General features: G+C 45.3%; 52 protein-coding genes and 2 pseudogenes (2 of these 54 cut by a window edge). 36 read left to right on the top strand and 18 right to left on the bottom strand.

Annotated elements, in window-relative coordinates; translation table 11 throughout:
- The 3 genes from NE536_RS02225 to NE536_RS02235 all read right to left on the bottom strand — a co-directional run.
- On the bottom strand, window positions 1-1739 hold the 5' portion of the coding sequence (locus NE536_RS02225; protein WP_261271665.1) for a restriction endonuclease subunit S. 19 nt of this gene lie to the left of the window's left edge; 1739 of the gene's 1758 nt are visible here — the first part of the coding sequence; it begins with the start codon at window positions 1737-1739; its stop codon lies off the left edge, out of view.
- Window position 1740: 1 nt separating this feature from the next.
- Window positions 1741-4578: a type I restriction endonuclease subunit R gene (locus NE536_RS02230; protein ID WP_261271666.1), complete on the bottom strand. Its 2838-nt coding sequence runs from the start codon at window positions 4576-4578 to the stop codon at window positions 1741-1743.
- A gap of 809 nt (window positions 4579-5387) precedes the next feature.
- Window positions 5388-5585: a helix-turn-helix transcriptional regulator gene (locus NE536_RS02235; protein WP_261271667.1), complete on the bottom strand. Its 198-nt coding sequence runs from the start codon at window positions 5583-5585 to the stop codon at window positions 5388-5390.
- Window positions 5586-5733: 148 nt separating this feature from the next.
- Between NE536_RS02235 and radC the strand changes: the two genes are divergently transcribed.
- From radC to NE536_RS02265, 6 genes are all read left to right on the top strand, one after another.
- Window positions 5734-6225: a RadC family protein gene (radC, locus tag NE536_RS02240; protein WP_425347524.1), complete on the top strand. Its 492-nt coding sequence runs from the start codon at window positions 5734-5736 to the stop codon at window positions 6223-6225.
- Window positions 6226-6272: 47 nt separating this feature from the next.
- Complete coding sequence (locus NE536_RS02245) at window positions 6273-6635, top strand: hypothetical protein (RefSeq protein ID WP_259506678.1); 363 nt, start codon at window positions 6273-6275, stop codon at window positions 6633-6635.
- Between the two features lie 137 nt (window positions 6636-6772).
- Window positions 6773-7153: a type IV toxin-antitoxin system YeeU family antitoxin gene (locus NE536_RS02250; RefSeq protein WP_261271669.1), complete on the top strand. Its 381-nt coding sequence runs from the start codon at window positions 6773-6775 to the stop codon at window positions 7151-7153.
- Between the two features lie 144 nt (window positions 7154-7297).
- Window positions 7298-7711, top strand: a complete 414-nt coding sequence (locus tag NE536_RS02255) for a DUF2787 domain-containing protein (protein WP_261271670.1) — start codon at window positions 7298-7300, stop codon at window positions 7709-7711.
- Window positions 7712-7833: 122 nt separating this feature from the next.
- A complete protein-coding gene (locus tag NE536_RS02260) occupies window positions 7834-8394 on the top strand; it encodes a tyrosine-type recombinase/integrase (protein WP_261271671.1) in 561 nt (186 codons plus the stop codon).
- A gap of 144 nt (window positions 8395-8538) precedes the next feature.
- A complete protein-coding gene (locus tag NE536_RS02265; RefSeq protein ID WP_198572553.1) occupies window positions 8539-9261 on the top strand; it encodes a lecithin retinol acyltransferase family protein in 723 nt (240 codons plus the stop codon).
- Window positions 9262-9404: 143 nt separating this feature from the next.
- Here NE536_RS02265 and NE536_RS02270 read toward each other — a convergent pair whose 3' ends face one another.
- Both NE536_RS02270 and NE536_RS02275 read right to left on the bottom strand, forming a co-directional pair.
- Window positions 9405-10073 carry an inovirus Gp2 family protein gene (locus NE536_RS02270; RefSeq protein ID WP_261271672.1) on the bottom strand — a complete coding sequence of 223 codons (669 nt, stop codon included), beginning with the start codon at window positions 10071-10073 and terminating at the stop codon, window positions 9405-9407.
- A 304-nt stretch (window positions 10074-10377) separates the two neighbouring features.
- Window positions 10378-11748: a helix-turn-helix domain-containing protein gene (locus NE536_RS02275; RefSeq protein ID WP_261271673.1), complete on the bottom strand. Its 1371-nt coding sequence runs from the start codon at window positions 11746-11748 to the stop codon at window positions 10378-10380.
- Between the two features lie 175 nt (window positions 11749-11923).
- Between NE536_RS02275 and NE536_RS02280 the strand changes: the two genes are divergently transcribed.
- Entirely contained in the window at window positions 11924-12727 is an 804-nt protein-coding gene (locus NE536_RS02280; RefSeq protein ID WP_261271674.1) for a hypothetical protein, read from the top strand.
- A gap of 299 nt (window positions 12728-13026) precedes the next feature.
- On the opposite strand, the gene yjjG is transcribed toward NE536_RS02280, so the two are convergent.
- Window positions 13027-13707 (bottom strand): pyrimidine 5'-nucleotidase, encoded by a 681-nt coding sequence (yjjG, locus tag NE536_RS02285; protein ID WP_261271675.1) that lies wholly within the window; start codon window positions 13705-13707, stop codon window positions 13027-13029.
- Window positions 13708-14003: 296 nt separating this feature from the next.
- Between yjjG and NE536_RS02290 the strand changes: the two genes are divergently transcribed.
- The 4 genes from NE536_RS02290 to NE536_RS02305 all read left to right on the top strand — a co-directional run bounded on the left by NE536_RS02290 (window position 14004) and on the right by NE536_RS02305 (window position 17384).
- Window positions 14004-14903: a LysR family transcriptional regulator gene (locus NE536_RS02290; protein ID WP_261271676.1), complete on the top strand. Its 900-nt coding sequence runs from the start codon at window positions 14004-14006 to the stop codon at window positions 14901-14903.
- Window positions 14904-15068: 165 nt separating this feature from the next.
- Window positions 15069-15425: a hypothetical protein gene (locus NE536_RS02295; RefSeq protein WP_259563133.1), complete on the top strand. Its 357-nt coding sequence runs from the start codon at window positions 15069-15071 to the stop codon at window positions 15423-15425.
- A gap of 116 nt (window positions 15426-15541) precedes the next feature.
- Window positions 15542-15772, top strand: coding sequence for a hypothetical protein (locus NE536_RS02300; RefSeq protein ID WP_259563132.1), 231 nt, complete (start codon window positions 15542-15544; stop codon window positions 15770-15772).
- Between the two features lie 73 nt (window positions 15773-15845).
- Window positions 15846-17384, top strand: coding sequence for a DNA cytosine methyltransferase (locus NE536_RS02305; protein ID WP_259563130.1), 1539 nt, complete (start codon window positions 15846-15848; stop codon window positions 17382-17384).
- Between the two features lie 285 nt (window positions 17385-17669).
- On the opposite strand, the gene NE536_RS02310 is transcribed toward NE536_RS02305, so the two are convergent.
- The 7 genes and pseudogenes from NE536_RS02310 to NE536_RS02335 all read right to left on the bottom strand — a co-directional run.
- Window positions 17670-19523: an AIPR family protein gene (locus tag NE536_RS02310; protein ID WP_261271677.1), complete on the bottom strand. Its 1854-nt coding sequence runs from the start codon at window positions 19521-19523 to the stop codon at window positions 17670-17672.
- Window positions 19524-20483, bottom strand: coding sequence for a PD-(D/E)XK motif protein (locus NE536_RS02315; RefSeq protein WP_259563128.1), 960 nt, complete (start codon window positions 20481-20483; stop codon window positions 19524-19526).
- Window positions 20483-21124 carry a hypothetical protein gene (locus tag NE536_RS02320; protein WP_261271678.1) on the bottom strand — a complete coding sequence of 214 codons (642 nt, stop codon included), beginning with the start codon at window positions 21122-21124 and terminating at the stop codon, window positions 20483-20485. The genes NE536_RS02315 and NE536_RS02320 overlap by 1 nt, the downstream gene beginning before the upstream one ends.
- Before the next feature lie 65 nt (window positions 21125-21189).
- Complete coding sequence (locus NE536_RS02325; protein ID WP_261271679.1) at window positions 21190-23610, bottom strand: Z1 domain-containing protein; 2421 nt, start codon at window positions 23608-23610, stop codon at window positions 21190-21192.
- Window positions 23611-23615: 5 nt separating this feature from the next.
- Window positions 23616-25127 (bottom strand): ATP-binding protein, encoded by a 1512-nt coding sequence (locus NE536_RS02330; RefSeq protein ID WP_259563126.1) that lies wholly within the window; start codon window positions 25125-25127, stop codon window positions 23616-23618.
- Between the two features lie 167 nt (window positions 25128-25294).
- The gene (locus NE536_RS22955) at window positions 25295-25408 is read right to left on the bottom strand and encodes an AlpA family phage regulatory protein (protein ID WP_310473078.1); all 114 of its coding nucleotides are present in this window, start codon (window positions 25406-25408) and stop codon (window positions 25295-25297) included.
- Window positions 25409-25699: 291 nt separating this feature from the next.
- A pseudogene (locus NE536_RS02335) lies at window positions 25700-26188 on the bottom strand (Fic family protein); the annotation flags it as partial.
- A gap of 121 nt (window positions 26189-26309) precedes the next feature.
- Here NE536_RS02335 and NE536_RS02340 point away from each other — a divergent pair.
- Complete coding sequence (locus NE536_RS02340) at window positions 26310-27632, top strand: ATP-binding protein (RefSeq protein ID WP_261271680.1); 1323 nt, start codon at window positions 26310-26312, stop codon at window positions 27630-27632.
- A gap of 91 nt (window positions 27633-27723) precedes the next feature.
- Here NE536_RS02340 and NE536_RS02345 read toward each other — a convergent pair whose 3' ends face one another.
- On the bottom strand, window positions 27724-28839 hold the full coding sequence (locus NE536_RS02345) for a Fic family protein (RefSeq protein ID WP_261271681.1): 1116 nt from the start codon (window positions 28837-28839) through the stop codon (window positions 27724-27726).
- 411 nt (window positions 28840-29250) lie between these two features.
- Between NE536_RS02345 and NE536_RS02350 the strand changes: the two genes are divergently transcribed.
- Complete coding sequence (locus NE536_RS02350; protein WP_259563124.1) at window positions 29251-30168, top strand: sulfotransferase family protein; 918 nt, start codon at window positions 29251-29253, stop codon at window positions 30166-30168.
- Between the two features lie 9 nt (window positions 30169-30177).
- Here the strand turns inward: NE536_RS02350 and NE536_RS02355 are convergent, their stop codons facing one another.
- The gene (locus tag NE536_RS02355) at window positions 30178-31596 is read right to left on the bottom strand and encodes an MFS transporter (RefSeq protein WP_259484329.1); all 1419 of its coding nucleotides are present in this window, start codon (window positions 31594-31596) and stop codon (window positions 30178-30180) included.
- A 157-nt stretch (window positions 31597-31753) separates the two neighbouring features.
- Here NE536_RS02355 and NE536_RS22910 point away from each other — a divergent pair.
- A pseudogene (locus NE536_RS22910) lies at window positions 31754-31942 on the top strand (hypothetical protein).
- A gap of 105 nt (window positions 31943-32047) precedes the next feature.
- Here NE536_RS22910 and NE536_RS02365 read toward each other — a convergent pair.
- The 3 genes from NE536_RS02365 to NE536_RS02375 all read right to left on the bottom strand — a co-directional run bounded on the left by NE536_RS02365 (window position 32048) and on the right by NE536_RS02375 (window position 35810).
- On the bottom strand, window positions 32048-33112 hold the full coding sequence (locus tag NE536_RS02365) for a phosphotransferase enzyme family protein (protein WP_259563122.1): 1065 nt from the start codon (window positions 33110-33112) through the stop codon (window positions 32048-32050).
- On the bottom strand, window positions 33105-33977 hold the full coding sequence (locus NE536_RS02370; protein WP_259563121.1) for an NTP transferase domain-containing protein: 873 nt from the start codon (window positions 33975-33977) through the stop codon (window positions 33105-33107). The genes NE536_RS02365 and NE536_RS02370 overlap by 8 nt, the downstream gene beginning before the upstream one ends.
- 204 nt (window positions 33978-34181) lie before the next feature.
- Window positions 34182-35810: a hypothetical protein gene (locus tag NE536_RS02375; RefSeq protein WP_259563120.1), complete on the bottom strand. Its 1629-nt coding sequence runs from the start codon at window positions 35808-35810 to the stop codon at window positions 34182-34184.
- 252 nt (window positions 35811-36062) lie between these two features.
- Between NE536_RS02375 and gmk the strand changes: the two genes are divergently transcribed.
- From gmk to NE536_RS02485, 22 genes are all read left to right on the top strand, one after another.
- Window positions 36063-36695 (top strand): guanylate kinase, encoded by a 633-nt coding sequence (gene gmk / locus NE536_RS02380; RefSeq protein ID WP_006079843.1) that lies wholly within the window; start codon window positions 36063-36065, stop codon window positions 36693-36695.
- Between the two features lie 49 nt (window positions 36696-36744).
- A complete protein-coding gene (gene rpoZ, locus NE536_RS02385; RefSeq protein WP_006079841.1) occupies window positions 36745-37023 on the top strand; it encodes a DNA-directed RNA polymerase subunit omega in 279 nt (92 codons plus the stop codon).
- A gap of 45 nt (window positions 37024-37068) precedes the next feature.
- Entirely contained in the window at window positions 37069-39174 is a 2106-nt protein-coding gene (spoT, locus tag NE536_RS02390; RefSeq protein WP_006079840.1) for a bifunctional GTP diphosphokinase/guanosine-3',5'-bis pyrophosphate 3'-pyrophosphohydrolase, read from the top strand.
- Between the two features lie 25 nt (window positions 39175-39199).
- Window positions 39200-39583: a RidA family protein gene (locus tag NE536_RS02395; RefSeq protein WP_006079838.1), complete on the top strand. Its 384-nt coding sequence runs from the start codon at window positions 39200-39202 to the stop codon at window positions 39581-39583.
- 227 nt (window positions 39584-39810) lie between these two features.
- Window positions 39811-41475 carry an AMP-binding protein gene (locus tag NE536_RS02400; protein ID WP_261271682.1) on the top strand — a complete coding sequence of 555 codons (1665 nt, stop codon included), beginning with the start codon at window positions 39811-39813 and terminating at the stop codon, window positions 41473-41475.
- A gap of 179 nt (window positions 41476-41654) precedes the next feature.
- Window positions 41655-42599 (top strand): calcium/sodium antiporter, encoded by a 945-nt coding sequence (locus tag NE536_RS02405; RefSeq protein WP_106648355.1) that lies wholly within the window; start codon window positions 41655-41657, stop codon window positions 42597-42599.
- Window positions 42600-42813: 214 nt separating this feature from the next.
- Complete coding sequence (locus NE536_RS02410) at window positions 42814-43518, top strand: tetratricopeptide repeat protein (RefSeq protein WP_261271683.1); 705 nt, start codon at window positions 42814-42816, stop codon at window positions 43516-43518.
- Between the two features lie 131 nt (window positions 43519-43649).
- Window positions 43650-44729: a sensor histidine kinase gene (locus NE536_RS02415; RefSeq protein ID WP_261271684.1), complete on the top strand. Its 1080-nt coding sequence runs from the start codon at window positions 43650-43652 to the stop codon at window positions 44727-44729.
- Window positions 44729-45325, top strand: coding sequence for a response regulator transcription factor (locus tag NE536_RS02420; protein ID WP_261271685.1), 597 nt, complete (start codon window positions 44729-44731; stop codon window positions 45323-45325). Before NE536_RS02415 ends, NE536_RS02420 begins: the two co-directional genes overlap by 1 nt.
- Before the next feature lie 185 nt (window positions 45326-45510).
- Window positions 45511-47586, top strand: coding sequence for an ATP-dependent DNA helicase RecG (recG, locus tag NE536_RS02425; protein WP_106648359.1), 2076 nt, complete (start codon window positions 45511-45513; stop codon window positions 47584-47586).
- 199 nt (window positions 47587-47785) lie between these two features.
- On the top strand, window positions 47786-48682 hold the full coding sequence (locus NE536_RS02430) for a DUF3014 domain-containing protein (protein ID WP_261271686.1): 897 nt from the start codon (window positions 47786-47788) through the stop codon (window positions 48680-48682).
- 347 nt (window positions 48683-49029) lie between these two features.
- Entirely contained in the window at window positions 49030-49764 is a 735-nt protein-coding gene (locus NE536_RS02435; protein WP_261271687.1) for a beta-ketoacyl synthase chain length factor, read from the top strand.
- The gene (locus tag NE536_RS02440) at window positions 49757-50632 is read left to right on the top strand and encodes a lysophospholipid acyltransferase family protein (protein ID WP_259521524.1); all 876 of its coding nucleotides are present in this window, start codon (window positions 49757-49759) and stop codon (window positions 50630-50632) included. Before NE536_RS02435 ends, NE536_RS02440 begins: the two co-directional genes overlap by 8 nt.
- Window positions 50616-50870 (top strand): phosphopantetheine-binding protein, encoded by a 255-nt coding sequence (locus NE536_RS02445; protein WP_006079824.1) that lies wholly within the window; start codon window positions 50616-50618, stop codon window positions 50868-50870. Before NE536_RS02440 ends, NE536_RS02445 begins: the two co-directional genes overlap by 17 nt.
- Window positions 50871-50879: 9 nt before the next feature.
- On the top strand, window positions 50880-51128 hold the full coding sequence (locus NE536_RS02450; protein ID WP_011982196.1) for an acyl carrier protein: 249 nt from the start codon (window positions 50880-50882) through the stop codon (window positions 51126-51128).
- Window positions 51128-51676: a COG4648 family protein gene (locus NE536_RS02455; protein ID WP_063884994.1), complete on the top strand. Its 549-nt coding sequence runs from the start codon at window positions 51128-51130 to the stop codon at window positions 51674-51676. The genes NE536_RS02450 and NE536_RS02455 overlap by 1 nt, the downstream gene beginning before the upstream one ends.
- Window positions 51673-53037: an AMP-binding protein gene (locus NE536_RS02460; protein ID WP_261271688.1), complete on the top strand. Its 1365-nt coding sequence runs from the start codon at window positions 51673-51675 to the stop codon at window positions 53035-53037. Before NE536_RS02455 ends, NE536_RS02460 begins: the two co-directional genes overlap by 4 nt.
- Window positions 53030-53434: an ApeI family dehydratase gene (locus NE536_RS02465; RefSeq protein ID WP_261271689.1), complete on the top strand. Its 405-nt coding sequence runs from the start codon at window positions 53030-53032 to the stop codon at window positions 53432-53434. The genes NE536_RS02460 and NE536_RS02465 overlap by 8 nt, the downstream gene beginning before the upstream one ends.
- Window positions 53428-55305 (top strand): glycosyltransferase family 2 protein, encoded by a 1878-nt coding sequence (locus NE536_RS02470; protein WP_261271690.1) that lies wholly within the window; start codon window positions 53428-53430, stop codon window positions 55303-55305. The genes NE536_RS02465 and NE536_RS02470 overlap by 7 nt, the downstream gene beginning before the upstream one ends.
- The gene (locus tag NE536_RS02475) at window positions 55302-56876 is read left to right on the top strand and encodes an HAL/PAL/TAL family ammonia-lyase (protein ID WP_261271691.1); all 1575 of its coding nucleotides are present in this window, start codon (window positions 55302-55304) and stop codon (window positions 56874-56876) included. The genes NE536_RS02470 and NE536_RS02475 overlap by 4 nt, the downstream gene beginning before the upstream one ends.
- Window positions 56873-57304: an acyl-CoA thioesterase gene (locus NE536_RS02480; protein WP_261271692.1), complete on the top strand. Its 432-nt coding sequence runs from the start codon at window positions 56873-56875 to the stop codon at window positions 57302-57304. Before NE536_RS02475 ends, NE536_RS02480 begins: the two co-directional genes overlap by 4 nt.
- Window positions 57304-57671: the start of an outer membrane lipoprotein carrier protein LolA gene (locus NE536_RS02485; RefSeq protein WP_261271693.1), read on the top strand. The gene runs 406 nt beyond the window's last position; only the first 368 of its 774 coding nucleotides appear in the window; the start codon lies at window positions 57304-57306; its stop codon lies off the right edge, out of view. The genes NE536_RS02480 and NE536_RS02485 overlap by 1 nt, the downstream gene beginning before the upstream one ends.

The following is a 57671-nucleotide window of genomic DNA, read 5'->3' on the forward strand; positions in this document are numbered from 1 at the left end:
AACGTTATCGCATTCAACTTCTGGTCGAATACTTGTTTAAAGAGTGGCTTATTAGCACTTAACATTTCAAATACACAATCTTTTAGCTGGTCGTAATCACCTTGAAATGTTTTTTGTAATTCGCCAAACGTAAAACTGTTTCCTTCATAATCACTCACCCACTTGGTAAGCTCTTCGGTTGTTATATTTTTCATGGCTGACTTTATCTTTATTTGTTTAGTTTTGGGCTTTTTTGCCAAAGCTTCACACTCTTGCTTAATTTTATCAAGCAATACTGAAGCGGGTTCGTCATTAGGATCTTGCGACACTAGTTGGCCGGAAAAAGCCGACTTTAAGATATTTTTACGCTGGGCATCTGAGGCCACTAAACTGAATTTTATCGACTTTACTTGAGTCTCAATTTCTTCTGCTTGAAACTTATAAAGTTGGTGTATTTCTTGTTGTTCACGAACACAGGGTATAGGTACACACATCGATCTTACAATCAGTAAATTTAAATTTGGTTGCACACCACCAGAAGCTTTGCTTCTCATTTTCTGGTAGCTATCAAGCAAATATATTTTTAGAAACTCTTTTAGAACTGAGGCCTCACCTTCTAGAATAAGCGCTGCCAAAGCTTGATTGATGGTTGCAGGGATTTTTAGCTCTGCACTCATTCCTCTTGTTTTTCCTTCACCATACATTGCTACAAGCAAAGTACCTGCAGGATAAATTTTTAATCGACATTCATCTACAGCCGTTTGAGTTATAAAAGTGTTAGCTCTATAGACACTTTCTTCATTAACCGCACCGCTAGTTACCCAAGGTATATCACCATTATCATAATAATCATTTCTTGATTTTAATGGTGTAACCCCCGTGCCTACAGAAGCAAGCTGATCAATTGTTGCCCATACCCAACCTTTAGGCAGTTCAGGCAAGTCGGGGGTATCGGGTTGAACGGGTTCGGGATATGCATCTTGCCAGTTTTTAGGAGGTGTTTTGCCTTTTTCAGCAAACTCAGTGAGCTTTTGTTGCTGCCACTGCTCGCGGCGCTGTTTTAAAATGCGTGCTAGCAGTTGCTCACCTGTTTCTTGCACTCGGTCGCTATTTTCAGCGCGCCATTGCTGAGTCAATGAACCTTCAACTGCACTTTTTAATAGCGATTGGCGGTATTGGCTAAGTTTGGTTTGTGCGGCTTTGAGTTCTTCAATCCCGTTGTCAAACTCGGAAAATAGCTCCTCAAGCTTTTCTACCAATCTATCTTGTTCTTTTCTTGTTGGTAGCGGTAATGGGATACTCTGAATCGTTTTTGATGAAAGATGCTTTACTGTCACAGCAGATGTGCTTTGATTTATTGCATCTAAATAACCTGGTAGTAGGTACGCTAAAAATTTTTGATTATAAAAATTTTCATTTGCAGTCAATTTGCAAACGCGTTGATTTAACAGTGCAATGCCGCTTCGCCAAAATGCTGAGTGGAAGTCACCATCCATTCCGACCAGTAAATCGCCACTATTCACAATGTAGTCTTTAGAGTAATCACCTTCGTAAGTTGTATCGGTTTTACCTGAAACGATATCTCTGATTCTGATGAGAGGTAAACCTTTTCCGGTGTTAAAACCACTTGATGAGAATGCATAGCCATTGACGACTTCCACAACATCTTGAAGAGTTACTCTTTCCCACGTTTCATGTTTGTTTAGCAACCCAGTTGTGTCTTCTGTAACTAATTCATTTATATCTTTAGAAAATGCCATACTATGCAATTAATTCCTGATTCATTTCAGCCAATAGGCTATCTAATTCGTTATTTTGGCCGTTGTTGTTTGGGTTGCTAACAGCAAATAAGCCCCAGGCTTTTTGTAAACCGCCATGGTCGGAAAAAGGACTGTAGTCAAAATCATCCCGCTCGATGGCGCAGCTGGCGGCAATATGATCTTTGATCAAGCGTAACCACTGGGTTTGCTGCTCGGTAAATGCGGTTGAGCGCTGGGCATTATGACGGAAAATCCACTTTTTAAACTTGGCATCGACCTGTTCGGCAAAGGGTTTGAGTTCACTGTCTAACCCCATGGCAAAACGGATCAGCGAGATGATATCAGTCAGTTGCCTTTGGCTGCTCACTTTTTTGCCCTTGTTTTTACCTGACGCTTGCTGGCTGCTCTGATTAAGTCGCTCATAAGCGCTCCACAGCTTTTCAGTGGTCAGCAGCAAAGGTGGCTTACTTAACGCTTGGTGCAGTTCTTCTAACATGGCAAAGGTTAAGCCTCTGCGCTGATACGGCTGCTGGTAAAAAAAGCTTAAGGCTTGAATATCATCTTTATGCTGCTCGATGAAGTCTTTAAAGCTTTGAATGACTTTTGCAGCATTGTCGGCAGCTTGGCTACTGTAACCAGAATAAGTCACCGTATCTAAGTTGATATGGTCGATAAGCTGCTCACGCTGCCTGCGGGCCGATTCTATGCCTTCACGCGTGGCCGGATTATCAAAGGTTTGGCAGGCCTTATCAATCAACTGCTCTTTAGCACTTTGGCGTTCGCTCTCGGTTAAAGACTCTTCATCAAGGGTAATGCCTGCCGCTTTAGCGTTAGCAAGGGCTTGCTGATTAATCGCATCTGGGTCGAGCGCAGTGAGCAAGTCTCTGGCCACTTGCGGTAACGGTTTACCGGTAAGCTTTTCAACCTCGGCTAGCCCGCGCTTATCCAGCTGTTTACTTAAACGGGTTAAACGATTCGCTAAGCTTTGAATGGTGTCATCATCGCGATGGCCCATGGCCACACCTTGCAATAAATCTTTCAGTGAGAGATTAGGGCTACGCTCTAGTGGGCGGCTTTCGGTTTTGAGTGACTTTTCAACGCCAACGGCATCAATGAGCACAAAGCGGTCTTTATCGCTGGTGGCACTTTTACTGACGTTGTGCAGATCTTCATAACTTAAACTACGAACGCCACGGCCTTTCATTTGTTCGTAATAGCCTTTACTGCGCACATCGCGCATAAAGAGCAATATTTCGAGTGGTTTAACGTCCGTGCCTGTGGCAATCATATCCACCGTTACGGTAATGCGCGGATTAAAGTCGTTACGAAAATCATTCAAAATGCCATCAGGATCTTTGGCGTTATAAGTGACTTTTTTACAAAACTCATTACCTTGGCCGTATTCTTCACGCACAATTTGAATGATGTCGTCGGCGTGGCTGTCGGTTTTAGCGAAAATCAGTGTTTTGGGCACTTCTTTACGATCTGGATAAATCTGGGTTTCAACGGCCTTTTTCATCGCCTTAATGACTTGGCGAATTTGGCTGACATTAACAACTGAACGGTCTAGATCTTTGCCAGTGTAACTGTTGTCTTCTTCTGCCTGTGCCCAACGTTTTTTGCGAGTCAGTTTGTCGCGGTGATCAAGCCATTCTTTGGCTTTTAACTCTGCGCCTTTATTGCCGATTTCGGTTTCAATTTCATAGACGTCGTAACCGACGTTGACACCATCAAGCACTGAGTCTTCATAGCTATATTCAGCAACGATATTTTCCTTAAAAAAGCCGAAAGTACGTTTATCAGGCGTGGCGGTTAAGCCAATGATGAAGGCATCAAAGTAGTCGAGCACTTGCTTCCACAAGTTGTAAATAGAGCGGTGGCATTCATCTACAATAATAAAATCAAAGGTTTCAACAGGCACGGCTGGGTTGTATTTTACCAACTTGGCTTGCTGCTGGTTTTGCTTCATTTCGTGTAGTGAAATGTCCTCGGCGCTTTCATCAATTGGCTTACCACTTAAAATCGAATACATACGCTGAATGGTACAAATGCATACCTCGGCAGCACTATCAATTGTGCTGCTAGTTAAGCGCTGAACGATATGGTTTTCATGGAAAAAGGTTTGCTTGCCTTGCGGTTTAAAGGCATGAAATTCTTGCTGTGCCTGTTTACCTAAGTTGCGGGTATCAACCAAAAATAAAATACGTTTTGCGCCGCCATGATTTAGCAAACGGTAAACAGCATTAATCGCAGTAAAGGTTTTACCAGCACCCGTAGCCATGTGAATGAGTGAGCGTGGGTGGTTTGCTGCTAATGATTTCTCAAGCCCAGTAATCGCACTAATTTGGCATTCGCGCAGTTTTGCTTTGGGCAATTCAGGCATATTGTATTTTAAGCGCTTGCGCAATGAGCTTGCTTGCTTTATCCACTCTTGCAGCGTTTCTGGCTTAAAAAAATGGAAAATTTCCCGAGATCGAGGAGCAGGATCTCGAAGGTCGGTAAACTGAATAACTTGGCTAGTGGCTTCAAACAAAAATGACAGCGGTTCTTGATTATTTTGAAACTTAATTTTGCTACTCGCATAACGAAGGGTTTGCTCTTCAACTTGCGATAATATGCTGTCATCTTTTTTGGCTTCAATTACGCCAACGGCTTTGCGATTAACAAACAGGATATAGTCGGCAGGGCCAGAATCGGTAGGGTATTCACGGATTGCAACACCTAAGCCTTCACCTAGATTAGCTGCTGGCCAGGTTTGTACTTTCCAACCAGCAAGCCTAAGCAGCTCATCAATTGATAAACGAGCTAGGGTTTCTGGTTTTAATCCGTCAATGTCCATTTGAAGTCCTAATATTTAAAGGTGAGCTTAGCACCGCTGGCACCATCTCTTTATAGCTTGGAATTGTATCGACCATCCCTGTGCCTCACCTCTTATTATTCTTGTGGCAAAAACAGCAACGGTAATCGCCTAAATGCTCTCAAGTACTATGTTTAAAGCAGCTCAATTAAACGATTACACTATTTAGATTGATGCACATAATTTTTAGGATTGTGTCAGAAAAGTTCCATCTAATCCAGCGAGATAGCACACAGTCTTTGTCCTAAGCTGTCAGGTAGTTGGTTCGCGGTATCCCTTGGGGTATCTTCAAAGCCTTTGCTGGTGAATTGGCGATGTAACTACGTTCTCTTCGTCTTTTGAAACATAACTGGAGTTAAACGCTTTGAAGGCGAAGAACTACGGGATGGATGTCTCAACCCATTGTGTTGATCATCAGGGCGACAAGACAAGCGCATGCCGGTGAGGGCGATACGCTTGTCTATACGTCAGTTATTGCCCTGTTTGAATAGTCTGTGCCATTCCAGTGCTTAATGCATCGTGGCAGTTAGGCTGGTCGTGTTATTGCGATAGTAACTGAGCAAGCTCAGTAAGCTCTGAATGTTGTCCTTACCCTAGCTTGTTTCCGGTCGTTCCCTTGGTTAATTAGGTTGTTTTTAGTTATTGCTCATAGGCTTATTTATAGAGGGATTCAGCCAAGAAAAAGCATTTCAATTTAGTAATGGAGGACGCTCTTAGCCTTTGAAGGCAGGAGGCGGTAAGGAATATCCTGAAGTTAATTAATGTGCAGTAAAACGGATGTTGATATGGGCTTAAACGGTTTCACTTTGGGCATCTCGCTCCTCTATTCTTGTTAAAATCCATTCTTGCACTTCACTTTCTACCCAAGCGGAAGCTCGGCTACCGAGTGACACGGGTCTGGGAAATGTTCCTTCTGCGATGTACTTGTAGATAGTGGAACGGGCTAGACCGGTGTAATCCATAACTTTAGGTAGGCGAATTAGTTTCATGATGAGTTTCTCGGTTATTGTCTCATCACATATGTCCTTCGAGTAATTTTTAACTTTTTTCCTTATTTCCAAATCTTTTCAGATATATATCACTCCTGTGCATAAGCCCATTAACGCTTTCAAGGAGCCTGATATGTCAACAAAATCGATGTCCTCCCAACCCGTAAAGCCCCCATTGCTAAACCAACCGATCAACCATTGGCCGCAAACTGCCGAAGCGATCCTAGCCTCTGCCGCCAATATCATTGCTGAACGCTATGTAAAGAAAGACGCCTACAACAACCCTCAAGCCACTAAGGATTTTTTGACTTACAAACTCGGCGGTTATGAGCGGGAGGTGTTTGCGGTAATGCTGCTCGATTGCCAACATCAATTACTGGAGTTTAAAGAGTTGTTCTTTGGCACCTTAGATGCTGCCAGTGTTTATCCCCGCGAAGTGGTTAAGGCGGTGTTGGCCGTCAATGCGGCGGCGGTCATCTTTGCCCATAACCATCCATCCGGCGAATCAGAACCTTCGGCTGCAGATAAGAACATCACCAAACGGTTAACCGATGCACTGGCGCTGATTGACGTGCAGGTGCTTGACCATATTGTGGTGGGTCGTACACCGGTGTCCTTTGCTGAACGAGGCTTACTCTAGCCCCGCATTCAAGCTGCTTTTTATCACTCCCACTTAAGGAGTCAAACATGATTGAATTTACCGACAGCTTTTCACAGGCCTGTGTCGCCGAGGCCTGCGCCGCTTTTCCTGAGCTGCGTAACCGTTTGGCGGTTGAACTGATTTTGCCAATGTTTGTGCGGCCGCTCAACGCCATGGGCCAAGTGATTGGAAAGCCAGTCGTTGCACCACACCGCGAGCTACATAAAACCGTATTATTTGTTTTTCACCGCGATGTGGTTGAGCACTTACCCAAGGAGATTGCCTTCTGCCGCTATGTTTGCCCCTGTGACACTTATGGTGTGCCTATGGGTGAATGGCAACGGGTGATCAACGGCGTGTACTTTAACCATGGCAGCAATGAGCAACCCAATTGGAGCGTCCATACCTAATTTTGCAAACCGTTACCTAAACGTCATCTAGTCCACTAATCACTTGTATTAGCCACTTGTATTTATCACTGCTTTAGCTCGCCAGCTAACAAGCAACACACTCCCAAAGTTTCACCCTTTCAACCATAGAGGTTCCTATGACAACCCTTAAACTTTTCGATATCGAGCACGCTTGGGGCCTGCCCCGTAAGGTGTCCCCCCGCTTTGGTGCGAGACTGATTTTGCGTGGACTGCATTTGGATTATCTCAATGACAGAGCAAGTTTTGTCGGTGAGTTTTCACCTGAAGTACGCAAACGCTTTAATCACGCTTTCCCAAAATTAGTTAAACAACTTGAGCGATTAGTCGTCACCGGTGAGGTAGATGCAAGAGAGCAGCACTGCGTCACCATTGAGCACGATGACTTTACCTGTGAGGCCGATACCTTAGGCAGCCATGGTTATTTGTATATTGCCGTCTATCAAACCGCTGACAAACCACTACCCGCATTAACACACAGCCCTTCAATAACCTTGTAACACCAAAGCGCATCCTGATACCTCATCACGCTCCATCAGACTCGTTTCACGCAATCTTTACCCCACCAGCAAACACAACAAGAGCCCAGGAGTTGTAGCTCCTAGGCTCTTGCGTGTGCGCGTAAATCAAACAAGGAATATCCGATGACATTAACCATTAACCGTAACCAACTGCCATTAATGCCTAATCGTTTTTACCAGGTCATTGAAAAGGAACTGGCTGACGTCGATCCAAAAGATGCCAATGCAATCACGCTCAATTTTAGAGATCCCGATTACAGCGCCGAAGCGGGCGGCTTTCATCCCGTCGAAGTGCGGCTTGAGAAACAGCAAGAACTCTGGCGTTTAGTGTACGTCACCGACTTTGCTTTTCGCGGCCATCCATTCCCTGGGCTCGTTAAAGACATCGATATCTGCTTTAACAGCAAGCAGGTCTATAGCCTATTTAGTGGCTGGATTGGGGAGCGGGAATGCAGAGCATTAATCGATTTATTTACCCAAAACTTTGCCACTTATTTCGATATGGGCGTTTACAAGGTGAAGGTCAGTTTGGATTAAACCACTTAGCCAAATGAAGTTTCCAGAATCCTAAAACGGGAACACTCAAACCCTTGCCCCATGCGGCTCTCAACAACGCAAGTACCCAAAAACACGCTATAGCAAAAAAGAGGAACATGACCATGCCTGAAGTTCAAGCCGTTAAAGATCAAGACACCGTTAAGCTTATCAGCTACCTACTGGAAAGACAGTTTAGCCAGCAACTGGCCGATGTGTGGAATATCGGCCTTAATCTCGCCCTGCGGATCTCCGACTTACTCTCGATTAAGTTCAGCGATATCCAGGACGATAGACTCATCATTAAGGAATCCAAAACCGGCAAAATCGCCAACATCAAACTCAACTCAAAAACGCTAGAACGGATACAGCGTATTGCACGCGAGCATCCTAACCATATCTACCTCTTTCAGTCCTACCGTAATCAAAGAGCGAAGCACATCAAACCCGCGCCTTTGTCACGCCGCTATATTTGCCGCGCACTAGCGATGATTGGTGAAGAGCTCAAAATCGCTTTAGGCACCCACTCAATGCGTAAGACGCGAGGCTATCTGCTGTATCAACAAACCAAAGATATTGGTCGAGTAATGAAGATGCTCAGGCATAGCGCCGAAGAAACCACCCTTCGGTATATCGGTATTGAGCAAGACGATATCGATAAAGACTTTGTCGAGTTAGAAATCTAACCCGCGCTTATCAGTAATGGATAGCGTCTCATTTTAAATCCTCACACAGCCAACTTACTATCAATGCGAACACCTGCAACTAACCTAAGTCTGCATGGCGAAATAGCACGTCGCAATGATAGAACCTTGGCTAAGGAAACATTCATGCAAGCATTACAACCTGGCGATCATCTCGTCACCAATATCGATTTTCTTGGCTTAACCGAACACCATGGCCTGTATGTTGGCCATGGCAATGTCATTCACTTATCTAAACAGGGCATCATCGAAGAAATCGATCTGCAGCAATTTGATGGTGGCCATAAGATCAGAGTGAAAAAGTCCAGCCTGTTTCCCCATCAAGCTATTGAGCTTGCACGCAGTCAACTGGGTTATACCTCATACGGCGTTGCTACGAACAATTGTGAGCAGTTCGTCAACGAATGCTTAGAAAGAACCAGCACCTCCAATCAAGTCAGTAATCTCACTCACGTTGCCCTGCAAGGCTCTGCCAGAGCAGGCTTACTGGGAAGTACTGCTTCAAAGCTGGCCACGGGAACCGTCGCAAACGTCGTGTTAGCCTCTACCGCAGTAAAAATGACTGGCGAATACCTAGGGCTACCCGATAACCTCAACACGCTCCTAGGGACGCCAGGGGATCTTGTTGCTAAGCCTGCCGAATGCCTACTAAAAGGCACCACGCAAACCCTGGGTGAGAGTTATGATTGCTTAAGCCAAGGTGAGATTGCCGATGCAGGGATCAAACTCGTCACAGGCAGTTTAGAAACCGGCTTAAACACCATGCTGATGACAGCAGAAGTGGGCATCAATGGCGTAAAAGCCGGTGCAGAGCTAATAGCCGATGCATGGCACTGGCTAAGGTCATAAGTATTGAAGTCAACTCTTTAACAACGAAGCGGCCCTCAAGCCGCTATCGTTGACACACTTAAGGACCAATACAGCTCAGGTCCCACAGCTAAGCACCTTTATTTTTTAGCTTAAACCTTAAGAAGCTAACTCTGTCACCACGCTTAAATACGACTACAACCGAATGAACGTGTTTTATCGCCATAATGCTTAGTCTCTAGCTTGGCAAAATAGCTCAAGCGGAAGAAAGCACTCGCAAAGGTTTGAGGATAATTCGGTGCGTTACGATTGAGATAGTAAACTGGCGTATCTTCAGGGAAATGGACTAAATGCCGCGTACTGAAATCATCGAGCCCTAAAGCACTGGCCCAGGCTTCAACAATCTTAGTACTCAGGTTTTGACCACTTCGATTGTAATTACCGAGATGGTTATAGGCATCGTTATTGAGGAAGATAGCAATATGGTAATGGTCTGTATCGGCATAAGCTCGCTCCCTTGCCCAAATATAACGCAGGGTACAAGGATGCACCCGCTTACCCTCACGGCCCTTGATAAGCCTATCATTCTGGATTTTGGCGTTCAGAGATTTAAAGAATTTGCTGATCACCGTTGAATCATAAACTATAGGTGAGTCGCGAAAATTGAGCTGTGGTAGATGCAAATCAAACCGCACCATAAAGGTACGAGGGTGCTCAGTCAGAGCCGCTTGTAAAGTCTGTAGAATGGCGCTTAAGTATTCAGCGCTTAGTGGTCTAGGATAAACATTGAGGCCTTGGTATTGGCCATTGCTGATGACGGTAAGGTTGGTATTGAGTGGATGACGTTTTGACATGTTGAGTTCCCATATTGGTTATTGTTCATAACGTATGGGGTTTGTGTAATTTATAACTCAAAAGCCCTAAAGGGCTTGATATCACTTGCAAGAGTTAGCTCGCCTATAAGAGCGACTAACTCTACTCAGCAATCAATGCACTGATACTAAAGGTTAAAATGTAAGTAACGACACACCTGTAGTAATAACAAACAGACAAATCGCTGCACTAAATCGCCAGCGCCCAAGGCACAAATGATCAGGCCAGCCGGGAAATCATGGCATTGCGTCACTCGATAGTTAAACCACTGAAGTCAACATCACCTCATGGTTCCGAGTTGCAAACATCTAGGTCATGGACTTTGCCCGTGTTGACGTACACTCGTTTCACAACTTGAGCTTGCGAAACAGGATACAGGCCAAGAATAGAACGGGTGGGCTTAATGCTGACTCCTTCTGTCTGTTTATCTTCCAGGACAAAAGCAGATGAAAACGGCATGTCAAAATGCTGTTCGAGAATGGCTATCTTGCTTTCCAAGGCTTCAATCACTGGCAAAATAATACGATTTGCTAAGATTTGAGAAAACACCTCCAGATCCCAAAAATCAAGCGAGTCACCATCCTCACGACTTTGTGATGCGAGCTCCCGACATTCAGCATCTCCCACTTCAGCAACAGCTTCACTACCTCGGTCCTTGGCAAGGACAGCCCCTTTTTCAAATCTGGGCTCAAGCTTCATGCGAAATTCTGCTGCCAGTTGAAGAAACCAAGTCTCATCACGGTTTTCTCCGGAAAACACCTTCTGAGCGGCTAAGAGCAGTATTTTTTCATACAGAAAATATTTCAACACTGGTCGACGCTTCAGCTCAGCAAACAGCATCCAACTACGTTCTGAGTTCCCTGTACATGCAAGGCCATCAAATTTTTCCTTTGCATTTTCATAGATTTTTAGTTGCCGCTCCTTTCTATCGGCATCTTTTTCTCGCTGTGCATTGCGATACCCTGTTAAGCCCCCCAACGAGCGAGCTATAAGGCTGTTTAGCATCTCCTCGTAGTCATACCCAATAGCTTGTTCACAAGTAACAGAGCGGAATATCGCACTAGAAAACCGCTCATTTGTAATATCTAGCAGATAAATTGAAGGCTTGGATCCAAAAATCACCTTTGAAGTGACCCCAGAACTCAACTTCCTAAGATATCTAAGCCTAGAAAGCTTATCTAGCTGTGAATTGAATTGGTCATTGCTCATTCCGGTCATCTGAGCAATGACTGAGAATCCCAAGTTTTCCACCAGACCGTACTCATTTGCGTGAAGCAAGAAGACGCAAAGCAGTAAACGATTGCTCAACGTCAAATGTTGGTGATTGTTGTAATGTAATTCTTCGATCAGACCAGCGTGAAATCTTGGATGTTCATCATCACATAAAATAGCAAGCAGTTTATTGGTCGCAAAATACTGTGATGTGGGTCTGCCAGCCCTAACTCCTAGATGAATGTGACTCCTTTCAAAAAAACCTTCAGTAGTCATGTAGGCAAGAGACGACATGACAACATTCTTAGAAACGCCTAGCATTTTTGCTATCTCTGCTACGGGTAATGGGACCCCAGCTTCAGGTGCAAAAAATCTAAACCATAGGGAAATAAAAAATCTGGATTCTGGTTTGGCACCTTTGAGCGAACTAAGTAAGCGCTTCATTTGAATTTCAATGATAGAGAACTATTAATAAATACTTCCATAACAGGTAGGTAATTGCAATTTAAAATTACTAGTAAATTACTAGTAATTGAAAACAAAAAAGTGTTAAAATCACAGTAAATAAAATTTTAAAAAGTATTTACATTATTACAATTAAGTGGTGAAGGTTGTTTGCATGATGGACATTAAGCGCCAGGCCGAATTTGAAGCAAAGTTTGACTTCTTTTACCGAAACAAAACGCACAAATTGCTACTGGCTTGGGTGACTAAATACCTTTACAAAAAAGGGATTTTTTTTAGCCAGAATCCAACAATAATTGAAGTTAAATCGACGCTTTTCAATTGGTTTAAAGACAGTAATGAAAGAGCCACTTTCGAATTTTATCGAAAAATGGAAAAAGCATGGGAAGCACACAATAGGAGGCTTGCATGCAAAGCAAAGATGCTCAACATCAGTGTTTCAATCGAGCATAAGAACAAATTCAAGGAGATGGCAAAAGAGGCAAAAATCACGAATATTCAACTTTTTCAGTCTCTCATCGATGATAACTATAAGCTTCTCATCGGCTTAAAGGATGAGGAGCGCAAAGGTAAAGAGGCGGAAAAGGCGAAAAAAGCTGAAATAAAGTACAATCAGTCGTTTACAGATACGAAGCTTAACGATGAGCTTCATCTACAGAAACATTATAACAACCGATTAAAAAAGCAGATGACTGCGCTAATGAGTGAACTTCAAGCCGTAAAAGACAATTCATCAATTCTATTCGCTCTCATTGAAAAAGCTGTAAAAAACCGCTCAAAGCTCACTGCTGACCATCTGATTCAAGCAACTAGAGCCCATACTTTAATCGACATTGTGCAACTTCCCTTAGAGAAGCCCGTAGAGGCTACAGAATCGGAAGAAAGCAGTGAGCAAAACCAGACTTCAGGTCCCCGCCCTAGAAAACGAGCAAGACCAGCTAAAACGGCTAGCAAATAGTAAAACAAAGAATCATCTCGTTAAGGCATTAGCATATGGTGGGTATATCGGTGGGTATCAATGCGAATTACCACAGGATAAAACATGCTATCCATTGTTAAATAATGACTTTTTTGTAAATAAAAATATTCAGATCCAAAATGTAGAGTAATGATATTTAACACGTTTTAGATACCCAAAAGCCCTTAATGTAAGGGCTTTTTGTATTTTATGGCACTGAGGAAATCCCTGTTAAAGCACTCACTCTGCGTCACTAATATCGAGTGCGAAGTGCTGAGCGAGGCTCTGTGAACAATTGTTTACGGTAACAGGATTTTTTGCAGCTCTTGGTGCGAGCTCACTTGATAGTGCGGGGTGATACCGGTAGGTACATCATGGCCGTGGACGTTATACCAGCAAGTATGAATACCAGCATTGATGCCGCCTTGGATATCTGAATGCGGGTTATCGCCGACCATCAACACAGTATCGCGCTCAGGATGACCCATGAGTTCGAAGGCGTGCTCGAAGATACCCACATCAGGTTTGGCTATGCCGACTTTTTCTGAAATCACTAAAATATCAAAATGATGCTGCAAGCCTGTACGCTCTAATCGCACGGTTTGTAGTTCAGTGAAACCGTTGGTAATGATGCCTAGTTTAGCTTTACCTTGCAGCGCGGCTAATAACTCGCGGGCACCGGGTAGCGGCGAACAAATTTCGGCCATTGCTGATAAAAATGCACTATTGAGCGTCATGGCCGTGACAGATAATTTGGCTGCCCAAGGTTCGAAACGTATGGTTTGCAACTCGGCGGCAGTTATTTTGCCATCTTGATAATCGACCCAAAGCGGTTTGTTAACTAACTGATACTCATCAAAATCGGCTTGGGTAAAATCGACCCCAAACTCACTAAACATCAACTTAAGCCCTTTTAAAGCATCGAAATAAAACAGGGTTTCATCGGCATCAAACAAAATCCATTGGTAAGGCAAGGACATAGGAACTCTCTTTCTGACAAAATAGCTAAGACCCATCCCAATGCCGTTCAGTGGCATCGAGAATGGTACATCGGCGATTGCGGCAATGCTGTGGCTAGCTGCCTAGCAGTAATCAAGATAAGCGATAAACATGAGCGATGAGCCCGAAAATAACTAGGCTTCACTGTCGACACCCGCAATCAGCAAGTGCATTAGTCTACCTTGCATCAAGGGCAATGATAACCACGATAATAAAAACTGACTGTTGAGGTATCATCAACAATAATGGCAGGGGAACGCGATAATCTAAGGACACCATGGAGCACTTTTCGGCACTACCTATCTTTGTCACTGTAGTGGAATGCGGTAGCTTTTCGCTGGCAAGTCAAAAGCTTGGGCTGAGTAAATCGGCGGTGAGTAAACGCATTACCCTATTAGAACAAAGTCTGGGTATTCAACTCTTGCACCGTACCACTCGCAGCTTGAGTCTTACCGAGGCAGGCGCCCGCTACTTCGACTACGTTCGCCCTGCAGTTAAACTCGCAGCAGACGGCTTGGACGCTATTTCCGAGCTACAACAAGCGCCTCAGGGCAGTCTGCGCATCGCGGTTCCTATGGTATTTGGCCGCTTGCATATCGCCCCTTTAATCCCCGAGTTTCTGCGCCGTTACCCGAAAATACAGCTGCAAATGCAGATGGATGATAAGACCACCGATTTAATTACTGGCGGATTCGATCTGGCAATTCGCATCGGCGAACTGCCAGATTCAAGTCTTATTGCCCGTAAAATCGCCCCTTGTTTAAGTGTGATTTGCGCATCACCCGAATATCTCGCTCGCCACAGCGCACCACAAACGCCGCAGCAACTCAGCCAACATAACTGTTTGTTCTACTCATACTTTCGTGATGGTGTTGAATGGACCTTCTTAAGCCCGCAGGGTCCCACTCGTATCCAGCCGAACGGTAACTACCAAGTCAACAATAGTGATGCCATTCACCAAGCCACACTCGATGGTGTAGGCATAGCCAACCTACCGCGCTTCATGATCGAAGCCGACTTACAAACAGGCCGCCTACAAGCCTTGCTCGCAGACCATCCCCTCCCAGAACATGGCATTTATGCGGTTTATCCGCAGCGAAAACATTTACCGACTAAGGTGAGTGTATTGATCGAGTTTTTGATGGAGTTGTTGGTAAAGAGATTGGGCAATGATTAGATAGGATTAACGATAAAAACGGCTTTAAAAAATTGTTATAACGAATACAACCACAAAGCGAAAAAAGACTAACTTAAAATGGACTTAAATCAAATAAAGCAGCACGTTAAATAGCCTGCCCAACTATAATCATAGTCAGTCTAGCTGACTATTTAAGGCAGAAATATGAGCGCTTATCATCAAACATTTGGCTATGAATTCGATCTTGGTTTCGACCTGAGCCAATACCCATTTCTTATCGACAAAAGCTACCAAAATGACATGTGCCCCAGCTTTTATTTCAAACGAAAAAGCGACTACTTTATTCTTTGGGTAGACTATGCCGACCCCATCTGTCGCGAAGAAGATTATCCCCGCTACACCATCATTTCAGCCGTAAATGACGGCGACAATCTACACCCAGAAATCCGTACCGCCTCTAAACCAACACTGCAGCTTGAATTTGAACAGCCAAGTGACCTAATTCACTACCTTGAGCAGATAAAACAGCAACTGAGCGCCAAAGTCGTTTCAATACGATAACCACAACATAAATGCTCAACTAACAAAAGAAAACTGTTCGATGTGACTCATAGTCCGTGGAGCATACAACAGCAATGCCTGAGAATATAAGCCCAACAATACACTAGGTTTACATCATGGAATACCAATCCGTTAGCCAGTTTGAAGAGGCTTATTTTGTACCTTATGAAGAAGAATGGTGTGGATACGTAATCTACATCGAACGAAACCCAGATCGGTACAGGGGAGGCTTTGCATGGTCCGTATGCTTTGATAATGAAGAAATTCAATCAGGGCTAGCATTTCATTTTGATTTTGCACTGGGAGAAGCATTGACTTACATCAAGTGTTCAAAAAGCAACCAATAACTCAATCTATTCATTGCTAGCTTAATCATTCCTGGTATGATTGCTCAAAATTTTTTGACAGTTATTGCATCTAATGAAATCAGGCGAAGTTCTTGTAATTGATCTTTTCGCAGGCCCTGGCGGCCTTGGCGAGGGTATCTCATCAACTACACATTCAAACGGAAATAAACCATTTCAAATAGGCGTATCGGTTGAAAAAGAACCTTCTGCACATAAAACTCTTACTACGAGAGCTTTATTCAGAAAACTTGCTAAAGAGCCTACTGCAAAACAGCATTATTACGATTATGTTCAAGGAAAAATCACCCGTGAACAGTTGTTTAAACTTTATCCTAATGAGGCTCTAGCCGCACAAGAAGAAACACTAAAAGCACCTCGAGCATTAGGCATAGATAATGATTTAATTCACGCCCGCATAAAAGAGCTAGTCAGTAAGCACAAAGGTCCAAAAATTGTTATTGGTGGTCCACCATGCCAAGCTTATTCGCTAGCAGGTCGTTCTAGAAATGCGGGTAATAAAGACTATAAAGCAGAAAATGATGAGCGCCATTTTCTTTATATGGAGTATTTAAGAGTACTCACTATTGCACAACCTGACGTTTTTATTATGGAAAACGTGCGAGGCATTTTATCAGCCAAACTTAATGGCAAAGTGATGTTTCCACAGATACTTAAAGATCTGAGAAACCCTGGGCGTGTTACAAAAATTAAAGATACAGCTAGCTATCGAATTTATTCTTTAGTCATAAATGCCAAAAATCCCAATAACCCACAATATTCTGACTCTGCGGATTTTCTAATACGCTCAGAACAATATGGCATTCCACAAGCTAGGCACAGAGTTATTCTGCTTGGGGTACGCGATGACATTAAAAAAACACCACAAATACTAACTCGGGCAGCTGAATCCATAACAGTTAAAGAAACGCTAAGTGACCTACCAGCTTTAAGGAGCGGCTTTTCAAAGCAACCAGATACCACAATAGCTTGGGAAAAAACGATCACAAAACACTCAAGGCAGCTAGTCAAGGCATTTAAAAAGATTTACCCAGAAGAAGCTATCAACAATTTAGATTTAACCCCATTATTAGATCTACCACGTGCATCATCCATTCATACAAATCGAGTTAACAACCAAGTCCCCGAGCCTTTAAAGGGTTGGCTACTGGATGATTCATTAGGATGCGTACTGAACCATGAAACACGTGGTCATATTGAAGCAGATTTGTTGCGATACGCCTTCTGCGCAGCTTATGCACAGTTGAATGATGGAGTCTCACCAAAGTCCCGCGACTTTCCTGAAGAACTCGCACCTGAACATAAGAACTGGACAACAGGCACGCATGCAGATCGCTTTAGAGTTCAATCAGCTAACAAATATGCCACTACAGTGACGAGCCATATCTCGAAAGATGGCCATTATTTTGTTCACTATGACCCTAGGCAATGTCGAAGTTTGACAGTACGCGAAGCTGCTAGACTGCAAACCTTTCCAGATAATTATTTGTTTGAGGGCAATAGAACTCAACAATATGTGCAAGTGGGCAATGCTGTACCACCATATTTGGCACAGCAGATTGGTCAAGTTGTTTTACAATTGCTATCCATTTGATATTTTTTAATAAATGCAGATATATTTCTCTAAAGCTTACCGTCAATCTTTATTACATCATTGACTTTTAAAAGCTGTAAAATCTTCTACCTGCAACTTTTTAAGAGCATCAATCGCAATTTCACATTGCTTTGTAGGCAGTTTAGGTATTACAGCACAGGTCTTTATAAGATAATTTCCTTTAAAGGTCTGCGACGGCTTGTGCACTATTACAATCAACTAAAGTGCGGAAACATCGACCATATCAAATCAACAAATTTAAATCAGATAGTTAATAAGATAACCCTATAAGCTTAGCGCAAATTTTGAACTAGATGAATCCATGAATTCATTTAATTCTGATGATCTTTTTATTGCTACCCATAATTCTTGATTTTTAGAATACTCTCCATAATCTTCACTTAAAGAATACTTTTTAATAAGTTCATTCATTAGGAATAGTAGCTCTTTAAGATACTCTATGAGTCCATCACTTAAGCTTTCCTGTTTCCATATTTTTTCCAGAATCAATGTGCCATCATTAGTAGTATTAGTCCACTTGTAAATAGCAGAGATAGCATATGGAACGGCCGCTGAACGAAGCTGTCCGATAGCATTCTTTCCTTGCCCATATACTTCTTCCATCGTCCTGAATAATATTATTTTGGCAATAAGTTTTTCATAGAATTCACGATTTATAGCAATGCCGTCACCGTTTTCAGGCTCAATATCTTCAATAAACATGCGAAAAACTTTCTCTCCACCTTTTTTTACTAGGTGCGGTGCATCTCCCCAAGCACAATAATATTTGGCTAGTAACTCTTTTGTGAAGCGTTTTTTGGGTGGAAATTCATTCTTTAATTTTTGACCATTTGTACTTTTTCTAACTTGAGTATTGAAGTCACCTTTTGCTCGCTCAAAAAACCACTTATTTCCGGATGGAGGTAGAACACTTTCACTGAGTGATTTTAACTGTACTAATTTAGGACTACGAGATCGAAGATCTACTTTAGATACTCTAGATTGACTATTTGAAAACTCGCTTATTTTAGAAATTAGGTCATCTAAATCCTTAGATTTACTCGTCTTTGCGATGTTAATCTTAGCCACTACTTTTACATTACTAATATCCAACCCTTCTTTACGAGAAAAGTAAATTGAAGCTGTTGTCTGCCCACCATTTACGATTTGAAAGTCGTCTAGGCTTTCTAAGTATAGTGATTTTTTATAGTAAGATGTTTTTGCTTCTGTAGCAGTAATAGTTAAACCATTATTAAAGGCTATGAACTTTTCAGGCTCATCCTTAATAGTTTTTTTTATCCCCTGGTTAACACCTTTGAATTGTAAAAATGAACGAACATTCTTTTCCAATAACTGACTTGAATATCTTTTATAAAGATCGGCTAAAATAGGTGCATCTAAAACACATAAGTAAGATTCAAAATCCTCTTCATCAGCAGCTTTAATAACCTCAATATTCTTGCCAATGACATCTTTAAAAATGACTTTAAGTGGCTCAGCCCTACCTTGTGAGGCATATATATTCGCCAAATAATTTAGATCGACAACTCTTTTAATGAAAAGAAGTTCTTTTGATTGAGTTTTTTCACCTAAAAATTTATGTGAGAAACTTTTAATTTCATCTTTATAATGAATAGTACGTAACTGAGTCTCTTCTCCCCTAAAAGAAACGGTAGCAGATAAGGTTACCAAAATAAATTCAATAACATCAAACTGAGTCAATCCGTCTTCACTCCCTAATTTAGCAAGTAGTGGCTTAATAGGCTCAGATTCTTGTACATTTTCGAGTTTATTTTGAATTGCAGAAGAAATGAATCGGATAGCTCTATTAAACTGTTCATCATAGACATTTCGTAGAGACACATAGAATTCATCATTGCTTTCAGATAAGTAACTATCATCAACTATAAATATTTGTAGCCGCTCGCCGGTGCTATTTACAGTATAACCATTGATTTTTATTTTATCGTCGTTAGAAAGATAATAAGTATGATTAATATCCTCTGAGTCAACCACCTTAGTTTCTAATAGCAGTGGCATTACTTCATCAATTAGCAAACTTTGTTGTAAAAAGCCATCATCATTCTTGCTAGAATTTAATAAGTCTTCTCTAGTATTTAAAACTGCACTTATTTCCACCTAATAGCTCTCCTGTGAAACTCTAAACTCTTGTAGTTCTCTAACATCTAAATTGTATTTAACTGTCGAAATTGCCTTATGCAACCCAAAGGCTTTAATTTTGGGAAAGTATTCAATATCACAATCAAAGGTTTCTGTCATCTTTCTAGAAAACAAAAAGTTTGAATACTTTGACAGACGTTCCTCACTAAGGTTCACCTTCTCTAAAGCAGATAAAAGTATAGTGACATCTCCACTTTTCTTATTTATATGCTCCTTAATTTTCAAGAATAAATCTTTAATCGATAAACCATATTCCGATTCAATAACAGAGATGACTTCTAAATTGAGGGGTTTTTCATCAATATTCTCGAGTTGATATTCACTAGATATTCTTATCATCCAAGAGGTTAATTGTTTGGTCTTTACTTCAATTGAAGAGCTGGAAAGCTCAAAATCATGTGATGCACCAAATGGTCCTACCCACGATTTTAAAATGTTATCGATCGGAACACTTGAACATGTGAATTGAATTAGCTTAAGTAAATAACTCAATTCCCCCCAGATCCCAATTACTTTCTCTTTGCTCAGTTTCTTCTCAAAAGTTTTAGTAAAGAATGTACTCCATTTTATATAGATAGTTATAAACTCTTTAGATGCATCTTCTGCATTAGCAATGTTTTTAATTGAATCAATTAACGAAATAATTAGATCATCGAACAATGATGTAAAGTCAGAGTCTAATAGTCTAATTTGAAAGTAATGCCCTTGCTTAAAAAAAATAAGCTCTAAATTATCGTTACTTAGAACATCAAATTTCGGGATAAATGTGGAAGGAAGATAAATTAATATTGCATGACTCGATTTTTCGTCAACAGCTAAAAAAACTTCTAGCGGCCCATCAGACTCAAATCTGATAGTGCTCAACCCAGAATCAATATTTTGAGATTCCAATAGTTTCCATTTATCACTTAATTCCATTATAGCACCGCGTCCGTTGGTAATAATTCATCCGAAGCTTCATCTTCATCTTCATCTAGTATCTCTAGATCATAATCACCTTTAACATACTCTCCATAAGGATCTAACTTTCTTGATATTGGAGGAAAACCCATTGCCATACCAACCAATGGTTCATTAAGTAATTGGCCTCTTTCTTTTAATAACCTTTGGATATTGGTGTCTACTTTCCCAGGAACTTGATTGAAGACGTAGTAGGGATCTAACAAATAAAATATAAGCACACCTTGGTTTTGATTTAGCTTTTCTCGATATATTCTTTCCGGTTTGGTTTTTCGTTGAGCTTTTATTAGAGCATCTTCTTCGTTGATATTTGGGTCATTGTTTAAAATTTCAGACACTTTTTGACTGATAAATTCTTTTTCTGCTAAAAGTATTTGGTCTTCATCAAGAGCAACTTTCATATCTGTTCCTCCGCTCATTATATTCGCAGATGAACCAGTAGGTTTAAACCTCTGATCTTTTATGAACTCATCATAAAAATGATTTCCTTTCTCTTGAGCTGGCCCACTTCGAACCGCTAATTGAACATCTTTAGGTAAGCCTGTTTCATCAGAGGTGAGTATTCCTAAACCACTCTCTTTAGCCGCTGAGCCTGTCAATTTAATTGCTATAGTCCAAGATGTTAGTAAGTTTTTTTCAACACATTTATTTACATATTGTTTGATTAGATTATTTCTAGTCTCATCAAATTGTTATTTGATTCAATAATTTTAATGAGTTCTTTAGAAGATACTGTGATAGTAAGTAATGAATCTACTTCCTTGGCCGCAGAAAACAAAGGAGAAACTATACTTTTAAAATCAGTCCATACTTTACTAATTTTTTCTTTAGTAATATCAAGCTCTGTTGTCATTACTAGAGAGTCTTGGTAAGACCATTTTGTGCTTGTTGTATTTTTCAAAATAGTTGGGCGAGTAATTTGTAAAACTCCAGGGTGCTTTCTAACCCTTAGTTCAAAATCTCTTGGTGTTCCCTTTTGCTCCATCTTTTTGAACTCTTCTTTTAGCTCGTCAATACATCTAGATGTTGAATCATATTTAGAAATTAAATCCCTAGATGTAAACAATTTGCAGCAGTCTAAATAGCCTGGTCTATAACCAAACCATCGGCCCATTTGCAGGAGAGAGTCTGAATAGTTTGTCGAACGTACAAAATAGCTAACTGTTAAACCTTCAAGAGTAAAGCCCCTAGATAATCTATTCCCCCCAATAGCGATAACTTTGCGTGGTTTTTCATCTTGGTATTTAAGCTCTTTTCCAGTGTCACTGTTCAATGCCAGAACTTCAATATCTGATACCGCATCCACCAATAAAGGACTTATAGAATTAAACGAGACTGGTTGCATGTAGTCATCGACATAATTTTCAGGTAGGTGACTATGGATAGAGCCAACAATTTCAGCGCAATAGTCAGACCAAACTTTTTCAAATTTTCGATAGATTGAATTTGCCCCGTTTGGCTTATCCATTTTTAACCTAGTCTCGATATCGCTATAAAAGTCATGAATCAACTTACTAGATTTATTTTGCCATGAAGTGAATCTTGAAATATGCACAAGCATAGTATTATGGGGTTGATATACTTTAGAGAGAATAAGGTCTTTTCGCCTAGTTTCTCTAACAGCAATGCCCAGAATAAAGCACATCACAGAATTTTTGATACTGTTAGGTAAATCAATTGGGAAATTATCGACAGATTTAGAAGCTCGAGTGCCTTTTTTGTATTCACTAAATGAGGAAAAGTTTAAATAGTAACCAAACTTGCCTACTTTATTTTCCCAGTCTTGTTTATTATCAAACCGTTCAACACCAATTATGTCATCACCATCTTCCATTACTCGACTTGGAAAGTCGGCTGTATAGTCATCAATATCAAATACAATCGGAAGTTTTTTGCAGGGCTGTAATGTTTCAAAAATCCGATGTGCCCCAATATAATTGGTAGGCGTATCTAAGAGAAATATAAAGTCATCAGGAAATAGATTATCGACTTGCTCAAATAAAGACTCTGTTATTCCTTTATTTGATTTGTCGGGAATACTCCACATTTCTTCTGATGCTACATTTCTATCCTGAATGACATTAGCGAATGGAGTGGCTGTGTAACCCAAATAAGACTTTTTATGAAAGATACCTAATATTGCTCTAATATGACCATTAATTTTAGATGCATAGTTTTGACCTTTATAGCCTTCATTGTTTAGAGAAGCATTGTCTGCTTCATCATCAATAATCAATAAAGGTAGGCTGTGTTTAGTTGCACCTTTAGGCAAATTGTCTTTTAACCAAAGTAAGATGTTTTTCAATATGCTGACGTTTTTTTTACAAACCATGATATTGGTCTGATTTAAGGAGAAGTTAGCATCAGCTAAAGGTCTATTAAAATCAGCGTCTTCAGAAGTGATTGAAACAACTTGGAAAACACTTTCATCACCTTGATGGCCAAAAGCTTGCCTGAGTCCAACACCTTTACCATCACCAATTACGTCTTTGTCTATCCGCGCTTGCGTTTGTGACCTGAGATCATCCATGATTCCAGATAAAACTATAATCAGCTTATAACCAGAATCGAGTGCTCTATTGATTACAGCATTAAAATTACCTGTTTTACCTGACTGCACATCTCCATCGACAAGGCCTTTAATAAAAGTAGAAGATTGACTCTTAGGGTCCGCCAATTTACTTAAAATTTTATAGCTCGAGTTTTTAATTTCTTCTACTACTGATTCTGAACGCCCTTGCCCCCGCAAATACTCTAAGTACCTTTCAGTGTAATTCCATTTTATTTCATTTTCTCTAGAATCATTTAGCCAAGTTGATTTATTCTTTGATAAAAGATTGGGGGCTTTGATTGTTGTTACATGATTTGATTGAACCTCTTTTCTAACAACTTCGAAGTAACTTTCAAAGGTTTCTCTATCTATATTCGGCCAGTTTAAATGCTCTGCAACGATTGCTAAACTAGAAAATATTCTATCTGCTAACTCTGAACGTACTTCGTCTAAAGATTCAAAACTAGCTGTTTTTAAGTGCTCTTTAATTTTATCTTTGATTGCATCTTGGTATTTAAAGCGATAGTTATCCATATCTATTACTCCAGTATTTCAAGAATATCAGTAGGTAACGTCGTTAAGTCTATACCTAGTTCACTGATGAGATTTTTCTTAATAAAATCATTGCTGTAGCCATTTTTTCTAAGGTTCAAGATGGCTTCACCAAAATTAATGTTTTTAGTTTCTTCGCATTTATAAAAAGGTACGTCTTCATGCGTATCTCTAATTTTATTGATAGTGGTATTGATCATTCTAACTAACAAATTTAACTTGGTTTTTTGTTCTGAGTTACATGAACCTACCAAATCATTCAGTAACGGAAATTCGTAATTCATCTCTAGTAACGGGCCTTTGTTAGAATGAATTTTTCGAAGAAACTTGGCTTCTTTATCACTTGGGCTATGATCAAATTTCTTTATCCCCCTATTGTAAAACTCCTTTTCAGCTTCAGCCGTTAGTTCTTCAACATACCCTTTAAAAGCTTTAATTAGGTCATGAGGGATCATGACTTGAGATTTAGCTACATTTAAGTGGAGTAAATGATCAGCTTTATTTCCGATATCGACTCTTAACCTAGCCAGTTGAAGTCTAGGAGCCTTTCTGATTAAGCCATTCCAACCACCATAAATTATCAACCGATTTGCGCGATAGATATATACACCTTCCATATCTAACAGGCTTTTATTAGAGGGTGTCCAAGTGTTACCTGGTTGTTGTGAGTCTTTAATACTGGATGAGGGTAAAATAAACCCTTCTAATTTTATGTTGTCTTTACCGAAGTCCTTTTGCCTAAACTCAAGTTTTCTAAGGCTTTGTTTACTTTCAGGGAATGGGTTGAACGACCTAATATGTGAATTATTAACCCTAATAGTTAATGGGTTTTCAGGGTTTTCTAAAAACCTATGGAAAATAATCCCCAAATGTTCTGTGGTATTTTGAACGATTTCTCTATGTAATGCCTTTTTCCTATTATGCTCTTTAAGATATTTTTCAAACTTATAAAGCCCTGACCAAATAACTATTGTATTTGGAGAAAACTCTGAAACTTGACTGTTAAACTCATTGTTTAACTTATTAAAATCACTTAAAAGTTGATTAATTTCAGCTTGGTTATTAACTACTATCTCCCACGACTTGGTTTTTACTAAGTGATCGACATCCCAAGTTAGTCCATGGTAATCCTCTTCTCCTCGTTTTCTCGACAATACAGTAAATTTCCGAGTCTGAGAGAATGAAGCCGCCTTCATCCCAAGACCAAACCGCCCTAAATCAAACTGAGCTCTCTCCCCCTCTGGATTCGAACTTGGAAATTGCATGTTATGGATCAGCTCATCAATCGACATGCCATCGCCATTGTCAGCTAAAAACAACTGAAATGGCTCGATGTCTGAATCTAGCAATACTTGGATTACATTAGAGTTAGCAGTAACTGAGTTATCGATTAAGTCAGCAATTGCAGCTTCAAGGGTATATCCCTGCTCAGCAATAGACTTAATTAGAAAGTCAGCCTTAGGTGTCGCATCAATTACATTCGTACAGTTAGGCAACATAGCTCCAAAATTGCACCATAAATTATAGGGTTACTACGCATTTTTACCATTAAACGACTAAATATCCATACTTTTATTCATCAATTTTTAATTCTTTTCGAATGATTTACTGTTTTTTGACGATTTGATCGGTAATCCGTTCTAAAATCCAGTCCTTCAGGCCTCTTTCAACCCATATAAAGGCTGTTACAGCCCTCTTTAGCCAATAACACATAGCTGTAGATAGTTGAACGGTCCAGCCCTATACAATCCATTACTTCTTTCTGTTTAATTAATCTCATAGTGAATACCTCAACTTAAATCACAACATGGGCTTCGCCTAAAAAAATTATTGATCAATTACATACAAACAGGACGCACTAATTCTCACATATATCATCTCTTTGCTGTAACTAATTTATGGCACAGCTAAGCAGCTAGTGGCATTGAGTCCACCAGCTGTTTTTTGAAATAAGGAGGCATTATGCCTATGACATAAACTAATCGATTACTTACGACATAGGCCGTCATTACACACGGGAAAGATGTTCGGCAAGTGATCATTGAGCACCACCACAAAGGTAAACTTGCCTCTATTTCCCACTCGGCAATAAGTACCTCGTACTTCGGCCGCCGGCGTCGGCTTTCACTAAAAAGCCTTGCTCGACCATTTGCGCAAGGTGACGGGTGGCGGTGGCGCGGCTCACCTTAGCGACTTTTTGGTACTGGCTACTATTAATCCCTAGTTCAAAATCGCCGTCTAACATGCGATTGAGTACTTTGGCTTGCTCCTGACTCAATAAAGATTGGTCGACACTTTGCCAATACTGAGTTTTCGACAGCGTTCTGCTCACATCTGCCATCGCATTGAGTAAGCAGTCATTGAGGGTTTCAAAAAACCAGACTAACCAAGGAGTAATATCGACATCGCCCTTTTGAGTGGACTCTAAAATGTCATAGTAGGCTTGGCGACGGGCAAGAATACTGACCGACATAGCGTAAAAACGAATCGAGCGTTTCTCCGCTTGCGCCAAAGCTAAATCAGTCAATAAACGCATGATGCGCCCATTACCATCATCAAGCGAATTCTATGCGCACTTTAATGCGCATAAAAATGATAAAACACCCACTTTTATGCGCGTAAATGTGTAGAATAGGTTATAGTGTAGGCCGATTAACAATCTTAATAGGCAGGAAAAGACAATGCAGCGCATCTTACTCAACGCCTTAATTGCGTGGAAAAACCAACCTATGCGTAAGCCATTATTGATCGATGGCGCGAGGCAAACGGGTAAAACGTATCTGCTGCAAGAGTTGTTTGGTAATACGTTTACCAACGTCCTTCGTATCGACTTCCTTGAAAACCCAGCTTACAAACAAGCGTTCGATGGCTCATTGTCTCCTGACGAGCTGTTAATGAACATTGAGCTGTTGACCAACCAAACGTTCAACCCAGAAACCGATCTGCTGATCTTAGATGAAATTGGCGAATGTGAACGTGCCGTTACCTCACTAAAGTATTTTGCTGAAAAAGCACCTTCCTATTTTGTCGCGGCCAGCGGCTCGAACATTGGTTTGCTCAACACCTTTCCCGTTGGCAAGGTAGAGCAATACAATTTACGACCACTGACCTTCCAAGAATTTATTTACGCATCAAACGAACAAACGCTAATCAAAGCCTTTGAAGCCCAGGCAAGCACGGCGGCAGTACACACTAAATTGATGGAGAAACTGACGGACTACTTTTTTACAGGAGGTATGCCGGAAGCGGTTTCTGCTTGGTATCAGTTTAAAGAATCAAGCATTTTAGAGCGTGTTGAAAAAGTCTCTAAAATTCATGCCGATTTAGTTGAAGGTTATCGCCGCGATTTTGGTAAATACGCGGGCAAGGTCGATGCCACACTAATTGAATCGGTGTTCAATAGCATTCCAGCGCAGCTATCACTTATGAGCGATGAGTCCGTTAAACGCTTTAAATTTAAACATGTGCATGAGCGTAAATCTCGTTATAGCGATTTTGAAACCGCAATCCATTGGCTTAACTGCTGCCGCTTAGCCTTGCCAAACTATCCTATTGAAGGGTTGCCGAAATCGCCTCTGGCGGCCTATAAAAAAGAAAATATGGTCAAGCTGTTTCTGTTTGATGTAGGCCTGCTCAATCATATGCTGGGTAGTAGTTATAAAGAGATCAAGCAACAAAACTATGAATACAAAGGGTATGTGGCAGAAAACTTTGTGCAGCAAGAACTCACCGCCATTGGCATTGACCCAAGTTATTCATGGAATGACGCCCGTGCCGAAATCGAATTTATTTTGGCAACGGATGAAGGGGATATCATCCCTGTCGAAGTAAAAAGTGGCAAACGCACAAGAGCTAAATCGCTACAGTCATATATAGAGAAATGCAATCCACATAAAACGATCAAGTTGACAGGAACTCAAGGCTCGTCGGCCCTTGAGCAAAAACATCTCGTTTTTCCGCTGTATTACACTGAGCATGTCGTTAAGAAACACTTATTAAGCTAAATGATCCGTCGCCAAGCAACTCAAACAGCTAGCTTCAACAACTTGAGGTTGCTTAGCCATTTATTTAGCGAATTAAGCTCATTGAAACAACCTACTTCCCATTCGGCAATAAGTACCTCGTACTTCGGCCGCCGGCGTCGGCTTTTACTAAAAAGCGCTGTTCGACCATTTGCGCAAGATGACGGGTGGCGGTGGCGCGACTCACCTTAGCGACTTTTTGATACTGGCTACTATTAATCCCTAGTTCAAAATCGCCGTCTAACATCCGATTGAGTACTTTGGCTTGCTCCTGACTCAATAAAGATTGGTCGACACTTTGCCAATACTGAGTTTTCGACAGCGTTCTGCTCACATCTGCCATCGCATTGAGTAAGCAGTCATTGAGGGTTTCAAAAAACCAGACTAACCAAGGAGTAATATCTACATCACCCCTTTGAGTGGACTCTAAAATGTCATAGTAGGCTTGGCGACGGGCAAGAATACTGACCGACATAGCGTAAAAACGAATCGAGCGTTTCTCCGCTTGCGCCAAAGCTAAATCAGTCAATAAACGCGTGATGCGCCCATTAGCATCATCAAGCGGATGCAGAGTAACAAACCAAAGATGAGTTATCGCCGCACGGATAAGCGGATCTAAACCCGGATCTTGCCGTGAAGCATTAAACCATTCGATGAACTGCGAGAGTTCAGCATCCAATGCCGATCTAGAGGGTGCCTCAAAATGCACTGTTGGTTTATCAATGCGGCCAGAGACAACCTGCATAGGTGTATCGCCACGCAGCGTTCCACCAATAACAGGGTTAAGTAATGTGTAACCCAGCGGAAATAACTGCTGATGCCAGCCCAATATCCGTTCGAGGGTTAATTCAGTCTCTAAATTTTTTAAGGCATCGAGCATAATGTCAGCTAAACCATCGGTTTGCGCTGTTGTCGGATACGGTTTATCTTCAGTCACTCCGAGTTTTTTAGCTAAGGATGAGCGCACTGAAGCAGCATTGAGCTTTTCACCTTCGATGGCACTGGAATGGATAATGTTAGCGAGTAAGGTGTCGAGTGCAGCGTCTGACGTTAACAGGCTGTCGTCGTGACTTAGCATTTGCTTGCCAAGCAGCTGGCCCTGATTGAAATAGACCTGACGCAGCAAGGCATCAATGCTGCTGGTATTCCAATGAAACTTAGGCCAATCAGCTTGCTGCCAAATCCACATATCTTACCCCACGAGTCAAATAACAAGTCTATTCTACTCACATAATGAGGCGATTAACAAACATATTCGCCTCACATTATGAGTCGAATAGCGCTCATAATCGCCTCATCAATACCAACATGGCTATGCAATGCAGGGAAATGAGCCTTGTTGGTAATCCGGAAGCTCAGTTTCTAAGCCTTATGAGCTTCCACACTTGCTATTATTGTGCAGCGACACTTCAGTTATCACACAATACGGTTCGCCTTTACTGGGTGCATTGCCGTTGTTCGTGACTTTTATGTATAGCCACCGACAAAGCCTTCGTGCTGAGATATACTGTCGCCGCTGATTTGACACGCCAATGCGAAACGCCGATGTGAAAACTCATTGCTTACACCGCACCGCTTGCACACATTCTGAGCCCAATCTATGCCTGATAATGCCAACAATTCACCTATCACTACTCATGTTCAACTTACTGGCAATGCAAAGCACACTGGTCATTCACAGATTGCCACGCCAGATGAGATGAATCCTGAAAATTCGAATACGCTCTGTAGTGAACAGGCAAGTGTAAAAAAACAGAAGGTTTTTATCATAGGCCTACCGCGTACGGGTACGACGAGTGTGAGTGTGGCGTTATTGGAGCAAGGGCTTAAAGTGGCGCACATGGCCTTTACTAAACAGGCGTTTATGTTGGCCGATGCGATTTCTGATGTGCCCTGTTTTAGTGATTATCGGCAGCTTGATGGTCTATTCCCGCAGGCCAAATTTGTCTACCTCGAGCGTGATATGGCGAAGTGGGTGCCTTCAATGCAAATGCTGCTGGGTAAAATGCTGCCGCATTTAGAAGCAAAATCGGGGCGATTCCACCCGATTATGAAACGCAGTTTTCGGCACACGTTTGCAATCGATAAAGTGACGGATCCCGCGGATGAGGCACATCTTATTGCTTGTTATCAAAGGCATCAAAACGAAGTGCTCGCTTACTTTCATGGCCGCGAAGATTTTATCACGCTCGATATAAGCCATGCGGGGAGCTTGAGTCGCTTGTTGCAATTTTTGGGGTTAACCACGGATTGCCCAACCTTAGGCCAAGTGACAGATAGGGCATTCTCGGACTCTCAAATAAAAAGTGCACCAAGCCAGATATCACAGGAAGGAACGAGTCAGGCAAAGGCCGCCGTCCAACCACAGCCAGTCAACACCAGCGAGCATGGACTGGATTTCCCTAAATTAAACGCTGGTACACACGTCGCGGCTTGGCATGAATATAAACATCCCAATAAGGTGAACAGTAATAGCGCTGGCCCGCAAAGCCGTAAGTTTTTCGACTATACGCTTTAGCTGTACGCCCTATTGCTTGCGGCGTTTTACCACAGTGAGCCAATCGAGGCTCACGCCCGAAATCGCATTAAAGCCGCGGATACGGAAGATAAGTTGCAGTAACTGCGGCCTTGGACGCACTTTAGGTTCGACCGAGCGCGGAATAAACCAGAGTGTCACTAAGGCTCGCAGTACGGTCGAGACTAAAAACACCACGAAGATAGGGCTCGATAACACGCTATCCCAACCCGACCAGACTAAAAAATCCGCCGCATGGGAGGCAATAGTGCCGCCCAATATCGCGCCAACAAATACACAGGCCGCACTCAAGGCTGCTTGCAAAGCGGCGTAGGTCGCAAAGTCACTGCGAAAGGGGCGGATATCATAAAGGTAATTTGCCGTGCTTAAGGTAAAGCCGCTCCACGCCAAGCCAGAGAAAGCTTGGATAGCTAAGATATACAGATAGTTATCCGAGAATAGCCACATCAGCGGCAAGCTTGGGATCATACAACTGGTGATGATCATCACTAAACGATTGCCGAATTGATCGCTAAAGCGACCCCAAAATCGCAAGGTGACAAATTGAGTCGCTATCGAAGCCACACTGGCGAACACAAATTCGAGATAAGTAAACTTCAAGCCTTCCAACATATAAACGGCAAAAAATGGCGCTGAGATCGCCACCATTCCCTGCATACTGGCGACAAACAAACTGTACTGACGAAAAGTTTTATCCTTCCACGCCTCGCGAAAATGACCAATCGTCTGCAAAAATACACCGCGCTGTTTGGGCTCACGCGGATCGGGATCGTGCATCTGCAACAGTAACCAAGCCGAGACAAACCGACCCATCGCCGCGATAGAAAACAACAGACTAAAGCCCAGCCACGCCATCTGCATCGAGTCGGTTAAGGTGAGTATGCCGCCGCCAATAAAGAACACACTCAAAGATGCGCCCATAGTGAGCCGAGTGCGCGCGGCGAAAAAAGTGCCACGGCGCCGTTCGGGAACAATAGAGCCCATCCACGCCCGCCAATGGGGTTGAATTAGATTGATAAAGCCATGGTAACCAACGGCTAAAGCGATAAAGATCCACACCGCATGTTCAGGGCCGAAAGCGGCTAACGCGCCCATCGCCAGCACAACACAGGCCTGAAAGGCGGCACAAAATACGATAAAAGTTCGGCGGGAGAAATGGCTGGCGAGCCAGACAGATAAAAGCTGGGAGATAGCGCCAAAAAGCTGAGGTAAACCTGTGACAAAGCCCATCTGCGCCAGGCTGGCACCGAGAAAAATAGCGTAGGCATTGAAGAAGTTATCGCTGGTCGCCGTCATCATAGACGAGGCAACCGCCTCCTGCTGCGAGCGACGCAGGGTACATCTTAACCAAGAGTTACGTTCGCTGCGCCGTGAACAAGTGACTAACGGCTGCGCCACAGGTGAATCCATACCAAGCACAAATCCATATAATATTAAGGGATTTTATACCAATCACATTAAATATCTAATCAGTTCAGAGCCTCACAGGCATCTCAATCCAAGGCGCATTGACGCAGAAATGGTTATTCCCTTTTAAGTCAATGCAACACCGGAGTGGGATGCCTGTGTGGCTCCCGAAGGGCGGGTTTCAACGCGCTTTATACTGCGTTCAAGGCTTTAGACAGAGCACCACTATGCCTTTAAGCCTTCGCCTTGTCTAAAGCGCGTTGAACTCCCGCTGAATGAACAGATATTTAATACGATTGGTATGATTGCTCGATTATGTCGGATGAAATGCCATCTGCCTAGGGCTTAAAGCAATCGTATTAAAGCCAAACGCCCAAAGCAAAGCCTTGGGCGTTGTGTTTATCCGTGCATTGGAGCGATAAACTGGCGCAATCACCAAGATCCATATCCTGACTTAGAAATGGGCTTTAAGTACCGTTTCTTGGTCGAGCAAGCTTTGGTACAAGGTAAACTGGTTAGCGGCGCGGTCCAAATTATGGCCTTCGCGGTGGATATGGAAATACACATCACCGTTAAGATAATCCGTTAAAAAACGCACGCCTATCATCAAACAAATCACCCGCGCACCGAGCCACAGACTGCGTTTTTCGTCTTCTGTTAAGACATCACCCAACTCGCTCAAGTAGCCACGGCAAATTGCGGCGAAGATATCTTGGCGCACTTGGACTTTATCCAAGGCCGTTGAGTCTTCTTCCTCTGGCGAGCAGAAAGTGCGGACCATATCGCCAAAGTCATACATCAGATGACCTTTCATGCAGGTATCTAAATCGATAATCGCCATGCTGGACATATCGCGTTTATCGAAAAGCATATTATTGATTTTAGTGTCGTTATGACAAATTCGCAGCGGCAGCTTTGGCGATATTTCCGCGAGTTCATCCAGCAAAGCCTGCTGAGATAACGCGTAATCAACCCAATGACGGCAGAGATCTAAACGGTGTTGGCTATCGAGCTCGGCGGCCTGTTGTAACAAGGCCATGCGTCCCGGTAAGTGGTGAAACTGGGGGATCACATCTTCGAGCTGAGTCGCATCAAAGTCACTCAAGGCTGAAGCAAAATGACCAAAGGCCTTGGCCGCCATTTCCGCTTCTTGTTCCGACTTAACCACTTCAATGCTGAGACTATGGGGCAAGTAACTGATCGCGCGCCAAAATCCTTGTTCGCCTAAATCAATAGCCAACTCGCCCTCTTGGGTTAAACAAGGGCTAACGACTTTCAGGCCGTATTGTTGCTGCAACGACTTAGCGCATAAATGATGGCTAATTTTATCGGCATTGCTAACCAAAGCGTTGGGCGTTTTAAATACCTCAGTATTAATACGCTGCAATACTAATTCGCCCGCTGGCCAGCGCACCAAAAGGGTGTCATTGATGTGGCCATTACCGAGGGCAGAAATTTTTGCCTCGGCAGATTCAATACCAAAATGAGGCAACACTGACTGCCTGATGAGTTCAATCACTCAATAACTCCGTTAATTTTTGTTTTACCCAGACAGTGTCCTGCGGATAAGTCACGCCGAGCCAAGGCTCACAGGCAACATCGACATAGACAGGCAAACCTTGCTCAATGCCCGCTTGTACTATGGCGGGCAAGTAACATTCAGACTTAGGTTGTTGACCCTGTTGCCCGATAAATTCGGTTAATTCACGTTTAATAACATCAAATATGCTTGGGGAGAAGCCCCAGCATGTCATAGATACCAAGGACGCTGGCGGCAAACTCGCATGCCCCTGTGGGCCATCACCCACCAATTGACCAGCTTTATCGGCGATATTGAGCCACTCGGCAACCGATTTAAGCTGACCATTTTCCACCAGACACAGACCCCGGTTAACACCGCCGTGCTCCGACAATGTGAGTTCTATGGGATAAGCCACCATCATCCACTCTGTCGGTCTCCTGCTTAAGCCTTTGGCTAACGAGGCAAAAGCGCTATCACCATAAAAATCATCGGCATTGATAACGGCCATTGGTCCTTTAACAAGATGGCGCGCACTCCACAGTGCATGGGCCGTGCCCCAAGGTTTAAGCCTGTGGCTGAGATCAACCAGCTGCGCCGCTTCGGGTAAATCCGTTAAGGCTTGATAGCAAAAATGATAGGCAAAATCGGCGGGCAAAAACCGTGTCAGTATCTCAGTTAACTCAGTTTCTAACTCAGGGCGGATCACCAGCACAGCACGCTGAAAGCCACTGCGAATGGCCGACATGATCGATAACACCAACATGGGTTCGCCAGCGGGACCGAGCGCTGCCAATTGCTTATCGCCGCCGAAACGACTACCTAGCCCTGCAGCCATAATGACTAAGGTCAATTCTGTATTCATGCTGGATTGATATATTCAGTTCAAATTTAAAGATGTTTCCCCAAACCGCCGCGTCCAATACCAAGGCATAGCGCATTTAAAACGCGGTTTGAGAAAAAGAGGAGCAAAAGTGTAATCTACCCCTCTAATTGTGACTAGCATTTAAGCAGAAATTTTATCGACTTATGTTGCTGACCTAAGCTGCGACCTAACTTGCAGTCTAAATCAACGCGCGATGTAATCACCAAAAGTGCGATTCTGTTCCAATATCGCTTGGCTGCCCTTAAGACTGAACTTATAACCACACAGGCTGATACTGCCACGGCGCGCAAGGTCCACTATGATGGCTTGGGTATCGAGTGGGGTGAATCGCGCCTCGGTTGCTGAGTCGGCTTTCAAATCCACAGTCACAGGGCGATAGTCAGTGCCATTGTTAAAGGACAACAGGCTACAGGTTTTATCGCCCTTTGCCGTCGCTAAGGACCACAGGTTTTGCGCTTTACCTTTCTCACCGAGCCAACGCATGATCAAGATGTCATCCTCCAGCGCCACAGAAAAGCCGTCAGGTAGCGCGAGCGTCACCCGCTCACCCGCATAGGGTGCAATCGCGTTAACTGTTACCACTTCTGCGCCGTCGCCTGTCTCAGCATCGCCATTTGGCCAAAGGCCCCACACTAAGGCGAGCACGACCACAACACCACAACCTATCCCCGCAGGACGCCAATAACGGCGTTCCAGTTTAGGCAGCTTAATCTTAGGTAGTACGAAGAACCGCTTTAGCGGCGCTAAAAACTCGAACAAACCGCGAAACAGCTCGGTCATCGAGCCAGAATCTTTCGCTTCGGCGCGGCGTTGACGCACTTCTTCGGCATGATCTCGATCGTTAAAGCTATCCGGCTCATCATCTTCTTCGGCGGCAAAACGCCAACCCGGTTCTGTACTGCGTTCGGCAGGATCTAATTGGGCCGCGTTAAAGTCGACATGTTTTAAATCAACATTAGCGACATCAACGTCGACTAAATCAATATTGGTCTGTTCAATACGGCTAGCATTAGCTGGGCGAAAATCCGCATGACTGTCGGGCACCACAAAATCGGCAGGATTTTGCGTCATCCGAGTTAAAGCATCAAAACGCAGTTCATCTTGGCGCTGGGCCTCAAGCTCGGCATCCGCCGCGCTCATAGTCGAGGCGATAATAGGTTCAGCGACATTAGACTCAGCAGCAATGGGTTCAACATGGGCAGATAAATCCACCTCAGGCTCAGAGGCCGTTGCGGCGCTAATGGCCTGCGCATGCGACTGCTCAACATGCGGCTCATGTCGCTCAACTTGAGGCTGCGCTTGAATATGGGCGGTCGATTTGCCTGCCTGTCTTGCGGCAACATCTTGAGTTTCTATCTCTTTAGCCGCCTTTGGAACGATCGTCGGCTCCACACGGCGCCTAGGCATAGCCTGCGATGTTGGCGCATCCAGCTCAGGGCCGAAATAACCGTAGCGATAATCGACTATGGTTGGCGCCGGTAAACGCCAGCCCCAAAATGTCAGCCCCGCGGCTAACACTAAACTCAAGCCGATCAACGCAATATGCACATCGGCCGTTAACAGCCCGATGAAAATAAATAAGGGTAATAGGAATACGCCAATCAAGCCTTTTGACTTATCGGCATCGGCCAAACGACGCAAACTGGCGAGCCCTAATAAAGGTAAGCCCAACAATGCCAGTAAATACATCAGGAAATTAGCCCCAAAAGCAGCGGCGGCAAGTGCAATACAGACGTAAACGCCAACACTGATTGCGACAAAGCGGGGACGAGAATCACGCCCGTGAAGGCAGAAAAGAGATTTTAACAGCACGACCCTTCCTTTATTGTTGTAAAAACGAGAGACAAAAAGACACTCATTGCCTTATTCGCACGAGCGTAACCAATTTACCCGCAATTGTCAGTGCCTACGACCCTAGTCGGATAAAAATGCGCATAATATCGAAGTAAATCTAAAATAGGCTTAAATTGCTGGCCTACAAGCCCTAGTATTTCTATGGTCAAAATCGGTATAATGCTCGGCTTTCTGGGCCCTTCTTGCGTTAACCAATTGGATATTTAGCTCATGACCGCACGCGGAAATTTATTTATTGTGTCGGCGCCAAGTGGCGCAGGTAAATCCTCGCTGATCTCGGCCTTGCTTAAAGATAAGCCCGCTGACATGCAAGTTTCGGTATCACATACCACCCGCGCGCCACGCCCAGGTGAAGTCGATGGTCAGCACTATCACTTCGTTAATGTTGAACAATTCAAAGCGTTAATTGCTGAAAATGCCTTTTTTGAATGGGCAGAAGTGTTCGGCAATTACTATGGTACCTCGCGGCATGTGATTGAACATACGCTCACCCAAGGTATCGATGTTTTCCTCGATATCGACTGGCAAGGTGCCGAGCAAGTTAAAGCTGTGATGCCCGATGCCGTTGGTGTGTTTATTCTGCCACCCTCGAAAGCCGAGCTAGAACGCCGCCTCACTGGCCGTGGACAAGACAGTAGCGATGTGATCGCCAGCCGTATGGCACAAGCCGTATCGGAAATGTCCCACTATAAAGAATATGATTTTATTATCGTCAACGACGATTTTGACACTGCGTTAGCTGATTTGCGTGCCATCATTCGCAGTCAGCGCTTAACCTGTGCTAGTCAGATCCACGCGCAAAATGATATGCTTAACGATCTGTTGGCAGGCCAACTGTCATAGTGTACAATTTTGCGTCATTTTTTCCCTAGATAAACTGGAGTTTCAACACATGGCTCGCGTAACTGTAGAAGACGCCGTAGAACAAATCGGCAACCGTTTTGATATGATCTTGGTTGCGGCGCGTCGTGCTCGCCAAATCGCCGTGCAGGGTAAAGACCCTATGGTTGAAGAGATGAACGACAAACCAACGGTTATCGCCCTGCGTGAAATCGAACTAGGTTTAGTTAACGCTCACACCTTAGATGCCGATGAGCGTCAAACGGTACGTGAACGTGAAGCCGCTGAAATTGCAGCAGTTTCAGCCATTGCTGAAGGCCGTTCATTATAAGAGTTGTTGAGTAAACACCTGTTTAGGTAAAAGGAGAGCTGCCACTTGTATCTGTTTGAAGGTCTAAAGGAGTCTGCTTCCGGTTACTTAGAACCCGAACAGGTAGAATTGCTCAAGCAGGCGTACCAGATTGCGCGCGATGCCCACGAAGGGCAAATGCGCACGAGTGGCGAACCTTATATTACTCATCCGGTTGCGGTTGCCCGCATCCTTGCTGACATGCGTCTTGATCATGAGACGCTGATGGCAGCACTGCTCCACGACACTATCGAAGATACTCATGTCACCAAAGACGATTTAGCCGAACTATTCGGTGTCGCGGTGGCCGAGCTCGTCGAAGGCGTGTCAAAACTCGATAAGCTTAAATTTCGCGACAAGAAAGAAGCTCAGGCTGAAAACTTCCGTAAAATGATGATGGCGATGACGCAGGATATCCGCGTTATCCTCATCAAGCTTGCCGATAGAACCCACAACATGCGTACCTTAGGCGCCCTGCGTCCCGACAAACGTCGCCGTATCGCCCGCGAAACCTTAGAAATCTACGCGCCCATCGCTAACCGTCTCGGTATCCATAACATCAAGACAGAGTTAGAAGACTTAGGTTTCCAAGCGTATTACCCCATGCGATATCGGGTGCTCAAAGAAGTCGTTAAAGCTGCCCGTGGCAATCGCAAAGAATTGATCCAAGGCATTGAAGCCGCTGTTTATACGCGCTTAAACGATGCTGGTATTCCAGGGAAAGTTAAAGGCCGCGAGAAAAATCTCTACTCCATCTATAACAAGATGCAGAGTAAAGAGCTGCAATTCCAAGAAGTGATGGATATCTACGCCTTTAGGGTGATAGTCGATTCCATCGACACTTGTTATCGCGTACTCGGCGCCATGCACGGACTGTATAAACCTCGCCCCGGTCGTTTCAAAGATTATATCGCTATCCCTAAAGCCAACGGTTATCAGTCACTCCATACCTCTTTGTTTGGTCCACACGGCGTGCCCGTTGAGATCCAAATTCGTACCGAAGATATGGACCAGATGGCCGACAAAGGAGTTGCCGCACACTGGGCCTACAAAGGCGGTGCGCAAACAGGCCAAGGCACGACAACTCAAGTGCGTGCCCGTAAGTGGATGCAAAGCTTGTTGGAATTACAACAAAGCGCCAGTACCTCATTCGAATTCGTTGAAAACGTGAAGACTGAACTCTTCCCAGAAGAGATTTATGTGTTCACCCCTGAAGGTCGCATTCTGGAATTACCCGTGAATGCCACCGCGGTAGACTTTGCCTACGAAGTGCATACTGATGTGGGTAATACCTGCGTCGGTGCCCGCGTTAACCGCCAAGCGTATCCGCTCAGCCAGCCGTTAATTTCAGGCCAAACCGTTGAAATCATTACCGCTAAAGGCGCGCGTCCGAATGCCGCTTGGTTAAACTTTGTGGTAACAGGTAAGGCCCGCGCTAAAATCCGCCAAGTGCTAAAGAGCCTTAAGGGTGATGACGCGATTGCGCTTGGTCGCCGCCTGCTCAACCATGCGCTCGGCAAGACTAAGCTCGACAGCATTCCGCCTGAGCAGATTGAAAAAGTCATTCGCGATACTAAACATACCACGCTCGATTCACTGCTCGCCGACATCGGCCTTGGCAATGCCATGAGCATCGTTATCGCCCAGCGTTTGATTGGCGATAATCTTGAGAATCAAGAAAGCCGCGACGGCCACATGATGCCAATCCGTGGCGCCGAAGGTATGCTCGTTACCTTCGCCAACTGTTGTCGCCCAATCCCTGGTGATGCTGTAATTGCCCACGTGAGCCAAGGTAAGGGCTTAGTGGTGCACATGGAAAACTGCGCCAACATTCGTGGTTATCAAGGCGAGCCTGACAAGTATATTCCTGTGCAATGGGATAATGTCGAAGGCGTTGATTACCAAGCCAACCTGCGGGTGGAAATCGTTAACCACCAAGGCGCACTGGCGAAGATCACCTCGATCATTGCCGCCGAAGGCTCGAACATTCACAACCTCAGTACAGAGGAACGAGATGGCCGCGTGTATTTGATCAACCTGCGGATTTCGGTGAAAGACAGGATCCATTTAGCCAACGTGATGCGCCGAATTAGGGTACTGCCCGAAGTGCTGCGTACGTCCCGTAATCGTTAATTAACTCAACATTAGAGAGAGCGTCATGGCAGAAAAAATTATTATAGCGACCGAAAACGCCCCTGCGGCCATCGGCACTTATTCACAGGCCGTCAAAGTCGGCAGCACAGTATATTTATCCGGCCAAATTCCGCTTGTGCCAAGCACAATGCAAATTGTCAGCGATGATTTTGAAGCTCAAGTGGTGCAAGTATTTGAAAACCTAACGGCGGTTTGTACTGCTGCGGGTGGTTCAATCAACGATATCGTTAAGCTCAACATCTTCCTGATTGATTTAAGCCACTTTGCAAAAGTGAATGAAATCATGAGCCGTTACTTCAGCCAGCCATACCCTGCCCGTGCAGCTATCGGCGTGAAGCAATTGCCGAAGGATTCTCAAGTTGAAATGGATGGCGTGATGGAGCTGTAAGCTCTGGCATTCCCCTTCAACCAACAAAAAGGCGCTGCGGCGCCTTTTTTGTTGCCGCCACCCTCCTCTTTCCCGCTTGCCATTCTCTTCATCTTATTTTCATACTCAGCTTGTAGGCTTTGGGCTCCATTCTCATATTTTACAATCCTGTAAACTATTTGCGCGGGCTCACAAAACTCGCCATACTGGGTGCAGCCAAAATAACAATAAAGAACAGGGAATTGCCAATGGATACAGCGATTAAGACGCCAATTGAAATGCTGGCGCACTGGGCTAAGACTCAGGGGGATCAAGTCTATTTACGCCAACCTATCAAGGGTCAATTCCTTGATTTTACTTGGGCCGAAGTTCAAGAAAAAGTGCAACAACTGGCCGGTGCCTTACAGCATCTAGGCCTAGAGCGCGGTGATAAAATTGCCGTACTCTCTAAAAACTGCGCCGAATGGTTTATCACCGACCTTGCGTTAATGCACGGCGGCTATGTCAGCGTGCCGATTTACCCAACGGCCAACACAGATACTATTCGCTATGTGCTGCAACACAGCGGTGCAAAAGCCATTTTCCTCGGTAAGCTCGACCATTGGGCCGACCAAGAAGCCGGTGTCGGCGGCGAGCTGCTACGCCTTGCTATGCCCTACGATACAATGCCAGCCCAATATCAATGGGAACAATTACTTAAACTAGGTTATCCCCTAGTTGATGCGCCGCTGCCGCTGCCAGATCAAGTGATGACACTTATCTATACCTCTGGCTCGACGGGTCAACCTAAGGGCGCGATTCAAACCTTCGCTAGCTATGGCTGGACCTGCCAAGCGGTAGTGCGTGATTTACGCACCGACGGCGATGACAGACTGTTATCCTATTTGCCTTTAGCGCACATCACAGAGCGCGTCGCGATTGAAGGTTCATCCTTCTATTCCGGCAGCGTGGTCGCCTTCGTCGAGAGTCTCGACTCCTTCGTCGCCGACGTGCAAAGGGCAAAACCGACGGTATTCTTCTCAGTGCCGCGTTTGTGGAGCCTGTTCCAGAAAAACATCATAGACAAAATTGGTGTTAGTAAACTGAATCTATTGCTGAAGATCCCGTTAATCAGCAGCTTAGTGAAGCACAAAATCCATAAAGGCCTAGGTTTAAACCATTGTCGTTTACTCGGCTCTGGCTCTGCGCCCATTCCGCCGTCGCTGATCCACTGGTATCACAGCATTGGTCTGAACATTTGTGAAGCTTGGGGTATGACAGAAAACTGCGCCTACTCGATTATCAACTACCCCTTCGATGCCCGTAAAATTGGCACAGTAGGTCGCCCGGTTGAGGATTGTCAGATCCGCCAAGGGGAAGATGGTGAGCTACTGCTTAAGAGTCCAGGGTTGATGACGGCTTATTATCTGCAGCCCGAAGCCACTGCTGCGGCCTTCGACGCCGATGGTTTCTTCCACACTGGCGATTTATGCTCTATCGATGCCGATGGTTGCGTGACCATTACTGGCCGAGTGAAGGACAACTTCAAAACCGCCAAGGGAAAATATGTCGCGCCCGTGCCGATTGAACGTAAATTGGCGCAGGACCCGCATGTTGAACTGATCTGCGTGATTGGCTCTGGCCTGCCGCATCCGATCGCATTAGTGCAATTATCCGAAGGCGCTAGTTTGCAGGCCCGTGAAGAAGTCCGCGCTTCACTCAAGGCGACACTCGATAGCGTGAATCCGCACTTAGAGTCACACGAACATGTGGATGCGATTGTCGTGGTTAGCGATCCTTGGACGATTGAAAACGATGTACTAACGCCGACGCTGAAGATCAAACGCCATGTGCTTGAAAAAGCGTTTAGCGAACGCGTTGATGGTATTCGTGGCGCTCAAGTTCGCTGGGAAGATGAGTTAACACAGAAATAACTCAGCAAAACATAGAGATAGCCAATGTAGTTATCGGCTCAAATCTAGCACGCCTCGGCGTGCTTTTTTATGACATATTCTGTCAAATTTCGATAAAACCACGTATCATGTGCGTCTGTCGGCTAAGGGATGATTCCCTTGTACTTTCCCATTCAATATAGGTTTAACAAAGTCCCGTGATGCTAATTACACTCTCGATTATTGGCGGTTTTATTATTTTAACCTTAGGCGCCGAAGCCCTAGTCCGTGGCGCGAGTTCTATCGCCCTACGCTTAGGTATTACGCCACTTATCATAGGCTTAACTATTGTTGCCTTTGGTACTAGCGCACCAGAACTGGCTGTGAGTGTCAAATCTGCCCTCGCCGGAAACAGTGGTATCGCCTTAGGTAACGTTATCGGCTCTAACATTGCCAACATAGGTTTAATCCTAGCGATCACGGCACTAATCCGCCCTATCCAAGTGCAATCCCAAGTGGTGAAGCGCGATATCCCTTTGATGATATTGGCTTCTATGCTGTTCTGGGGGCTCTTATTAGACGGTGAACTCAGCCTAATTGACGGTGTAATACTGCTTTCACTGCTGTTTGGTTATTTAACCTTTAGCTACATCAGCTCGAAAAACAGCAATGATGAGGAAGAAATTGAAGCGGGGCCGAATAACCCACTACTTTCTGGCTTGTTCATCCTAGTCGGCATCAGCATGCTAGTTGGCGGCGGTATTCTGTTTGTAAACGGCGCAGTAGATTTAGCAAAAACCTTCGGCGTGAGCGAAGTCATTATCGGCTTAACGATCGTGGCGATTGGTACCAGTATGCCAGAGTTAGTGACCTCAGTGATTGCGGCATTAAAAGGCCAAAGCGATATCGCTATCGGCAACGTTGTTGGTTCTAACCTGTTCAATATTTTGGGCATTTTAGGCGTTACTGCCATAGTGCATCCAGTGTCATCACTCGGCTTCCAACCCTTCGACTTTATGGTGATGCTAGCCTTAGCCGTTGTGATTCTGCCTTTTGCATGGACGGGATTGCGCATCGGCCGCCGCGAAGGCTCTGTACTACTACTGAGCTATTTAGGCTATATGGGTTACCTGATCAACCAAGCGAGCGCTCAAGCTTTGGTATAACACTCAGCGGTAATCCCCACTTAAAACACCGGAGCCTCTCCGGTGTTTTGCTATCTGAGTTTCGCACTTTTTAAAAAAGACAAGTTTAACACCCTTCAACTAATGACATTTGTCATGCGAAAGCCATGACCTTTGTGTCTGCATTTCTCCTAACGAATTTCTGATAATGAGTCCGTACCCAAGCACTGGGAAACTCACTCAATAAGGAAATACCATGAAAACATTTCTACTCGTCTCAAGCTTAGCGCTTATCAGCAGCCACGCGTTTGCAGCGTCGCCCTCTAACGCTAACATCACTAACATAGATGCAGCCTCAAACTCGATGAACCTAGCGCAGCTGCAACAACTGAGTGCCAGCACCCAAGATTACGACAAAGCCTATGCGAACTATCGCTTAGCCATCAGCGCCAATGTCATGGGGCAAAAAGCCCTCGCCAGTAGTGCTCTGACCAATGCGCAAACGGCTCTGGAAGCCTTAGAAACCAGCCAAGCTGACGCCGAATCCCTAGCGCTGTTATCGTCGGTTTATGGCATGCAAATCGCTTTAGACAATAGCAAAGGCGCAACGCTCGGGATGAAATCAGCCAATGCCATTGCCAACGCCGAACAATTAGCACCTCACAATCCGCGGGTCGCATTGGTGAAAGCCATCGCCGCCTATAACACCCCAGCTATGTTTGGCGGCAGCATGCAAAATGCTAAGACGCTCGCCACTACCGCCATAGAAAGATTCGCCCAACCTTGCGACGACATTTGTTGGGGCGAAGCCGAAGCTTATACCTGGCGCGGACTCGCTAAACAGGAATTAGGCGATACCCAAGGCGCGATTGAAGATTGGCAACAGGCGATCAAAGTGCAAGCAGATTACGGTTGGGCAAAATTTTTGCTTCAACAAAATCAGCAATTAAGTGCAAACTAGATCCCATTGTTAACAGGGACTGATGGCGCTGACCCCAGCGCCAACCCCTAAACAGAATAAATCAAGGCAGATGCCTCCTTTAGCATTCAAGGGGCAACTATGAACAATCAACACAGTTTCACAGAGGCATCATGATGAGCACTCCCCTTCAGCTCGAACGAAAACTCGCTTGGGTGTATTTGATAAACTTAGTGTTTTATCTTATTCCGCTTGCCATCAATGCGTATCCAGCATGGAAAATCGCCCTTAGCTTTGCCGTGCTAATTCCTTTTATTGCCAGTTATTTTTGGGCCTATAAGTGCAATCAGAATAGCGCCTATCGCCCCATTCTGATGATGGTGGCCATCGCCACAGCAATCACCCCAATCAACCCAGGATCTATCTCGCTATTCACCTTTGCCGCTTTTTTCATTGGCTTTTTTTATCCTCTCAGAACCTGTCTGTTGGCTATTGCCGCCTTAATCGGCCTGTTGTTTGCCCTCAATGAGATTTACGACTTTAACAGTTACTACTTTCCGCTTTATGGCTCAGGATTGGTGCTCGGTGTAGGCATGTTTGGCGTTGCCGAACGCAGGCGTCATCAACATAAAGTGAAAGAACAGCAAAGCACTCAAGAAATTAGTACCTTAGCGGCTATGGTTGAGCGAGAACGCATTGCCCGCGATCTACACGACATCATGGGCCACAGCTTGTCTTCGATTGCGCTTAAGGCGGAACTGGCCGAAAAACTGCTGGCAAAACAAGAATACCAACTGGCCACTACCCAGCTTAATGAACTAGGTCAAATCGCCCGCGAGAGCCTCAGCCAAATTCGTCACACCGTATCTGACTACAAACATAAGGGTCTCGCGGATAGCGTGACACAACTGTGTAAACTATTGAGGGAAAAAGGGATCAGTGTCGAGCTGACAGGCAATATCCCTAAACTACCCGCCAGAATGGAGAGCCAGCTGGGATTAATTGTCACTGAACTGGTGAATAATATTTTACGCCATAGCGGCGCAAGTCAATGTATTATCGACTTTATTCAACAGCCAGATCGACTAATCCTTGAAGTCAAAGATAATGGCACAAGTAAACCTATCGCCGAAGGCAATGGCCTCACTGGCATACGCGAACGTCTCGACATTTTAGGTGGCAGCTTGAGCTATAATCTCGAACAAGGATATGCATTTACCGTCAGTTTACCTTTGCAGGGAGCAACAGATTAATGAAGATTTTATTGGCGGAAGATCAAGCCATGGTGCGTGGCGCACTCGCAGCACTCCTCACGCTTGCGGGAGGCTTTAATATCACCCAAGCGAGTGACGGCGACGAAGCCCTTAACCTACTCAAACAGCAAAATTTTGATCTCTTGCTAACAGATATCGAAATGCCCGGGCGCACAGGCCTTGAGCTGGCAACTTGGGTAAAGGAGCAACATAGCCAAACTAAAGTTGTGGTCATTACTACCTTCGGCCGCGCGGGCTATATCAAACGCGCCATCGAAGCCGGTGTCGGCGGGTTTCTGCTTAAAGATGCCCCCTCGGAAACCTTAGTCAACGCGATTCAACAAGTGATGGCGGGTAAACGGATAATTGATCCTGAACTGGCCATGATGGCAATTGGTGACGTCGACCCACTCAACGATAAAGAACGCCGAGCCCTTCGCCTCGCCAGTGAAGGCAAATCCACCGCCGACATCGCCGAAACCCTCTTTATCGCCGAAGGCACAGTGCGCAACTACCTCTCCGAAGCCATAGCCAAACTCAATGCTAGCAACCGAATCGATGCAGCACGCATCGCCAAACAAAAGGGCTGGTTGTAATCAGATTAACGGTTAACCGCTCTTTCGTTCATATCGACAATTTTTGCGCCCCTTAGCTAAAACCTAAGGGCCGCAAACTGACGTTAGTTAGGCTAGCAAATAAGTCCCTCATTCTGCTTGAGATTGCCTTACGCTTATTCTCTGTTAATATATGTATAAATTCACAGTGATTGAGTGCTAACGACTTGCAGCAATTGGATCTTGTTCCGATCACCGACCTCAAAGGCGTCGCCAAAAAGGTCGCGGAGAAACTCGCAAAGCTCGGCATCACAACAGTACAAGATCTGCTGTTTCACTTACCCCTGCGCTACGAAGACAGAACCCAAATCTATCCGATTGCCGCCCTTATGCCCGGCAGTTACGGCACCATAGAAGCTGAAATCCAATCGACGCAAATCATCCAAGGCCGCAAGCGTATGCTGGTCTGCAATGTGCGGGACGATACGGGTAGCTTGAGCCTGCGCTTCTTTAACTTTTCCGTCGCCCAGCGTAATGCCATGCAAAATGGTTTAATGATCCGAGCCTACGGTGAAGTGCGCCGTGGTGGTCACCAAGCCGAGATAGTGCATCCAGAATACAAAGTCGTCTATCCCGGTGAAGATGTTCACCTGAGCGATACCCTAACGCCGATTTATCCCACAACTGAGGGCTTAAAACAGGCGAGTTGGCTAAAGCTGACCGAGCAAGCTTTGGCATTACTGGAAGATGGCGGTTTAACTGAGCTGCTACCACCGCAGTTGCAACCGAATAACATCAGCCTTAAACAAGCGCTGCAGACGCTACATCGACCTCCTGCGGGGATCTCTCAGTTCGATTTAGAGTTAGGCCAACACCCAGCCCAGCAGCGACTGGTGCAGGAAGAGTTGCTCGCCCATAATCTCAGCATGCTACGCCTAAGGCAGCGCAGTAATTTAGATGCAGCAGTGACCATGCAGGCCACGGGGCAGTTGCTCAATCCCTTCCTTGCCGCTTTGCCCTTTAAGCCCACAGGCGCCCAGCAAAGAGTGGTGGCCGATATAGGCAAAGATTTAGAAAAGCCGCACCCTATGATGCGCTTAGTGCAAGGGGATGTGGGCTCGGGTAAAACCTTAGTCGCGGCGATGGCTGCGCTGCAAGCGATTGAAAACGGTTATCAAGTTGCCATGATGGCGCCAACAGAGCTATTGGCCGAACAGCATGCAACTAACTTTGCCGCTTGGTTTGAACCACTCGGGCTTAAAGTCGGTTGGCTAGCGGGTAAACTTAAAGGCAAGGCAAGAGCGCAATCCCTTGCGGATATTGAATCCGGCGCAGCCCAAATGGTGATTGGCACCCATGCCATCTTTCAGCAGCATGTGGTCTTTAATAAACTCGCGTTAATTATCATAGATGAGCAGCACAGATTCGGCGTACACCAACGCTTAGGTCTGCGGGAAAAGGGCGTGAGCCAAGGGTTCCATCCGCATCAATTGATCATGACGGCAACGCCGATCCCGCGCACGCTAGCGATGACAGCCTATGCGGATCTCGACACTTCTATTATCGATGAATTGCCGCCGGGACGAACTCCAGTAACCACAGTGGCGATTGCCGATTCACGCCGCAACGAAGTGCTTGAACGGGTGCGTAACGCCGTCATCACAGATAAACGTCAGGCCTATTGGGTGTGTACTCTAATTGAAGAATCCGAAGTGCTCGAATGCCAAGCCGCCGAAGACACGGCCGAAGAACTGCGCCTCGCCCTACCCGAGCTCAATATTGGCCTAGTGCATGGCAGGTTGAAGAGCGCTGAGAAACAACAAATCATGGCCGATTTTAAGGCGGGCATCATTCATCTTCTTGTGGCGACAACAGTGATTGAAGTCGGCGTAGACGTGCCTAATTCCAGCCTGATGATCATTGAAAACCCTGAACGTTTAGGCTTAGCGCAATTACACCAACTACGCGGACGAGTCGGCCGAGGCGCCATCGCAAGCCATTGTGTGTTACTCTACAAGGCGCCATTGAGCCATACCGCCACCCAAAGACTGAGTGTACTCAGACAAAGTAATGACGGTTTCATCATAGCGCAGAAAGATTTAGAAATTCGTGGCCCGGGTGAAGTGCTTGGCACTAAGCAAACGGGACTGGCCGAACTGAAAATTGCCGACTTAGTGCGCGATCAAGCTTTGATCCCGCATATTCAAAAACTGGCAAATCACGTGATGGCGCAGGCCCCCGAAAAAGTCGATGCGATTATCTTACGTTGGCTGGGGCACAAGCAGCACTATGTGCAGGCTTAGGCTGTAAAGGGGAAAGGCCGAGGAGTGACATCTGCCTCGATACTCAAAATAAATTGTTTATGTTCAGCTAAGCGCTATAGACAAGCGCATGGAAACTTGCAAAATGAACCAGCGGCATTCCAATCGTCCGCTCTTGCACTTTTAATGTTAGCTGCATGTATTCACCACGTTACCTTGAAACTCAAGCGAAGGATGTAAAATGCAAGTTAATCAAGATGATAGAATAACACCTCAAGAGACTTCTTCTAGCAGTAATCGCTTTGCGCTTTTTGCGATCGTGCTCGTCGTGCTGCTTTCTGTCGGAGGATATTATTACTACAGCGGTGACTCAGATTCACCTAAACTCATCCCTAACGCGCCAATTGTATTGCCTGAAACACCGCCCTCTGAGCCTATGACGCTCGAAAGTGCGCCAGAATTAGAGACCACAGAGACGACCCCCGTGGCCCCTGAAACGGACAATAACAGCCCAGAAACCCCTGCGGTAACTGAGCCAGAAGTGGTGGTTGAACCTGTACCCGCGCTGGCTGAAAGTGATGCATTCGTACAACGAAAAGCCCTCGCCATTATCAATAACAATGTGCTGAGTTCCTCACTAGTACAGCAAGATCTCGCACGCCAATTTGTGGTGTTTGTCGACAATTTAGCTCAAGGTGAATTAACCCGCAAAGTGAGCCCACTCAAAGGGCCTGAAAAGCTATTCTCGGTTTCTGAAATCACCAACAAAGTGTATTTAAATCCAGCAGGTTTCCATCGATACGATGCCTATGTTGATTCGATTGCCAAAATGGACGAACAGACGTTAATGGCCACCTATAAGCAAATGACGCCTATGCTAGAGGAAGCCTTTAGCGAACTCGGCTACAGCAATGCCAAATTCAATGACAGAATGCTGCAAGCGATTAAAATACTGCTCGCGGCGCCTATCATTGAAGATCCGATTGAGCTGAGCTCTATTAGCGTTAACTATCAATTTGTTGACCCTAACTTAGAGGCACTACCCAGCGCGCAAAAACTGCTGATCCGTATGGGGCCAGAAAATACCCGCAAGCTAAAAGTAGCCCTACGCAAACTCGAGAGCCAACTGGCGCAGTAAAACCTTGCCGTGGTGAAGACAAAAGGCGCTCGGTGCGCCTTTTTCATTTTGACCGTAAATCGCTAGGATAAAAAAGCCTGTCGAATGAGAATGCCATTGCGATATTTGTTACACAAATTCGATCTAACTGCTGAAAATCGCAGCACTTGATCCCATTGCATTAACCCATACAATGCAAATGGCTTCATAAAAACGCGGGGCATAGTGTAGAATGACCCCGCTGTAGAGGTCATTCCAGCGTCATTCATCAAACGCGTTTACACCTCACTATGGTATGACAATCCATCAATGTTCTAACTTAGTTAGGGATAACTAAGACAGCTTAAATTTAGTGTCGAGGCAAAGTAGTGCAACTAACATTCAGCATTCTCTCTTGGGGCGCTTGGTCTCCCCAATATCAGCACCCGCAAAGTTGGCAAACTTGGTGCAAGAATTCGGCTGAATTAAATCTCGGTACGTCACAGTCTGATAGCACAGCTCCCGCACTCAAACACGTTCCCGCCATGCAGCGCCGCCGTTTTAGTCGCTTAACTAAGATGATGTTAGAGGTGAGTTTTCAGTGCGATATGCCGGCGAACTGCCGCTCAATTTTTGCCTCGCGCCATGGTGAGTTACAGCGCACCATAGGACTGCTCGAAGACATTATCGCCAAACAGCCCTTATCGCCCTTAGGTTTTAGTCAGTCGGTACACAATACCGCTAGTGGCATTTTTGGCATAGTAGCAGCCAATACCGCGCCATCGACCTCAGTTGCAGCAGGTACCGAAACCCTGTCACAAGCTATGGTTGAAGCCTTCGCCCAATTACACCAATCGCCAGAACCCTTGCTGTTAGTGTTCGGTGATGATCCTGTGCCACCTGTGTACGATGAGTTTACCCAAGAATTTGAATTACCTTTGGCCCTAGGCTTACAGCTCGCGCCCTTCGATGCGCCCGCTTCAGTCAAGCTCACAGTCAGCCGCATCTGTGAGTCGACAGCATTAAACCCTTTGACCTATGGCGCTTTTATCCACGCCCTAGCGACAACGCAAAATATTTCAGGCTGCTTATCCCAATGGCATTGGAGACTTGAGCATGTTTGATACAACCCACAGCCATGACGCTGCCAATAGCCATGAAGATTCAATGCACAATGCCGCTTATACCCCGCCGGAAACTCGCCGCGCAGGGCTGAATTATGTGCCACGTTGGCTCGGTGGCGTGAGTTGTTATATCGCCTTTGGCTTAGGCGGCTTATTAAGCTCCTTGACCATTTTGCCTTTGCTGCGTTTTTGGCCAGGCACACCCGAGGCGCGGATTATTCGAGTCCAAAAGGCCGTGCATCTAATGTTCAAAGGCTTTGTCGCCATGCTCACTTGGGCGGGCGTGATCCACGTTAGCACCCACAGAGCACAACAATTGCACGACGCAAAAGGCGTTATCGTTATCGCCAATCATCCCAGCTTAGTGGATGTGGTGGTGTTGATAAGCCTCATGCCCAATGCGGGCTGCATAGTGAAACAAGGTTTATGGCGTAATCCATTTTTGCGTGGTGTGGTGTCCTGCGCGGGTTATATCCCCAATCGCGGCGCCGAACTCATGCTAGAGGATTGCCGTGAAGTGCTCGCTAGGGGCACCAATTTAATTATCTTCCCCGAGGGCACACGCACGGTTGTCGGCGCGACCATTAACGACTTTGCCCGCGGCGCCGCCAATATTGCCTTAAGGACAGAAGCCGATATTTTACCTGTGGTGCTGCGTACCAATGTGCGTGGTTTGACAAAGGAGCAACCTTGGTATGAGATCCCAAGGCAAACCATGGGGATGGCCGTTGAAATCGGCACAACAGTTTCTTACCAGAAGTACCAAGCGTCTTTAGGTGAGCATGCAAAAATGGCCCGGCAGCTGACGCGGGATCTTGAACACTACTATAAACAACAACTCGAAAATAATTATGAACTTAAACAATGAAATAAAGCAGTTAATCATCGACTGCCTCGATCTTGAAGACGTCAGTATTGATGATATTGAAACCGATGCGCCGCTCTTTGGCGAAGGTCTAGGCTTAGATTCTATCGACGCCCTCGAACTCGGCTTAGCCATCAAGAAAAAATTTGATGTTAAAATCGAAGCGAACTCGGATGCCACTAAGGCCCATTTCCACAGTGTTGCCAGCTTAGCTAGCTTTATCGAATCCCAGCGCCCATAGGAGAGGAATATGCAAAATCGTGAACAAATCCTCGCCATGCTGACCACTATTTTAGTGGACGAATTCGAAATTGAGGCTGAGGCAATTACGCCTGAAGCCAACCTGTATGAAGAGCTCGATCTCGACAGTATTGATGCCGTCGACTTAGTGATAAAGCTGCAACAAATGACAGGTAAAAAGATCCAACCCGATGAATTTAAATCCGTTCGCACAGTCAACGATGTGGTGAATGCCATCGAAGGTTTAGTTAAAGACTAATGCGCGCCTTGCTACAAGTCTTAACCGCCCTCACATTGCTGGCCTATCCGGTTGCCGTGTATTTCGGGCTGAATTATTTGCCTGCTGGCACCATAGCGCTCGTGCTGTGTGTATTGCTGATTGTGCGGTTAATGCTACAAAAGCAAAAGGTTAAGACGTTAGTATTGCCCCTGTTTGTGGGGATTGCGCTTACGGCAGGCAGTTATCTTGCCAAGCGCAGCGACTGGCTTTTGTATTACCCTGTGGTAATAAATCTGACTATGCTGGCTCTGTTCAGTTATTCACTGCACACTGGCCCATGCATGATAGAGCGTTTAGCCCGCTTGAAAGAACCCGATTTACCGGATGAAGCCATTCCGTATCTTAAAAAAGTCACCCTACTTTGGTGCGGCTTATTTATCTTAAATGGCTCAATGGCGGCTTATACCGCTGGCTTTACTAGCTTAGCAACCTGGACCTTGTATAACGGTTTGATTGCATACGTACTCATGGGACTGCTCCTCGGTGGGGAATGGTTATATCGCAGCTTTTGGTTGAAGAAAACATGACACAGCTACTCAAAAACTGGTTAACCCAAGGGCCCTTTGCCCAACAACTGATCAGCTTTAATCACCACGACATAGTCACAGGTGCATTATTTACCAATCAGGTGGCGTATTTTTACGAGCAACTGCTCGCCGCGCCCGAGAAAAAATGGCTGCTCGCGAGTGATACCAGCGATCTGTTTGCCGTCGGATTATGTGCCGCGCTGTTAGCGGGCAAAGAAATTATCCTGCCACCGAACACCCAAACCGGCACCTTGAGCGAGTTAACCCACCAGTTTGATGGCATATTGTCAGACAAGCCTTTGTGCGAATGCCAAGCTTTTGTGCTGCTGAAAAAGGAACTGAGCCCGCCCAACAAACCTTGGCCCGCGAGCGAGGCTATCGGCGAGTTAGTGCTATTTACCTCTGGCAGCAGCGGCGAACCTAAGGCGATCCGTAAAACACTCGAACAGTTAGATGTCGAAGTGTCTGTACTCGAACATACTTTTGCCGAGCATTTGCCCCATTGCAGTGTGGTATCCACGGTTTCCCACCAGCATATTTATGGTCTGTTATTCAAGATTTTGTGGCCGCTCGCCGCCAGTCGACCGTTTTTAAGCGAGCAGATTGAATACCCAGAAACCCTAAGTTATTACACGGCCTTACTGCCAAACCTGTGTTTGATCAGTAGTCCAGCCCAATTATCGCGCCTACCTAAAGCGCTAGAGCACGAGCGGCAACTGCGCTCACCGAGCTTAGTTTTTAGCTCTGGCGGCCCATTAAGTTTTGCCGCGGCCAAGGGCGTCAACCAGTGCTATGGTCACCTGCCCATCGAAATTTTTGGTAGTACAGAAACGGGCGGCATCGCCTATCGCCGTCAGCATGAGGCCGATGAACCTTGGCAAGTGTTTGACCGCATCTCAATAGATCAAGATCCTAGCGACGGCGCCCTGCTGCTGAAATCGCCCTATTTGGCCGACGATGAATGGCTGCGCTGCGAAGATAAAATCGAACCAACCGAAAATGGCCAGTTTAGACTCAAGGGCCGACTCGATCGCATCGTTAAGATTGAAGAGAAACGCCTGTCGCTAGCGCAAATGGAAACCCTCATGTGCAGCCACGCCTACGTTGAGCAAGCTGCACTAGTCGTGCTGCCACAGTTTAAATCCCAACTTGGCGCAGTGGTGACCTTGTCAGAACTCGGTAAAAACGTGCTGCAAGAACAGGGCAAACTCAGTATTAACAATGCCCTAAAAGCACATTTACTGACCCAATTTGAGCGCGTCACCCTGCCACGCCGCTGGCGTTATCCCAATATTTTACCGCTTAACACTCAGGGTAAGCGTGTCACTGCACAGTTAGTCGAGTTATTTGATCATGATTAAATCGAGTTTACCGCCGATCCTGCATTCCGATATCGGCATTGATAACATTGAATTACGTCTGTTAGTGGCGGCCGACCTTGAGTATTTTAACGGCCATTTCCCCGAACAAGCCGTGTTGCCGGGCGTGACGCAATTAGATTGGGCGGTGCGTTTAGGCTGCCAGCATTTCGGTTATTCAGAGGCGGTCGCTAACTTAGAAGTGCTTAAATTTCAGCAACTCATACTGCCGGGCCAAGAAGTCACCTTAAGCATTAGCAATAATGCCGCTAAGGCAAAACTCACCTTCGCCTATAGCGATGGTGACAACCGCTACGCGTCGGGCCGTATCGCCTTTGATACCTCGCCATTGGTCAATCAGTCTTCCGATGTCAACAATAACGGAGCGAGTCAGTGTTAACGCCACCCAGCGACCTTGTTGAGTCGGCGCCCATTAAGCTCGCCTTAGTGATCCCCAATTACAATCACAGCGCCGCGATTGCCCAGACCTTGGCCGAACTCGCCCAATTTAATCTGCCCTGTTATTTAATTGATGATGGCAGCAATGACGAAACCCGTTATCTACTGCAATCCTTAGCCCAAACCTATCCTTGGGTGACTTTGCTGCTGCATCCGTATAATCGTGGTAAGGGCGCAGCTGTGATGACAGGGCTGCGCCGTGCCTACCGCGATGGCTTTAGTCATGCGCTGCAGGTCGATGCTGATGGCCAACATAATCTCGCCGATATTCCAGCTATGATAGCAAGGGCACAGGCTAAACCCGATGCGCTGATTTCGGGTAAGCCTGAGTACGATGAATCCGTGCCTAAGGGCAGGCTCTATGGCCGTTATCTAACCCATTTTTGGGTATGGGTCGAAACCTTAAGCTTTGATATTCAAGATTCTATGTGTGGCTTTCGCGTTTATCCGCTGGCCGCCACCGAGCGATTACTGTGCCAGCAAGCCTTAACGGAACGAATGGATTTTGATATCGAAATCCTGGTTAAACTCTACTGGCAAGGGGTAGAGATTCTATTCCAGCCGACTAAGGTGATTTATCCCGAAGGCGGCGTCAGTCACTTTCAAGGTGTGGCCGATAATGTGCGCATCACTAAGCTGCACACTAAGTTATTTTTCGGCATGCTCAAACGCCTGCCTTGGCTATTGAAGCGTAAATCGCAGCAACAAGCCGTGCAAACTTCCCATTGCTCGTCAGCAACACAATCGATTTCAGCAACATCATCAACTTCAGCTACCCATTGGTCTGGCATGAAGGAGCGCGGCAGTTACTGGGGCATCAAACTGTTAGCCGAGAGCTATCGCTTTGGCGGCCATTGGTTGTGCCGCGCCATTATGTATCCGGTGATTTGCTATTTTTTCCTCACAGGTAAAGTCACCCGTGAAGCCTCGTTAGATTTTTTGCGCCGCGTGCAAAAACTTGAGCCGCAACACCCTAAGCTCAATCAGCCTGTAGGCTGGCGCGATAGCCTGAATCACTTTTTAGCCTTTGGCAATGCCGCACTCGATAGAATCGATGCCTGGTGCGATCGCATCCAATTGAGCCAAGTGGATTTCCCCGACCGCCAAGTGCTGGCCGACCAGCTCGAAAGCGGCAAAGGCGCGGTGTTATTAGTGTCGCACCTGGGTAATTTAGAACTTTGCCGCGCCATTTCAATCCACCAGCGCAAAGTCAAAGTGAACGTCATGGTGCTAACTAGCCATGCGGAAAACTTCAATAAGGTGCTCAAACAGTTAAACCCAGATAGCACGCTCAATCTTATTCAAGTGACCGAGCTGAATCCTGCAACGTCTATGCTGTTGCAGCAAAAGATAGAAGACGGTGAACTGGTGGTGATCGCGGGCGATAGAACCTCATCGAATACCCAAGGCCGCGTCATGTATGCGCCGTTTATGGGCCAAGATGCCGCGTTTCCACAAGGGCCGTTTATTTTGGCGGGCTTACTCGATTGCCCCGTGTTTTTAATGTTTTGCCTGCGGGAACAAGGGCGTTATCGGGTGCATTTAGAACGCTTTGCCGAAACACTGAAAGGCCCAAGAGCGGGCAGAATGGACAGATTACAGCAGGCCGTTAACCGCTACAGCGAACGTTTAGAATACTTTGCCAGACGCGAGCCTTTGCAATGGTTTAACTTCTTCGATTTTTGGCGCAAAGACAACGAGCTACAACGCACCCCATCGCATTTAGTACAGCCTAATCCGTTACCGACAACTTCAGCATCATCGCCGATCCCAGAGCAGGATCATAAGACAGACAGGACACAGCATTCATGAGCCACACCAAAGCAGCCGACTCCGAGAGTCAATCAGACCTACAGACTGTTGAGTTCGGCCGTCAATATCTCACATTAGAACAAGTGGTTGCCGTCGCCAAAGGCGCGCCAGTCAAGCTCTGTGATGATGCGGATTATCAAGAATATATCCAAAAAGGTGCGCGCTTTATCGATAGCCTGCTGCACGAAGAAGGCGTGGTCTATGGCGTAACCACAGGTTATGGCGACTCTTGCACAGTCAATGTGAGCTTAGATCTGGTCCACGAGTTACCACTGCATTTAACCCGCTTCCACGGCTGCGGTTTAGGCGAGACCTTAAGCATAATGCAGGCCCGCGCTGTGATGGCTTGCCGTTTAAACTCCTTAGCCATTGGCAAATCTGGCGTGACCTATGAGCTATTAAAGCGCATCGAAACCTTGCTGAATCTCAACATAGTGCCAGTCATCCCAGAGGAAGGTTCGGTCGGCGCCAGTGGTGATTTAACGCCTTTGTCGTATTTAGCCGCCGTGTTAGTCGGTGAGCGCGAAGTGATTTACCAAGGTGAGCGCCAAGCGACTCAAGCTGTGTACGCTAAGCTCAACATCATCCCGCATGTCCTGCGCCCAAAAGAAGGCTTAGCCTTGATGAACGGCACGGCTGTGATGACGGCTTTAGCCTGCTTAGCCTTTGATCGCGCGCAATATCTTGCCCGCTTAAGTAGCCGCATTACCGCCATGGCTTCATTAACGCTAAAAGGCAACTCGAACCATTTTGATGAAATCTTATTTGCCGCCAAACCGCATCCAGGGCAAAACCAAATCGCCACTTGGATACGGGAAGATTTGAATCACCACGAACATCCACGTAATTCTGATCGTCTGCAGGACAGATATTCCATCCGCTGCGCACCGCACATTATCGGCGTGTTGCAGGATGCGCTGCCGTTTATGCGTCAGTTTATCGAAACCGAAATCAACAGCGCCAACGACAACCCGATTGTCGACGGCGAAGGCGAGCATATTCTCCACGGTGGCCATTTCTACGGCGGCCATATCGCCTTTGCGATGGATTCACTGAAGAATACTGTGGCCAACTTAGCCGATCTTATCGACCGCCAAATGGCGCTAGTGATGGACCCTAAGTTTAACAATGGCTTACCTGCCAACTTATCCGGCTCAACCGGTCCGCGCCGCGCGATTAATCATGGTTTTAAAGCGGTGCAAATTGGCGTGTCGGCTTGGACGGCAGAAGCGCTCAAGCACACTATGCCCGCCAGCGTGTTCTCTCGCTCGACCGAATGCCACAATCAAGACAAGGTGAGCATGGGCACTATCGCCGCCCGCGATTGTATGCGCGTGCTGCAATTGACCGAACAAGTCGCGGCAGCAGCCTTGCTCGCCATGACCCAAGGTATTGGCCTGCGTATCGCACAGAATGAGCTGAACGAAGCCTCGCTCACACCCTCATTGGCGAAAACCCTCGCTCAAGTGCGCGCCGATTTTGAAACCTTAATTGAAGATAGACCGCTTGAAGCCGTGCTACGCCAAACCATAGCTAAAATCCAAGCGGGCGAATGGGAAGTGTGCCGATGAAATCATTGCTCACTATCGATATGGAAATGCAAATCCCCTTCCACGATGTGGATTCTATGGGGATTACTTGGCATGGCAATTACCTGCGTTATTTCGAAATAGCCCGCTGTAAACTGCTCGATGAACTGGGCTACAACTACCGCCAAATGCAAGCATCCAACTATGCGTGGCCGATTATCGATTTGCAGATTAAGTACGTCAAAGCCAGCACCTTCGAGCAAAAAATCACAGTACGCGCCGAGTTAGTTGAGTGGGAAAACCGCTTAAAAATCAATTATCAAATTCGCGACGTTGAAACCGGTACGCGCATCACTAAGGGTTATACCATTCAGGCGGCGGTCGATATGAGCACCCAAGAATTGTGCTTTGTTACCCCAGATGTGTTCCGTGACAAAATCGCCACCCTGCTCGCTAAGGTTGAAGACTAATGAACTCAGTACTAGCCAAGAGCTCTGCGCTAACGAAGAACCCTGTGCTGGCGAAGTGTGCATTATTTCTCTGCTTAGCTTTTGCTTTGATAAGCCTGCCACTCAAGGCTGAGACCTTAGCCGCGCCCGGCGCTTATCAAACACTCTTTAGCCAAAGTGCAGATACCGCGCAGCTTGTCGCCTTAAGCCAAAAACTTAACTTGGGCGAAACGGTGCGAGGTCAGTTTGTGCAATCTCGGCAGTTGAAGGTGCTCAAAAAGCCGTTAATCAGCCAAGGTCAGTTTATCTTCGATCAAACCCAAGGGCTGATCTGGCAACAGATAAAACCCTTCGAATCCCTACTGATTTTAAAGGATAAACAACTGAT

Source organism: Shewanella septentrionalis (assembly GCF_025370265.1).
Taxonomy (GTDB): Bacteria; Pseudomonadota; Gammaproteobacteria; order Enterobacterales; family Shewanellaceae; genus Shewanella; species Shewanella hafniensis.

Bases quoted from the DNA above. Each gene is read 5' to 3' on its own strand.
- NE536_RS02230 (WP_261271666.1), bottom strand. From the start codon at position 4,578: ATGGACATTGACGGATTAAAACCAGAAACCCTAGCTCGTTTATCAATT.
- NE536_RS02235 (WP_261271667.1), bottom strand. From the start codon at position 5,585: ATGAAACTAATTCGCCTACCTAAAGTTATGGATTACACCGGTCTAGCC.
- radC (WP_425347524.1), top strand. From the start codon at position 5,734: ATGTCCTCCCAACCCGTAAAGCCCCCATTGCTAAACCAACCGATCAAC.
- NE536_RS02245 (WP_259506678.1), top strand. From the start codon at position 6,273: ATGATTGAATTTACCGACAGCTTTTCACAGGCCTGTGTCGCCGAGGCC.
- NE536_RS02250 (WP_261271669.1), top strand. From the start codon at position 6,773: ATGACAACCCTTAAACTTTTCGATATCGAGCACGCTTGGGGCCTGCCC.
- NE536_RS02255 (WP_261271670.1), top strand. From the start codon at position 7,298: ATGACATTAACCATTAACCGTAACCAACTGCCATTAATGCCTAATCGT.
- NE536_RS02260 (WP_261271671.1), top strand. From the start codon at position 7,834: ATGCCTGAAGTTCAAGCCGTTAAAGATCAAGACACCGTTAAGCTTATC.
- NE536_RS02265 (WP_198572553.1), top strand. From the start codon at position 8,539: ATGCAAGCATTACAACCTGGCGATCATCTCGTCACCAATATCGATTTT.
- NE536_RS02270 (WP_261271672.1), bottom strand. From the start codon at position 10,073: ATGTCAAAACGTCATCCACTCAATACCAACCTTACCGTCATCAGCAAT.
- NE536_RS02275 (WP_261271673.1), bottom strand. From the start codon at position 11,748: ATGAAGCGCTTACTTAGTTCGCTCAAAGGTGCCAAACCAGAATCCAGA.
- NE536_RS02280 (WP_261271674.1), top strand. From the start codon at position 11,924: ATGATGGACATTAAGCGCCAGGCCGAATTTGAAGCAAAGTTTGACTTC.
- yjjG (WP_261271675.1), bottom strand. From the start codon at position 13,707: ATGTCCTTGCCTTACCAATGGATTTTGTTTGATGCCGATGAAACCCTG.
- NE536_RS02290 (WP_261271676.1), top strand. From the start codon at position 14,004: ATGGAGCACTTTTCGGCACTACCTATCTTTGTCACTGTAGTGGAATGC.
- NE536_RS02295 (WP_259563133.1), top strand. From the start codon at position 15,069: ATGAGCGCTTATCATCAAACATTTGGCTATGAATTCGATCTTGGTTTC.
- NE536_RS02300 (WP_259563132.1), top strand. From the start codon at position 15,542: ATGGAATACCAATCCGTTAGCCAGTTTGAAGAGGCTTATTTTGTACCT.
- NE536_RS02305 (WP_259563130.1), top strand. From the start codon at position 15,846: ATGAAATCAGGCGAAGTTCTTGTAATTGATCTTTTCGCAGGCCCTGGC.
- NE536_RS02315 (WP_259563128.1), bottom strand. From the start codon at position 20,483: ATGGAATTAAGTGATAAATGGAAACTATTGGAATCTCAAAATATTGAT.
- NE536_RS02325 (WP_261271679.1), bottom strand. From the start codon at position 23,610: ATGGATAACTATCGCTTTAAATACCAAGATGCAATCAAAGATAAAATT.
- NE536_RS02330 (WP_259563126.1), bottom strand. From the start codon at position 25,127: ATGTTGCCTAACTGTACGAATGTAATTGATGCGACACCTAAGGCTGAC.
- NE536_RS22955 (WP_310473078.1), bottom strand. From the start codon at position 25,408: ATGAGATTAATTAAACAGAAAGAAGTAATGGATTGTATAGGGCTGGAC.
- NE536_RS02340 (WP_261271680.1), top strand. From the start codon at position 26,310: ATGCAGCGCATCTTACTCAACGCCTTAATTGCGTGGAAAAACCAACCT.
- NE536_RS02345 (WP_261271681.1), bottom strand. From the start codon at position 28,839: ATGTGGATTTGGCAGCAAGCTGATTGGCCTAAGTTTCATTGGAATACC.
- NE536_RS02350 (WP_259563124.1), top strand. From the start codon at position 29,251: ATGCCTGATAATGCCAACAATTCACCTATCACTACTCATGTTCAACTT.
- NE536_RS02355 (WP_259484329.1), bottom strand. From the start codon at position 31,596: ATGGATTCACCTGTGGCGCAGCCGTTAGTCACTTGTTCACGGCGCAGC.
- NE536_RS02370 (WP_259563121.1), bottom strand. From the start codon at position 33,977: ATGAATACAGAATTGACCTTAGTCATTATGGCTGCAGGGCTAGGTAGT.
- gmk (WP_006079843.1), top strand. From the start codon at position 36,063: ATGACCGCACGCGGAAATTTATTTATTGTGTCGGCGCCAAGTGGCGCA.
- rpoZ (WP_006079841.1), top strand. From the start codon at position 36,745: ATGGCTCGCGTAACTGTAGAAGACGCCGTAGAACAAATCGGCAACCGT.
- NE536_RS02395 (WP_006079838.1), top strand. From the start codon at position 39,200: ATGGCAGAAAAAATTATTATAGCGACCGAAAACGCCCCTGCGGCCATC.
- NE536_RS02400 (WP_261271682.1), top strand. From the start codon at position 39,811: ATGGATACAGCGATTAAGACGCCAATTGAAATGCTGGCGCACTGGGCT.
- NE536_RS02405 (WP_106648355.1), top strand. From the start codon at position 41,655: ATGCTAATTACACTCTCGATTATTGGCGGTTTTATTATTTTAACCTTA.
- NE536_RS02410 (WP_261271683.1), top strand. From the start codon at position 42,814: ATGAAAACATTTCTACTCGTCTCAAGCTTAGCGCTTATCAGCAGCCAC.
- NE536_RS02415 (WP_261271684.1), top strand. From the start codon at position 43,650: ATGATGAGCACTCCCCTTCAGCTCGAACGAAAACTCGCTTGGGTGTAT.
- NE536_RS02420 (WP_261271685.1), top strand. From the start codon at position 44,729: ATGAAGATTTTATTGGCGGAAGATCAAGCCATGGTGCGTGGCGCACTC.
- NE536_RS02430 (WP_261271686.1), top strand. From the start codon at position 47,786: ATGCAAGTTAATCAAGATGATAGAATAACACCTCAAGAGACTTCTTCT.
- NE536_RS02440 (WP_259521524.1), top strand. From the start codon at position 49,757: ATGTTTGATACAACCCACAGCCATGACGCTGCCAATAGCCATGAAGAT.
- NE536_RS02445 (WP_006079824.1), top strand. From the start codon at position 50,616: ATGAACTTAAACAATGAAATAAAGCAGTTAATCATCGACTGCCTCGAT.
- NE536_RS02450 (WP_011982196.1), top strand. From the start codon at position 50,880: ATGCAAAATCGTGAACAAATCCTCGCCATGCTGACCACTATTTTAGTG.
- NE536_RS02455 (WP_063884994.1), top strand. From the start codon at position 51,128: ATGCGCGCCTTGCTACAAGTCTTAACCGCCCTCACATTGCTGGCCTAT.
- NE536_RS02460 (WP_261271688.1), top strand. From the start codon at position 51,673: ATGACACAGCTACTCAAAAACTGGTTAACCCAAGGGCCCTTTGCCCAA.
- NE536_RS02465 (WP_261271689.1), top strand. From the start codon at position 53,030: ATGATTAAATCGAGTTTACCGCCGATCCTGCATTCCGATATCGGCATT.
- NE536_RS02475 (WP_261271691.1), top strand. From the start codon at position 55,302: ATGAGCCACACCAAAGCAGCCGACTCCGAGAGTCAATCAGACCTACAG.
- NE536_RS02480 (WP_261271692.1), top strand. From the start codon at position 56,873: ATGAAATCATTGCTCACTATCGATATGGAAATGCAAATCCCCTTCCAC.